This window comes from Kitasatospora sp. NPDC058478 (assembly GCF_042720345.1).
GTDB lineage: Bacteria > Actinomycetota > Actinomycetes > Streptomycetales > Streptomycetaceae > Kitasatospora.
Window position 1 is genome coordinate 69486 of record NZ_JBHXML010000011.1, and the last position, 57527, is coordinate 127012.

General features: G+C 73.4%; 44 protein-coding genes. 31 read left to right on the plus strand and 13 right to left on the minus strand.

Translation table 11 applies throughout. The features are described from left to right. Positions 1-125: 125 nt before the first annotated feature. The 3 genes from ACFWPT_RS08740 to ACFWPT_RS08750 all read left to right on the plus strand — a co-directional run bounded on the left by ACFWPT_RS08740 (position 126) and on the right by ACFWPT_RS08750 (position 3935). A complete protein-coding gene (locus ACFWPT_RS08740; RefSeq protein WP_063349345.1) occupies positions 126-1148 on the plus strand; it encodes a carbohydrate ABC transporter permease in 1023 nt (340 codons plus the stop codon). Then, entirely contained in the window at positions 1145-2092 is a 948-nt protein-coding gene (locus tag ACFWPT_RS08745) for a carbohydrate ABC transporter permease (protein ID WP_380480641.1), read from the plus strand. The genes ACFWPT_RS08740 and ACFWPT_RS08745 overlap by 4 nt, the downstream gene beginning before the upstream one ends. Positions 2093-2417: 325 nt before the next feature. Then, on the plus strand, positions 2418-3935 hold the full coding sequence (locus tag ACFWPT_RS08750; RefSeq protein ID WP_380480643.1) for a DUF4153 domain-containing protein: 1518 nt from the start codon (positions 2418-2420) through the stop codon (positions 3933-3935). Positions 3936-4090: 155 nt separating this feature from the next. Here ACFWPT_RS08750 and ACFWPT_RS08755 read toward each other — a convergent pair whose 3' ends face one another. Continuing rightward, the gene (locus tag ACFWPT_RS08755; protein ID WP_380380371.1) at positions 4091-5638 is read right to left on the minus strand and encodes an MFS transporter; all 1548 of its coding nucleotides are present in this window, start codon (positions 5636-5638) and stop codon (positions 4091-4093) included. Positions 5639-6004: 366 nt separating this feature from the next. Between ACFWPT_RS08755 and ACFWPT_RS08760 the strand changes: the two genes are divergently transcribed. The 3 genes from ACFWPT_RS08760 to ACFWPT_RS08770 all read left to right on the plus strand — a co-directional run bounded on the left by ACFWPT_RS08760 (position 6005) and on the right by ACFWPT_RS08770 (position 8259). Beyond that, a complete protein-coding gene (locus ACFWPT_RS08760) occupies positions 6005-6556 on the plus strand; it encodes a TetR/AcrR family transcriptional regulator (protein WP_380380373.1) in 552 nt (183 codons plus the stop codon). Between the two features lie 227 nt (positions 6557-6783). Beyond that, positions 6784-7482 (plus strand): ribonuclease HII, encoded by a 699-nt coding sequence (locus ACFWPT_RS08765; RefSeq protein WP_380380375.1) that lies wholly within the window; start codon positions 6784-6786, stop codon positions 7480-7482. A gap of 99 nt (positions 7483-7581) precedes the next feature. Next, entirely contained in the window at positions 7582-8259 is a 678-nt protein-coding gene (locus tag ACFWPT_RS08770; RefSeq protein WP_380480645.1) for a hypothetical protein, read from the plus strand. A gap of 232 nt (positions 8260-8491) precedes the next feature. On the opposite strand, the gene ACFWPT_RS08775 is transcribed toward ACFWPT_RS08770, so the two are convergent. Then, a complete protein-coding gene (locus tag ACFWPT_RS08775; protein WP_380380383.1) occupies positions 8492-9130 on the minus strand; it encodes a hypothetical protein in 639 nt (212 codons plus the stop codon). Positions 9131-9549: 419 nt separating this feature from the next. Further along, a complete protein-coding gene (locus tag ACFWPT_RS08780; protein WP_380480647.1) occupies positions 9550-11745 on the minus strand; it encodes a RecQ family ATP-dependent DNA helicase in 2196 nt (731 codons plus the stop codon). Between the two features lie 228 nt (positions 11746-11973). Here ACFWPT_RS08780 and ACFWPT_RS08785 point away from each other — a divergent pair, with 228 nt between their 5' ends. Continuing rightward, positions 11974-13551, plus strand: a complete 1578-nt coding sequence (locus ACFWPT_RS08785) for a DUF4192 domain-containing protein (protein WP_380480649.1) — start codon at positions 11974-11976, stop codon at positions 13549-13551. Positions 13552-13612: 61 nt separating this feature from the next. On the opposite strand, the gene ACFWPT_RS08790 is transcribed toward ACFWPT_RS08785, so the two are convergent. Next, complete coding sequence (locus ACFWPT_RS08790; RefSeq protein WP_380480651.1) at positions 13613-14926, minus strand: alpha/beta fold hydrolase; 1314 nt, start codon at positions 14924-14926, stop codon at positions 13613-13615. 765 nt (positions 14927-15691) lie between these two features. Between ACFWPT_RS08790 and ACFWPT_RS08795 the strand changes: the two genes are divergently transcribed. From ACFWPT_RS08795 to ACFWPT_RS08825, 7 genes are all read left to right on the plus strand, one after another. Beyond that, a complete protein-coding gene (locus ACFWPT_RS08795; protein WP_380480691.1) occupies positions 15692-17815 on the plus strand; it encodes a glycogen debranching N-terminal domain-containing protein in 2124 nt (707 codons plus the stop codon). Positions 17816-17921: 106 nt separating this feature from the next. Then, complete coding sequence (locus ACFWPT_RS08800; RefSeq protein ID WP_380336359.1) at positions 17922-18680, plus strand: NUDIX domain-containing protein; 759 nt, start codon at positions 17922-17924, stop codon at positions 18678-18680. 241 nt (positions 18681-18921) lie between these two features. Then, positions 18922-20397 (plus strand): ATP-binding cassette domain-containing protein, encoded by a 1476-nt coding sequence (locus ACFWPT_RS08805; RefSeq protein WP_380480654.1) that lies wholly within the window; start codon positions 18922-18924, stop codon positions 20395-20397. A gap of 3 nt (positions 20398-20400) precedes the next feature. Beyond that, entirely contained in the window at positions 20401-21324 is a 924-nt protein-coding gene (locus tag ACFWPT_RS08810; RefSeq protein WP_380375612.1) for a hypothetical protein, read from the plus strand. Positions 21325-21442: 118 nt separating this feature from the next. Then, positions 21443-22375 (plus strand): FadR/GntR family transcriptional regulator, encoded by a 933-nt coding sequence (locus ACFWPT_RS08815; RefSeq protein ID WP_063349357.1) that lies wholly within the window; start codon positions 21443-21445, stop codon positions 22373-22375. Between the two features lie 448 nt (positions 22376-22823). Next, complete coding sequence (locus ACFWPT_RS08820) at positions 22824-24467, plus strand: RNA polymerase sigma factor (RefSeq protein ID WP_380480656.1); 1644 nt, start codon at positions 22824-22826, stop codon at positions 24465-24467. Positions 24468-24767: 300 nt separating this feature from the next. Beyond that, positions 24768-25571: a S1 family peptidase gene (locus ACFWPT_RS08825; RefSeq protein ID WP_380480693.1), complete on the plus strand. Its 804-nt coding sequence runs from the start codon at positions 24768-24770 to the stop codon at positions 25569-25571. 192 nt (positions 25572-25763) lie between these two features. Here ACFWPT_RS08825 and ACFWPT_RS08830 read toward each other — a convergent pair whose 3' ends face one another. Further along, positions 25764-25997 carry a hypothetical protein gene (locus ACFWPT_RS08830; RefSeq protein WP_063349359.1) on the minus strand — a complete coding sequence of 78 codons (234 nt, stop codon included), beginning with the start codon at positions 25995-25997 and terminating at the stop codon, positions 25764-25766. 537 nt (positions 25998-26534) lie between these two features. On the opposite strand from ACFWPT_RS08830, the gene ACFWPT_RS08835 reads away from it, so the two are divergent. The 6 genes from ACFWPT_RS08835 (at position 26535) to ACFWPT_RS08860 (ending at position 33797) form a co-directional block, all read left to right on the plus strand. Beyond that, the gene (locus ACFWPT_RS08835; RefSeq protein ID WP_063349360.1) at positions 26535-28646 is read left to right on the plus strand and encodes a type IIA DNA topoisomerase subunit B; all 2112 of its coding nucleotides are present in this window, start codon (positions 26535-26537) and stop codon (positions 28644-28646) included. A 163-nt stretch (positions 28647-28809) separates the two neighbouring features. After that, a complete protein-coding gene (locus ACFWPT_RS08840) occupies positions 28810-29295 on the plus strand; it encodes a CcdC protein domain-containing protein (protein ID WP_380375609.1) in 486 nt (161 codons plus the stop codon). A gap of 64 nt (positions 29296-29359) precedes the next feature. Then, a complete protein-coding gene (locus ACFWPT_RS08845; RefSeq protein WP_380480658.1) occupies positions 29360-30520 on the plus strand; it encodes a sensor histidine kinase in 1161 nt (386 codons plus the stop codon). Between the two features lie 150 nt (positions 30521-30670). Next, positions 30671-31366: a response regulator gene (locus ACFWPT_RS08850; RefSeq protein ID WP_380480660.1), complete on the plus strand. Its 696-nt coding sequence runs from the start codon at positions 30671-30673 to the stop codon at positions 31364-31366. Between the two features lie 125 nt (positions 31367-31491). After that, positions 31492-32052, plus strand: coding sequence for a DUF485 domain-containing protein (locus ACFWPT_RS08855; RefSeq protein ID WP_380480662.1), 561 nt, complete (start codon positions 31492-31494; stop codon positions 32050-32052). 32 nt (positions 32053-32084) lie between these two features. After that, positions 32085-33797: a cation acetate symporter gene (locus tag ACFWPT_RS08860; RefSeq protein ID WP_063351411.1), complete on the plus strand. Its 1713-nt coding sequence runs from the start codon at positions 32085-32087 to the stop codon at positions 33795-33797. Between the two features lie 67 nt (positions 33798-33864). Here ACFWPT_RS08860 and ACFWPT_RS08865 read toward each other — a convergent pair whose 3' ends face one another. Next, the gene (locus tag ACFWPT_RS08865; protein ID WP_063349364.1) at positions 33865-34554 is read right to left on the minus strand and encodes a response regulator; all 690 of its coding nucleotides are present in this window, start codon (positions 34552-34554) and stop codon (positions 33865-33867) included. Then, entirely contained in the window at positions 34554-36149 is a 1596-nt protein-coding gene (locus ACFWPT_RS08870; RefSeq protein WP_380480664.1) for an ATP-binding protein, read from the minus strand. Before ACFWPT_RS08870 ends, ACFWPT_RS08865 begins: the two co-directional genes overlap by 1 nt. 220 nt (positions 36150-36369) lie before the next feature. On the opposite strand from ACFWPT_RS08870, the gene ACFWPT_RS08875 reads away from it, so the two are divergent. The 3 genes from ACFWPT_RS08875 to ACFWPT_RS08885 all read left to right on the plus strand — a co-directional run bounded on the left by ACFWPT_RS08875 (position 36370) and on the right by ACFWPT_RS08885 (position 39295). Then, entirely contained in the window at positions 36370-37194 is an 825-nt protein-coding gene (locus ACFWPT_RS08875; RefSeq protein ID WP_063349366.1) for an ABC transporter ATP-binding protein, read from the plus strand. Further along, entirely contained in the window at positions 37184-38059 is an 876-nt protein-coding gene (locus ACFWPT_RS08880) for an ABC transporter permease (protein WP_063349367.1), read from the plus strand. Before ACFWPT_RS08875 ends, ACFWPT_RS08880 begins: the two co-directional genes overlap by 11 nt. 159 nt (positions 38060-38218) lie before the next feature. Beyond that, complete coding sequence (locus tag ACFWPT_RS08885) at positions 38219-39295, plus strand: ABC transporter substrate-binding protein (RefSeq protein ID WP_063349368.1); 1077 nt, start codon at positions 38219-38221, stop codon at positions 39293-39295. Between the two features lie 149 nt (positions 39296-39444). Here the strand turns inward: ACFWPT_RS08885 and ACFWPT_RS08890 are convergent, their stop codons facing one another. Next, on the minus strand, positions 39445-40347 hold the full coding sequence (locus ACFWPT_RS08890; RefSeq protein WP_380480667.1) for a sucrase ferredoxin: 903 nt from the start codon (positions 40345-40347) through the stop codon (positions 39445-39447). Between the two features lie 94 nt (positions 40348-40441). Next, entirely contained in the window at positions 40442-42892 is a 2451-nt protein-coding gene (locus ACFWPT_RS08895; protein ID WP_063349370.1) for a DNA topoisomerase (ATP-hydrolyzing) subunit A, read from the minus strand. A gap of 250 nt (positions 42893-43142) precedes the next feature. Between ACFWPT_RS08895 and ACFWPT_RS08900 the strand changes: the two genes are divergently transcribed. The 3 genes from ACFWPT_RS08900 (at position 43143) to ACFWPT_RS08910 (ending at position 47398) form a co-directional block, all read left to right on the plus strand. Then, entirely contained in the window at positions 43143-44504 is a 1362-nt protein-coding gene (locus ACFWPT_RS08900; RefSeq protein ID WP_380375597.1) for a M16 family metallopeptidase, read from the plus strand. Between the two features lie 20 nt (positions 44505-44524). Continuing rightward, the gene (locus tag ACFWPT_RS08905) at positions 44525-45889 is read left to right on the plus strand and encodes a pitrilysin family protein (protein ID WP_063351412.1); all 1365 of its coding nucleotides are present in this window, start codon (positions 44525-44527) and stop codon (positions 45887-45889) included. Positions 45890-46204: 315 nt separating this feature from the next. Next, positions 46205-47398 (plus strand): RtcB family protein, encoded by a 1194-nt coding sequence (locus ACFWPT_RS08910; protein ID WP_380480669.1) that lies wholly within the window; start codon positions 46205-46207, stop codon positions 47396-47398. 38 nt (positions 47399-47436) lie between these two features. Here ACFWPT_RS08910 and ACFWPT_RS08915 read toward each other — a convergent pair whose 3' ends face one another. Further along, positions 47437-48249, minus strand: a complete 813-nt coding sequence (locus ACFWPT_RS08915; protein WP_380480671.1) for an LAGLIDADG family homing endonuclease — start codon at positions 48247-48249, stop codon at positions 47437-47439. Positions 48250-48390: 141 nt separating this feature from the next. Beyond that, entirely contained in the window at positions 48391-48672 is a 282-nt protein-coding gene (locus tag ACFWPT_RS08920) for an HPr family phosphocarrier protein (RefSeq protein WP_063349373.1), read from the minus strand. 218 nt (positions 48673-48890) lie between these two features. Here ACFWPT_RS08920 and ACFWPT_RS08925 point away from each other — a divergent pair, with 218 nt between their 5' ends. The 4 genes from ACFWPT_RS08925 to ACFWPT_RS08940 all read left to right on the plus strand — a co-directional run bounded on the left by ACFWPT_RS08925 (position 48891) and on the right by ACFWPT_RS08940 (position 54361). Beyond that, a complete protein-coding gene (locus tag ACFWPT_RS08925) occupies positions 48891-51731 on the plus strand; it encodes a GNAT family N-acetyltransferase (RefSeq protein WP_380480673.1) in 2841 nt (946 codons plus the stop codon). A 92-nt stretch (positions 51732-51823) separates the two neighbouring features. Next, positions 51824-52423 (plus strand): DUF5998 family protein, encoded by a 600-nt coding sequence (locus ACFWPT_RS08930; RefSeq protein ID WP_063349374.1) that lies wholly within the window; start codon positions 51824-51826, stop codon positions 52421-52423. 35 nt (positions 52424-52458) lie between these two features. Then, the gene (locus tag ACFWPT_RS08935; protein ID WP_063349375.1) at positions 52459-53646 is read left to right on the plus strand and encodes an alkaline phosphatase family protein; all 1188 of its coding nucleotides are present in this window, start codon (positions 52459-52461) and stop codon (positions 53644-53646) included. 61 nt (positions 53647-53707) lie between these two features. Next, the gene (locus tag ACFWPT_RS08940) at positions 53708-54361 is read left to right on the plus strand and encodes a thymidine kinase (RefSeq protein ID WP_063349376.1); all 654 of its coding nucleotides are present in this window, start codon (positions 53708-53710) and stop codon (positions 54359-54361) included. Positions 54362-54378: 17 nt separating this feature from the next. On the opposite strand, the gene ACFWPT_RS08945 is transcribed toward ACFWPT_RS08940, so the two are convergent. Further along, positions 54379-55119: a VOC family protein gene (locus ACFWPT_RS08945; protein WP_380480695.1), complete on the minus strand. Its 741-nt coding sequence runs from the start codon at positions 55117-55119 to the stop codon at positions 54379-54381. Between the two features lie 182 nt (positions 55120-55301). On the opposite strand from ACFWPT_RS08945, the gene ACFWPT_RS08950 reads away from it, so the two are divergent. Beyond that, on the plus strand, positions 55302-56177 hold the full coding sequence (locus ACFWPT_RS08950) for a sulfurtransferase (RefSeq protein WP_063351414.1): 876 nt from the start codon (positions 55302-55304) through the stop codon (positions 56175-56177). A gap of 91 nt (positions 56178-56268) precedes the next feature. On the opposite strand, the gene sepH is transcribed toward ACFWPT_RS08950, so the two are convergent. Continuing rightward, positions 56269-57345: a septation protein SepH gene (sepH, locus tag ACFWPT_RS08955; protein ID WP_380480676.1), complete on the minus strand. Its 1077-nt coding sequence runs from the start codon at positions 57343-57345 to the stop codon at positions 56269-56271. Positions 57346-57527: the final 182 nt, after the last annotated feature.

Consider the following 57527-nt stretch of genomic DNA (forward strand, 5'->3'; position numbering starts at 1 on the left):
GGCCCGGGGCCGCCCGCGCCGCCCCCGCGGCGCGCGGCCGATACGACTCCCCCGTCGGGCGTGCTCGGGCCCCACCCACCCGCACCGCCCGCCCCTTCCCACCAGAACAGGAGGGACGCACCGTCATGTCCGTACCCGGAACCCCTTCACCGGTCACCGCGCTCGCCACCGGCTCCTGGGGCGACGCGGCGGTCAAGTTCGGCAACAGCCTCGGCGCCGTCGCGGGCTTCCTCGGCATCCTGCTGCTGGTCTTCTTCGCCGCGGGCCGGGCCCGGGGCCGGCTCTCCCGCCCGCTGTCGGTGGTGGTGTTCCTCGGCCCGGCCGCGGTGCTGCTGCTGGTGGGCCTGGTCGTGCCGCTGATCCGCACGGTCTATCTGAGCCTGCAGAACGCCGACGGCAGCGGCTTCGTCGGCGGCGAGAACTTCGGCTGGGCGTTCACCACCGACTCGGTGCAGAAGGTGCTGGTCAACACGCTGCTCTGGCTGGTGGTCGCGCCGTTGGCGGCGACCGGCCTGGGCCTGGTGCTGGCGCTGCTGGTGGACCGGATGCGCGGCCAGGCGGTGTACAAGTCGCTGATCTTCATGCCGATGGCGATCTCGCTGGTCGGCGCCTCGATCATCTTCAAGTTCGTCTACGAGTCGCGTGGACCGGGCCAGTCGCAGATCGGCCTGCTGAGCCAACTCGCCATCGCGGTGGGCTGGGACGATCCGCCGAACTGGATGCTCTCGCAGCCGTTGAACACCTTCCTGCTGATGGCGGTGATGGTCTGGGTGCAGACGGGCTTCGCGCTGGTGGTGCTGTCGGCGGCGATCAAGGCGATCCCCGACGAGGTCACCGAGGCGGCCCGGCTGGACGGTGCGCAGGGGGTGCGGCTGTTCTGGTACGTCACGGTGCCGATGATCCGCACCACGGTGGTGGTGGTGCTGACCACCATCATGATCATCACGCTGAAGGCCTTCGACATCGTCCGCACCATGACCGGCGGCAACTTCGGCACCCAGGTGCTGGCCAACGAGATGTACTCGCAGTCCTTCGTGCAGTTCAACACCGGGCGGGGCAGCGCCCTCGCGGTGATCCTCTTCCTCGCGGTGCTGCCGTTGGTGGCCTACAACATCGTCCAGCTGCGGAAGGAGCGTGCGGTCCGATGAGCGCACCGCACGACAGGCCGGCCCGCGCGATGAGCGCGCCGCACGGCAGCCCGGTCCGGAAGGCCTTCAGCAGCCCGCTGGCCTCGGTCTTCGTGATCGCGGTGACCGTCCTGTGGACGATCCCGACGGTGGGCCTGCTGGTGACCTCGCTGCGCCCCAAGCAGGACGTGACGGCGAACGGCTGGTGGAACGCCTTCCTCCACCCGGACCTGGGCCTGGGCAACTACCACACGGTGCTGTTCGAGGGCGGCTCCGGCGTCTCCACCGGGCTGATGCCGTTCCTGGTGAACTCGCTGGCGATCAGCGTCCCGGCCACCCTGTTCCCGCTGGTGCTGGCGGCGATGGCGGCGTACGGGCTGGCCTGGGTGCGGTTCCGGGGGAGCGACACGGTGTTCTTCGTGGTGTTCGCGCTCCAGGTGGTGCCGATCCAGATGGCGCTGATCCCGCTGCTGCGCCTCTTCTCCGGCGGCGCGCACCTGGGCTCGCTGACGCTGATCCCGGCGGTGGACCTGAAGGGCAGCTACGCACCGGTGTGGCTGGCGCACACCATGTTCGCGCTGCCGCTGGCGGTGTTCCTGCTGCACAACTTCATCGCCCAGCTGCCGCGGGACCTGATGGAGGCGGCGGTGGTGGACGGGGCCTCGCACTTCAAGATCTTCCGTTCGATCGTGCTGCCGCTGTGCACCCCGGCGCTGGCCTCGTTCGCGATCTTCCAGTTCCTGTGGGTCTGGAACGACCTGCTGGTCGCGTTGACCTTCGCGGGCGGCACGCCGGAGGTGGCGCCGATGACGGTCCGGCTGGCGCAGCTGTCCGGGTCCTTCGGCGGGCGGTGGGAGCTGCTGACGGCCGGGGCGTTCCTGTCGATCGTCGTCCCGCTGATCGTCTTCTTCAGCTTGCAGCGGTACTTCGTCCGGGGCCTGCTGGCCGGGTCGGTGAAGGGGTAGCGGAGGGGTGGTGGAGGGGGTCCGGGAGAGGTGCGGGAGGGCTCCGGGAGCGGTGGCGGGAAGGCGGGCCGAGGTTTCTGAACTTGTTCAGAACTGAGTTTTGAACCTGTTCAGAATGGTCTACAGTCGGCTGCAGCCGCGGCGCCGAGCGCGCCCGACGGCGGACTGCCCCAAGGGCGGCTTCCGCATGCCCGCCGACCACCGAGGGGGACTCATGTCCGGCCCGTCCACGCCTGCCCTGGCCGACCTGCCACCCGAGCCCGGAGCCGCGACACATGGGCCCGCGACGCTCGGACCCGGACCTGGCCCTCATCGGGGATCCGGCATGCCCGTGCCGCCGCACCGCGGGTGGCTACTCCCGAGCGACCCCGAGCGCAGGGCGGCCGCCACGCCCCGGGCCCTCCTCCTGGCACTGCTCACCGGCCTGCTGACAGCCTGGCTGCTGTTCGACGGCGTGGGCGTCAACCTGCTGATCTGCGCCGGCGCCACCGCTGCCGCGTCCGGTCTCGCCGCCCGGTCGGCGGGCCGCCGGATCCGGCCCTGGACGGTGGTGTGGAGCCTGCTCGCCGTCGCCCTGCTCGCCGTTCCAGCGCTCTGGGAGGCGGGCTGGCCGGTGTCGCTGTCCATCGGGTGCGCGCTCGGCCTGGCCTCGCTCGCGCTGCACGGCGGCCGCCGCTGGGCGGGCGTCCTGCTCCCCCTGCCCGCCGTCCTCTGGCAGCTGCCGCCCGGCGTGCTCTGGCTGAGGGACGGGCTGCGCGGCCGGAGCCTGCCCTACCGGGGCCGCATCGTCCCGGTGCTCAAGGCACTCGCGGTCGCCGCCGTCCTGTTGACCGTCTTCGGTCTGCTGTTCGCCGGTGCGGACGCCGCCATGGCGGACCTGCTGGGCAGCCTCAGCCCCAGCCTCGACCTCCGCGGGCTCCCGCTGCGCGCGGTGCTGTTCGCACTGGGGGCGTTCACCGCCCTGGGCTTCGCCCACATCGCGGCCGGGCCCCGCCGCTGGGACCGTACGGTCGTCCGGCCGGGCCGGGCCCGCCGCCGGCTGGAGTGGGCGCTGCCGCTGGTCGCGCTCAACCTGATGTTCGGCGCCTTCGCGGTGATCCAGGCCCTGGTGGTGCTCGGCGGCGCCGACGCCGTCCTGCGCAACACCGGGATGAGCCGCTCCGAGTACGCCCGGCAGGGTTTCTGGCAGCTGAGCGTGATCACCGCGCTCACCCTGGTCGTGGTGGCGGTCGCCAAGCGATGGGCCCCGCGCAGCACGCCCGCCGACCGCCGGGTGGCGCGGATCCTGCTCGGGGCGCTCTGCGTGCTCGCCCTGGTCGTGGTCGCCTCGGCGCTCGGCCGGATGTGGTTCTACGTCGACGCCTCCGGCCTGACCAGGCTGCGGCTCTGGGTGCTGGTGGTCGAGGGCTGGCTCGGCGTCGTCCTGCTGCTGCTGATCACCGCCGGGCTGACCCGCTCGGCGGGCTGGCTGCCCCGCGTCGTCGTCCTCAGCGGCATGCTCACGGCGGCGGTGTACGGGCTGATGGGCCCGGACGCGATCATCGCCGAGCAGAACGTCGCCCGCTTCGAGCGGACCTCCCGGATCGACCTGCGAAACGTCCGCGACCTTTCGCCGGACGCCGCCCCCGCCCTGGATCGGCTCCCCGCCGTCCAGCGGACCTGCGCGCTGCAGCTGATCCGCGCCGGGCTGGAGAACCACCCCAGGCAGGCCTGGTACGCCACCAGTGCCTCCGCGGCCCGGGCCCGGGAGATCCTGGCGCAACGGCCGTTGGTGGACCAGTTGGAGGAGGGGCGCACCTCCTGCGAGCGGGCCGGGATGAGGTACCAGGACCTCTGGCCCTGACGCCCGGGCCTGACGTCCGGGCCTGCCTCGGAGTCGGGGGCGGAGTCGGGGCGGGAGCCGGGCGGTGCGCTGCCGGGAAACGCGGCCGGGCCGGCCGGGAGCGTGCTGCTCCCGGTCGGCCCGGTGTGGTGTGGTGCGGTGTGCCCTGGTCGGGCTCAGTGCATCGCGACGCCGGAGGCCCCGCTCGGCAGGTCGCTGGCCTTGGCCTTGATCACGAAGACCGAGACCACCAGCGCCAGCCCGGCGAGCACGGCACCCACGATGAAGCCGTGCGAAATCCCCTGGGTGAGGACGGAGTTGGCGGCGTCGGTGCCCTTCGGGAACTCGTGGTGCTGCTGGAGGTAGGCCAGCTGGTCCGGAGTGGCCGACTGGAGGAACTTCGGCTGCTGGAGCTTGCCCTCGGCGGTGGCGTAGTGCGCGAAGACCGTGGTCAGGATCGAGAGGCCGAGCGAACCGCCGATCTGCTGCATGGAGTTCAGCAGGCCGGATGCGGCGCCGGTCTCCTGGCCGGGGACGCCCGCGACCGCGAGCAGCATCACCGGGACGAAGATCAGGCCCATGCCGAAGCCGAAGATGACCGTGGGGCCGAGCACCCCGTCCAGGTAGCCGCTGTCCTTGCTCATCTGGGTCAGCCAGGTGAGGCCGACGGTGACCAGCAGGGCGCCGCCCGCCATGAACGGCTTCGGGCCGTACTTGGCCTGGAGGCTGGAGGCGAGCTGCGCGGCGATGATGATCGACACGCTGATCGGCAGGAAGGACACGCCGGCCTTCAGCGGGCTGTAACCGAGCGGGCCCTGCACGAAGAGCGTGATGTAGAAGAAGATGCCGAACATGGCCGCGGCCAGGCAGAGCATCATCACCAGGCCGCCGGTGCGGTTGCGGTTGGCGAGCAGGTGCAGCGGGGTGATCGGCTGGTCGGTGCGGTTCTCGATCACGACGAACGCGGCGAGCAGCAGCACGCCGCCCGCGAAGGAGCCGAGCGTGATGCTGTCCGACCAGCCGTCCGAGGCGGCGCGGATGAACCCGTAGACCAGGCCGACCAGGCCGAGTGTCGAGGTGAGTGCGCCCGGCAGGTCGAAGCGGCCCGCGTGGCGCTCGGACTCGGCGATGTAGCGCGGTGCGGCGAGCGCGATCAGCGCCGCGATCGGCACGTTGACGAAGAAGACCCAGCGCCAGTCCAGGTACTCGGTGAGCAGACCGCCGGCCAGCAGGCCGATCGCGGCACCGGAACCGGCCACCGCCGAGAAGACGCCGAACGCCTTGTTGCGTTCCGGCCCTTCCTTGAAGTTGGTGGCGATCAGGGCGAATGCCGTCGGTGAGCAGATCGCGCCGCCGATGCCCTGGAGCGCGCGGGCGGCCAGCAGCATCCCGCCGTCCTGGGCGAAGCCGCCCAGCAGGGAGGCGAAGCCGAACAGCAGGGTCCCGAAGATGAACACCCGGCGGCGGCCGAGGATGTCGCCCGCGCGCCCGCCGAGCAGCAGCAGCCCGCCGAAGGTCAGCGTGTAGGCGTTGATGACCCACGACAGGTTGGTGGTCGAGAAGTTCAGCGCGTCCCTGATCTGCGGCAACGCGATGTTCACGATGGTGGCGTCGAGCACCACCATCAACTGCGTGGCCGCGATGACGGTCAGGGTGATGCCCTTGCCCCGGCCCTGGCTGCTCTGTGGTGGTGAGTTCTTGCTGATCGTGTCGGAGATAGCCACGATTGTGCCCCCTGCTGGCTATGTGCCTGGCTGCGTGCTTCGTACGCTGCGGACCGACTGGTCCGGCGTGAGCCCACGGTCTGGCGCGGGCTAGGAAGGAACGGGATCGTTCACTAATGTGGACGATATCCTGGGCCTGATTGTGAACGCAAGCGTTCCCTAAGGATGGTGGCGATGGATCGGTTGGTGCGGCGCCTGACGGCGGACCGGGCGACCGGTCGGGCGGGCGCCCGACCGCTTGAGGCGGCGGACGCGCCCCCGTCACCCGCGGCGCCACCGGGAGCGGCGCCCGAGCCGGCGGCTCACTGCCCGATGCGGGTCGCCCGCGAGGCCCTCACACGGCCGGTGCGGCGCCGGGGGAAGGAGTTGGAGAACGCGATCTTCGAGGCCACGATCGACCAGCTCACCTCCGGCGGATACGCGCGGCTGACGATGGAAGGCGTCGCCGGCGCGGCGCGGACCGGGAAGGCCGCGCTCTACCGGCGCTGGGCGTCCAAGGACGAACTGGTCATCGACGCGCTGGACGCCACTCTCCCACGCCCCTACGACACCCCCGACCTCGGGTCCGCCGATCTCGAATTGCGGCAGCTCATCGAGGTGTTCATGGGCGCGATGAACTCCCCGACGGGCGCCGCGATCCAGACGCTGATGGGCGAGATCGACCATGAACGGGCCGAGGTGTTCAAGGACTTCATCGGCCAGCGGGTGATCGAGCCGACCAAGGAGACCATCCTGGCGATCCTGCGCCGCGGCGCCGACCGCGGCGACGTCCGGCCCGGCGCGGCCACCGCACTGGTCGCGGACGTCGTCCCGGCGATGCTGCTCTACCAGGTGAAGATCTGCGGCCGGGAGAACATGGGGCCGGACTTCGGGGCCCGGCTGATGGACGAGGTGCTGTACCCGCTGATCCGCGCCTGAGGACGGCTGCGGCCGCGGCTCCGCGGGTGGGGCTGCCGGCCGGTTGGCGCCGACGGTTGGCGCCGAGCGGTTCGGGCGGGCTGCCGGGGTGAGCGGTTCGGGCGGGCGGCCTGGTGGGCGGGCCGGTGGGCGGGCCGCCGGCGGTCGGCCCGGGCGGCTGGGCGGAGGGGCTTAGGCTGGATGCTGCCCAGCTGAACGGGCTGCTCCTTCGCCGAACGGAACTCGCGATGCCCATCGTCCCGCCGACGCACTCCGTCGAGCGCTCGCTCCGCCGGGCCGGCGCCAAGATCGTCGTCGGCCTGGACGAGGTCGGGCGCGGCGCCTGGGCCGGCCCGGTCACCGTGGGCGCGGCCGTCACCGGTCTGCGCAAGGCCCCGGAGGGGCTGACCGACTCCAAGCTGCTCACCGAACTGCGCCGCCGCGCGCTCGCCCCGGTCCTCGCCGACTGGGTCACCGCCTACGCGCTCGGCCATGCCTCGCCGCAGGAGTGCGACGAACTCGGCATGACGGCGGCGCTGCGGCTGGCCGCCGTCCGCGCGCTGGAGGCGCTGCCGGTCGAGCCCGACGCGGTGATCCTGGACGGCAAGCACGACTACCTGGGCGGCCCCTGGCAGGTGCGCACGGTGATCAAGGGCGACCAGTCCTGCATCTGCGTCTCCGCCGCCTCGGTGCTCGCCAAGGTCCACCGCGACGGGCTGATGGCCGAACTCGGCGAGGAATGCCCGGAATACGGCTTCGCGGACAACGCCGGCTACCCGTCCCCGGTGCACCGTGCCGCGCTGGAGGAGTTCGGCCCCACCGGGCATCACCGGCTCTCCTGGGCATACCTGGACGGGCTGCCGAAGTGGCGGCACCTGAAGCGCGTCCGTGACGTCGCGGGTGCGGTCGAAGGCTCCGCCGACGAACAGTTGACGCTCGGTTTCTGATGGTCCGTCTGGAATTGCCTGGGTGGGGCGGTGGGTGTGCGGTGCCCAATGGGTGGGGTGCGCGTGCGTGTTCGAGCGGCATTTGATAGATATCCGGGTATGCCTGTCTTCCCCGAGGAGTCGGAGATTCACGAGAGCCTCCCGGGCCCCGGCGTTCCCTTCCCCCGCGAGTCGGACGCACAAGCCCTCCGCGCGCCTGCCAACGGCGGCGCTTCTTCCACCGCACCCACCACCGTCGCCGCCGTTCCGGTGCCCGGCCCCCGTCCGGCACCGCCGCGCCCGACACCCCCGCGCGCCGACCGCTCCGGTCCGCCGCGACTGATCCCCAAGCCCCCGCCGGCGCAGCGCCGTTCGGGCGGCGCCGAACCGCAGGTCGAGATCCAGCGCGTCGCCGCCACCCCGGCGCAGGCGCTGGAACACGCGGACGACGCGGTCGACCGACTGCTGGACGCCGGCCGCAACCCGGGCGACATCCTGGTGCTGACGGTCGGCGAGGCGCACCCCTGGCAACAGCACGAACTCTCCTTCGGCGAGGAGCGCTACTGGGCGCAGCTCGCCGAGGGCGGGGACGTGTTCTACGCGGACGTCGCGCTGACCCGCCCGGTGCGCCGGGAGGTGGTCGTCCTGGTGGTCAACGGTGGGACGGCCGCCCGGGCCGCCGAGGCCCACGCCAAGGCGCTCGGCCACACGGCCGCGCTGCTCGTGGTCTGCGGTGACGCCGGCCCGGTCGCCACCGGGGCGGCCGGAACCGCGCCCGGCCGTTCGATCAGGGCCTGACCACGACCGAGCCACCCCGGGCCCGGCGCCGCACGGTGCCGGGCCCGGGGGCCGTCGTACCCCGGTGCGGCGAGGGCGTACGGTCCGGGGCGCGGGCTGATCCGTGGCCGGGCCCGGGCCCGCCCGTGCCTGGTCTTGGTGTCGGCTGTCGGGCCTTCGGGTCGGCCCCGGCTGCGGCGTCGTCCGCGACCGTGACGTCGTCTGTGGTCGCGACCCGTCGGTGTCGGCGGGGTCAGCGGGTGCCGGTGCGCCGGGCGGGCTGGACGGCGGCGCCCCGAGCCGGGGGCCACGGGTGCTCGGACTGCCGGGCGTGCTGGGCCCGTTCGGCCGCCTGGTGCCGGGCGCGCTGGCCGCGCGGGGCGTCCAGCGCCGAGCGCGGCGGCAGTTCCGTGACGGTGTGCACCACCCCGTCCGCCCACGAGCCCGCGTGCGGATCGCGTCCGCTCCGGCCGTCCCCGAGGACGTGCCAGCCCGCCGGGGTGAGCCCGATGTACGAGCCGCAGCGCAGCCCGTGCAGGACGGCCGCGTCCCGCAGCGCCCACATCCAGGCGCCGTCCTGCTCGGTCCAGCCGGGTGCGCCCTCGCGGCAGCGCAACAGCACGGCCGTGCGGGTCGGTTCGGCCAGCCGCAGGTCGTGCGGGGTGACCTGGCGCAGGTGCGTGAGCAGGGCGTTGCGGTGCTGCCAGCCGTCGGTGTCGTGTGGCCAGGGCGTGAACGAGGCCGAGGCGGACACGTGGTGCAGCGCGTTGAGGACGGCGATCACGACCGTGCCCGGCTGGGGCAGGTGGCGCTGGTGCAGCTCCACGACGAACTCGCGCGGGTCGCGCAGCAACGGGATCCCCGAGGCGGTCCAGGTCTCCAGGTCCAGCAGCCGTCTGGGCGCCGAACTCCGGGCGAGGGGATGCTGACCTCGGCCGATACCGTTGATCACGATCCTCCTTCCTGACCCACTGGCACGCGGGTACGTGGGTACGCCGAAGGCCGGGTCCAGCGGACAGGGTTTCGGGTACGCGCCAATTCTCGCGGTATCCGGGGTGGAGCGGCAACGATGAAACGATGAACGCCACCCGAAAGCCCACGTTCCGCCGGATATGTTCCACCGCGCTCCGAGCGTCGTTCGGGCGGCGTTGGACCTTGATCCAGACCGTGTGCGGGGTCCGGTGAACCGCCATCGGCACGGTGACCACTCCTTTCCCCGCTCCGGCGTCCCGCGTGTTCGCGAGGGGGCTGCTTTCTCCCTTCGTTAGGCCATTCGAGTGATGGGTGGAATGGCGGCCCACTGCCGCCCGGTCACCCCTGCACGGCCAGCACCAGGGGCAACACCGCGCTCGCCCCGGCACGGCGCAGCAGCCTGGCGGCCACGGTGACCGTCCAGCCCGAGTCGACGAGGTCGTCCACCAGCAGCACCGGCCCGCCGGCCTCGGCCACCGCCTGCGCCACCTCCGGCGGCAGCGTCAGCGCGCCGGCCAGCGAGTGCAGTCGCTGGGCGCTGTTGCTGCGCGCGCCGTGCGGGGGCCGGCCGTCGACGTACTCGATCCGGCCGAGCAGCGGCAGCCGGCCGATCTCGGCGATCCGCGCACCGAGGCTGCCCACCAGCTGGGGGTGGGTCGAGGAGGCCATGGCCACCACGCCGACCGGCCGCTCCAGCCGGGTGCCGTCCGCCGTCGCGGGCCCGGCCCAGCCGCCGGGGCCGCGGGCCCAGTCGGCGAGCACCGCGACCAGGGCGTCCACGGCCTCGCCGGGGACCGGTACGTCCGGGGCCTGGTCGGCCAGCAGGGCGCGCAGCCGGTTGCCCCAGCCGATGTCGGACAGCCGGCCGAGCGCCCGCCCGTTCTCGGCCTGCTCGCCCGCCGGGATCCGGCCCTTGAGGGGCACGCCGAGGGAGTCCATCCCGGTGGGCCAGAGCCGGCGCGGCTCGAAGCTGATGCCCGGGCGGCCGAGGGCGGCCCGGGCCGCGTCCAGCGCCTCGGCGGAGACCTCGGCGGTGTGCAGCGGCCCCGCGCAGTTGTCGCACCGGCCGCACGGACGGGCCTGCTCGTCGTCCAGCTGGCGCCGCAGGAACTCCATCCGGCAGCCGGTGGTCGCCGCGTACTCGCGCATCGCCCGCTGTTCGGCCTCGCGGGAGGCCGCGACCTTGGCGTACCGGGCGGTGTCGTACGCCCAGCTCTGCCCGGTGGCCGTCCAGCCGCCCTTGACCCGGCGGACGGCGCCGTCCACGTCGAGCACCTTGAGCATGGTCTCCAGCCGGGTGCGGCGCAGGTCCACCCGGGGCTCCAGCGCGGCGGTGGACAGCGGGCGGCCGGCCTCGGCCAGCGCGTCGATGGTGCGGCGCACCTGCTCCTCCGGCGGGAAGGCCAGCGAGGCGAAGTAGCGCCAGATCGCCTCGTCCTCGCGCCCGGGCAGCAGCAGCACCTCGGCCCGGTCGACGCCGCGCCCGGCCCGGCCGACCTGCTGGTAGTAGGCGATCGGCGAGCTGGGCGAGCCGAGGTGCACCACGAAGCCCAGGTCGGGCTTGTCGAAGCCCATGCCCAGTGCGGAGGTGGCGACCAGCGCCTTGACCCGGTTGGCCAGCAGGTCGGCCTCGGCGGTGCGGCGCTCGGCGTCCTCGGTGCGGCCGGAGTAGGAGGCGACCGGGAAGCCCCGCTCGCGCAGGAAGGCCGTCACCTCCTCGGTGGCAGCCACCGTCAGGGTGTAGACGATGCCCGAGCCCGGCAGCCGGTCGAGGTGGTCGGCGAGCCAGGCCAGCCGGTGCGCCGGGTCGGGCAGGGCCAGCACGCCCAGGGTGAGGCTCTCCCGGTCGAGCGGCCCGCGCAGCACCAGGGCGTGCTCGTCGGTGCTGCCGGTGCCGAGCTGTTCGGCGACGTCCGCGGTGACCCGGGCGTTGGCGGTGGCGGTGGTGGCCAGCACCGGGACGCCGGGCGGGAGCTCGGCGAGCATCGTGCGCAGCCGGCGGTAGTCGGGGCGGAAGTCGTGGCCCCAGTCCGAGATGCAGTGGGCCTCGTCGACCACGAGCAGGCCGGTGGAGGCGGCGAGCTTGGGCAGCACCTGGTCGCGGAAGTCGGGGTTGTTCAGCCGCTCGGGGCTGACCAGCAGGACGTCGACCTTCCCGGCGGAGACCTCGGCCTGGATCTCGTCCCACTCGTCGGTGTTGGCCGAGTTGATGGTCCGGGCGTGGATGCCGGCCCGGGCCGCCGACTCGACCTGGTTGCGCATCAGGGCGAGCAGCGGGGAGACGATCACCGTCGGCCCGGCGCCCCGGGCCCGGAGCAGGGCGGTGGAGATGAAGTAGACCGCGGACTTCCCCCAGCCGGTGCGCTGCACGACCAGGGCGCGGCGGTGGTCGACCACGAGGGCCTCGATGGCCGTCCACTGGTCCTCGCGCAGGACGGCGCCGGGCCCGGCGAGCTCGCGCAGGACGGCCTCGGCCCGCGCCCGGACCTCGGCGCGGTCGGCGGTGGCGGTGGTGTGGTTCTCGGGCTGCTGCATGGCGTCCATGTAACCCCGAGCCGCTGACATGAGGCGAATGCCGTGGCTGCGGAGAGGTGGAGGCCGGATGTATTTCATCAGCTCCTCAGCTGAACGGCCGCCGACTAATCCCCCGGGGGAGTGGGCGCGGTGTGCTCCGAATGAGGGAAGCGGAAAACGAGGGCGGAGTTATCCACAGGAAAAGAGAAAAATCCGGTGCGTCTCTCGGATTGCGTCACGCTTCCGGTCATGAACGCCGCGGACAACCGGAGCGTCATGAACAACGGGAGCGTCATGAACAACGAGCGCGTCACCCTGTCCCTCGGACCGTCCTCCGGCCACCGGCCGGTCACCATGCGCGGTCCGGCCGACATGGCCGAGCTGCTGCCCTACCTCCTGGGGTTCTACCCCGACGACAGCATCGTCGCGGTCGGCCTCCAGGGCCCCGACCTGCACCAGGGCGGAGTGATTCGGGCGGACATCCCGGAGTCGCCCGAGCAGTGGCCGGCCGCGGCGGAGGAGACGGCCGCCCTGCTGGTCGCCCTCTCCGAGCGGCACGGCGAGCGGCCCGTCCAAGTGCTCCTCTACCTCTGCCAGGATCCGACCACGGCGCACGCCCCTCCGGCGGTGGACGGCCTGCGGCCGCTGGCGGACGACCTCCGGGCGGCCTTCGGGCGCAGGGGCGTGGCCGTCAAGGAGTCGCTCTGCGTCTCGGACGGCCGCTGGTGGTCCTTCCTCTGCCGCCGCGCCGGGTGCTGCGATCCGGCGGGCAACCCGATCCGCCGTGCCCCCGGCCCGGGCCCGGCGGCCGCCGCTGCGGCCTTCGCCGGCCTCGCGCCGCGTGGCAGCCGGAAGGCGATCATCGGCGGGCTGGCCCCGATCGGCTCGCTGGGGGCGGACGCCCAGCGTGCGGCGCTCGCCCGGGCCGAGGCGGCCCAGACCGCCAACGGTGCTGACGGCGCTGGGGGCTCCGGGGGCACGGCCGTCCAGGAGCAGGGCGCCAGCCTGCTCGACCAGGCCTTCGCCGAGTTCGCGGCCGGGGCCCGGGAGCTCGACGAGGAGCGGGCGGCCCGGCTACTGGTCGCCCTGCGGGACCGCCTCACCCGGGATCGCGGCGTCGAGTACACCCGGCCCGCCGAGCTCGCGCCCGCCGAGCGGCTCTGGCGCTTCCTCGCCCGGCGCGCCGTGCCGCCCTACGAGGGCTGCGCGGTGGCCCCGCTCACCCTGCTGGCCTGGGCCTCCTGGGTGGCGGGGGACACCGCGACGGCCCGCGTCGTGCTGGGCCACGTCCTCCGGCTCGACCCGTCCTACCTGCTGGCCGAGCTGCTGTACGAGTCGTTGAACGACGGTATGACGCCCGACGCGCTGCTCGCGGCGGTCGAGGCGCAGCGTCGGCGGCGCGAGGCGGGTGGGCCCGTGCCGGCGCCCGCCGGCGAACAGGGGCCGGTACCCACCGAGGGCCCGGGTGGTGACCAGGCGGGCCGCGGTGGGCCGTCGGGGCTGCCCGGGCCGGCGGGGGCCTCACGCCGCCGCCGGACGGCCCGCCGGAAGGCTGCGAAGGCGGCTCAGGCCACAGCGGCGGCGGCCGAGCGCGGCCCGGTCGGCCCGGGCGGCCCGGGCGAGCCGACGCCGCGTCCGGACGGTCCGGGCCCGCTCGCCCTGCTGCCGGCGCCCGGGTGCGCTCCGGTGCCCCGGCAGCGGTCCGCCCGGGGTCTGCGGCTCGGTCGGGCGGCGGTGTCCCGGGCCGCCGCCGCACCGTCGGCCGCCGGGCGCCACCGGTGCCGTGGCGTCCGTCGGGCGGCGAGGGGAGCCCACCATGCGCGCTGACCTCGCCGGGCGTCCGCCAGGGGCCGCCCGGAGCCTCGCCGCCCGGCCCGGGCGGGCTTCGCTAGGCCTCGCCGTGCGCCAGCTTGATCAGGCGGTCGAGCACTTTGCCGCCGCTCGCCCGAAGGCCGTCGTGCTCCCACTCGTTGGTGATCCAGGGCCGCAGACCGCGCACCGCGCGGGCGGTCGCCAGCGAGTCGGCGGTGTCCACGTACATGTCGTCGTGGTAGACCGCCGCCACGACGGGGACGGTGTTGGCGGCCAGCCGCGCCGGGTCGTACAGGTCGGGCCAGTCGGTGCGGGCGGCCAGCAGGTCCGCGGTCTCCTTCAGCGGGCGCAGCGCCGGGTCGGTGTCGAACATCCAGGGGTAGATCATCTCCCCGGTGAACAGCACCGGTGCGCCGGAGTCCAGCGAGGCCCGGGCGTCGAACTGCGGAAACTCCTTGCGGACCCGCTCGGCCGACCAGGCGGTGCCGCCCTGGTCCACCGAGCGCTGGCCGTAGATCGACTCGTGCAGCACGGCGTACAGCGGTCCCTCCGCGAAGGAGAGCTTGGCCTGGGCACCGGCCAGGAAGGTGTCGGACAGCTCGGGGCCGGCCGCGCCGTCCACCCAGGCCTCCTCCAGCAGGTAGTGCAGGGTGCCGGAGCCGCTGCCGCCGCCGAGCATCAGCCCGAGGGCCTGGAACGCCTCGACGGTCAGCAGTCCGCCGTCGGGCAGCGTCGCGGGGGCGGCGGCGAGGTGCGCGGCGATCCGCCGTACCGCCTCGACGTCCTGCGGGAACCTGGCGTAGTGGTCCTCGTTCTTGTGGACCACCCGCGGGTAGGCGGCGCGGTAGACGTCGTCCGCCGAACTGCCGAGGCCGGACAGGCCGCCGGTGATGAAGGCCTCGGCCAGGCCCTCGGGGGCGAAGGAGAGGTAGGTGAGGGTGCAGAAGCCGCCGAAGCTCTGGCCGAGCACGCTCCAGCGCCGGTCCGCGCCGAGCAGCTGGTGGCGGATCAGCTCGGCGTCCCGCACGATCGAGTCCGCGCGGAAGTGCGCCAGGTAGTCCGCCTGCTCTTGGGCGCCGCCGTGCCGGGCGAGGGTCTGCCGGGTCGCGGGCGTGGAGCGACCGGTGCCGCGCTGGTCGAGCAGGAGTACCCGGTAGTCGTCGAGGGCGCGTTCCAGCCAGGCGTCGCGGCCGAGCGGGCGGGCGGCCTTGCCGCCGGGGCCGCCCTGGAGGAAGACCAGCCAGGGCAGGTCGGCCTGCTCGCGGCCGGTGGCCACCACCTCGCGGGCGTACACCTCGATCTGCTCGCCCTGCGGGTCGGCGTGGTCGAGGGGGGCCTGGAAGACGTGGTCGGTCGTAACAATCCCGGGCAGCCGGCTGACGGTGGACATGCAACTCCTCGGTCTCTGCTGGTCACAGCGGTCAGGTCGCGGCTCACGGGGTCACCGGGTGCGGGCGCCGCGACCCCCGCACCGTATCCTGACCGCGGTCGGGCACCGGTTCGACGGCCACCGCCCACTCGGCCAGGCATACGATGCCGGGCCGGGGCGGGTTGCACGGCAGGCCGCAGGCCCGGACGCAGCCGCCGCCACCCGGCGGCGAGACCGCGCCGCCCTGGTGGCAGCCCGGTGACGGCCCGACCGTGACGGCTCGACGGCTGCGGCACGACCGCCCGGCGGGCCGGGCTCGACGGGCCGCACCCGTCGCCGGGCGTGACCTGGAGGCGGTGCGCGGCGTTCACCCCGGGGGGCCGGCGACCGGCCGACGCCCGTCGGGCGGCAGGTTCCGGGCGGACCGCCGGCCGAGCGGGGTGGCCACGGCGCCGGGGCACCGGAGCGTGCGGGGCCCGCTCGGGTCACCAGGCCCGGCTGTTGCCGCGGCCCACGGGCCGGGCGCCACCGGCGGGCCGGGCCACCGGACCTGACGACGCGCCGGGCGCCGCGTCGGGCCCGACGCGAAGGCGCGGCGCGCCGGTACCCGCCTGGTGCCGCGCACCGCATGGCACGGCCCGGCACCGGGTACGGCCAGACACGGCACACCCGCCGACGGGGCACCCCGCCGGCCCGGCACCATCAGCACGCGATCGAGCGTGCTCGCGGCCCACCGGCCTGACCAGGCCACCGGACCGCCGAGGGGAGGAGAGTCCGGTGACCGCCATGAGGCCACCACAGGCCATGCCGGCCGAGAGCGTGGTCGGCGCGCCGAGACCGGTCGGCCGCCCCGACCAGGTCCAGACGGCCGGACCGGCGGGGGCGTCCGTCGGCCCGAGTCGGCTCGCGGCCCCGCCAAGGCCGCAGCCCCCCGCCGTCCACCACGCGGTGCTCTGTGTCAACGCCCCCGCGATGGCCGCCTCCGGACCGGACGGTCAGCTGCGCGGCCACGGCCTGCACGGCTTCTACCGCAACGGCGTCCGGGTGCTCGCCCGGATGGAGCTGCGTCTGGGCGGCATGGAGCCGCTGCCGCTCCAGGGCGCCCTGACCAGCACCGCGCAGGCCCGCTTCCTCGGCGCCGTCCGGCTCCCCGGCGACCTCGACCCGGACCCGGCGCTCACCGTCGAGCGGCTGCGCCACGCGGACGGAGTGGAGACCGTCATCGTGCGCAACACCGGCGGCCGGCCCGCCCGGCTGCCGATGGAGATCGCCCTCGGCACCGACCTCGGCCCGGTCGCCGAGATCGCCGCCGGGCACCGCCCGGCCGACCTGCCGGGCCAGGTGCAGTCCGCCGGGCTGCGCTGGGCCGGCCCGGCGCACAGCGCGGTGGTCAGCGCCAAGCCCTCCCCGCACGCGGTGCTGGCCGGGGCCGGGGTGCTCCGGTGGGACTTGGAGGTGCAACCCGGCGCCCGCTGGTCGGTCGAGCTGCGCGCCGAACTGGAGAGCACCGCCCCCGGCCCGCGGCCGCCCGGCGGGCGGGGCACGGGCGTGCCGCTGCCCTGGGCCGAACCGGAGGTCCGCAGCGACGACGCCCGGGCCGCCCTGCTGGTCACCCGCTCCCTGGACGCCCTCGGCGGGCTGCTGTTCGCCGACCCGGACCGCCCGACCGACCTCTACCCGGCCTCCGGAGCGCCCTGGCGCTTCGGCCTCGCCCCGGCCGACGCGCTCTGGGCCGCCCGGCTCACCCTGCCGCTCGGCACCCGGCTCGCCGTCGGCACCCTCCGGGCGCTGGCCCGCCGTCAGCAGCCCGCCGCCGCCCCGGGCCGCACCGAAGGCCTGCTGCCCGGTGCCCTCCGGCACGGCGGCCCCGAGCTGCCGCCCACCTGCACTGCCACCGAGGCCACCCTGCTGTTCGTCACCGTGCTGGCCGAGGCCTGGCGCTGGGGCCTGCCCCGCGCGGAGACCGCCGACCTGCTCCCGGCCGCCGAGCGGGCCCTGGCCGCCCTTCGCGAGGGCCTGGTCGACGGCTTCGTCACCGACCTCAGCCGTCCGGCGGAGGACCGCACCGCCCACCCGGTGGCCGCCCGGGCCGAGGTCCAGGCGCAGGCCCACCGCGCCGCCCTGCACGGCGCCGAACTGCTGGAGGCCTTCGGCCGCCCCGGCGCCGAGGAGTGGCGCGGCTGGGCCGCCGAACTGCGCGGGCGCTTCCGCGAGCGGTTCTGGATCGACGACCTCTCCGGCGGCCGCCCCGCCGCCGCGCTGGCCCCGGGCGGCCAGCCACTGCCGGCCGTCGCCTCCTGCCTGGTGCACCTGCTGGACACCGGGCTCGCCGCCGACGGCGGCCGGCACGAGAGCCTGCTGGACCGGGAACAGACCCGGCTGCTGGCCCAGCGCCTGGCCGCGCCGGAGCTGGACAGCGGCTGGGGCCTGCGCACGCTCAGCGCCAAGTCCCCCCGCTTCAACCCGCTGGGCCACCGCGGCGGCGCGGTGCGGGTCCACGAGACCGCGCTGGCGATCGCCGGGCTGGCCGAAGCCGGCCACGAGAACGAGGCCGGCGCCCTGCTGGAGGGCCTGCTCGCCGCGGCCGCCCACTACGAGGGGCGGCTGCCCGAGATGTACGCGGGGGAGCAGCGCACCCCTGGCTGCCCGCCGGTGCCGCACCCGGCCGCCTGCCGCCCGGCGGCGGTCTCGGCGGCCGGCGCCGCGCACGCGGTGTTCGCGCTCGCGGGGGTCCGCCCCGACGTGCCGGGTGGCCGGGTGCTGGTCCGCCCGGCCAGCACCGCTCCGCTCGGCGAGCTGGAGCTGACCGGCCTGCGGGTCGCGGGCGAGCCCTTCTCGGTCCGGGTGAGCCGGATCGGCGTGGCGATGGTCGAGGAGGCCTCTGCGGAGCTGCAACTGGTCGCCCGCTGACACCCCTGCCCGGGCCCGCCCGGTTCCGGCGACACCTCAGGCGGGCCGGGCGCGGTCCGTGTACGGGCCTGTGCTTATCGTCAGAGAGACGACTATGATCGTCGCCATGTCGCGCTACGATCCGTCGGCCTTCCCCCCGTTCGCTGTCACGGTTGACCTGGTGGTGCTGACGGTGCGCGACCACGCGCTCTGCGCCCTGCTGGTCAGACGCGGCGAGCCGCCGTTCCAGGGGTACTGGGCACTGCCCGGCGGCTTCGTCCGCCCGGACGAGGGCCTGGCCGAGGCCGCCTCCCGGGAGCTGGCGGAGGAGACCGGCCTGCGCGCGCACTCAGCCCCCGGCCACGAGGCGGTCGGCTCCGGCGCGGCCGGTGCCCACCTGGAGCAGCTCGCCACCTACGGCCACCCGCAGCGCGATCCCCGGATGCGGGTGGTCAGCGTCGCCTACCTGGTCCTCGCCCCCGACCTGCCGACCCCCCGGGCCGGCGGCGACGCCAGCAGCGCCCGCTGGGCCCCGGTCGGCGAACTGCTCGGCCAGAGCCCGGTCGACGGAGTCCCGCTCGCCTTCGACCACGGGCTGATCCTCGCCGACGGCGTGGAACGCGCCCGTTCCAAGATCGAGTACTCCTCCCTCGCCACCGCCTTCTGCCCCACCGAGTTCACCGTCGGCGAGCTCCGCCGGGTCTACGAGGCGGTCTGGGGCGTGGTCCTGGACCCGCGGAACTTCCACCGCAAGGTCACCGGCACCCCCGGCTTCCTGCTGCCCTCCGGCGGCACGACGACCCGTCAGGGGGGCCGTCCTGCCCAGCTGTTCACCGCGGGCGGCGCGACCGTCCTCAACCCGCCCATGCTGCGCCCGGAGTCCTGACCCGGCCCCGGCCCGCCGCCCCGGCCCGCCGCCGACTCCCCCTGGCCCGGGAATCGCAGGATCGGATTGTCCCCTGATCGGGTGAGGTGGGTGGCCGACGGGCCCGCGCCGCTCCCGTAATGCCCGGAATCTCCGCCACCGGCCCCTAATGTGCTGGCGCGGGGCCGTGCCGGCACGCGCCAACACACCAGGGGGCGCCCCGCGTCGGGCAGGTCGGCCGAGGGCATGGGAGCAGGCAGCGATGATCCAGATCACCGGACTGACCAAGGTCTACCGCAAGGGCGCGCCGCCCGCGGTGCTCGATCTGACCTTCGATGCCCGGCCCGGCATGGTGACCGTGCTGCTCGGCGCCGAGGGCGCGGGCAAGTCCACCGCGATGCGGCTGATGCTCGAACTCGAACGCGGCCAGGGCGTCACGCTCTTCGACGGCCGCACCTACCGCCGGCTGCGCCGCCCCGAGCGGGAGGTCGGCGTGCTGCTGCCCGGCCCCGGGCCGGGCGCGGCCGCCGTGGCGGGCCACCCGGGCCACCCGGGCCGCAAGGCGCACGGCCACCTGCGGATGCTGGCCGCGGCGGTCGGCGCCCCCGCACGGCGGGCCGACGAACTGCTGGAGCAGACCCGGCTGGCCGCCGTCGCCGGGCAGCGGCTGCGCAGCTTCTCGCCCGGCATGCACCGCCGGCTGGCCTTGGCCGCGGCCTTGCTCGGCGACCCCGGCACGCTACTGCTGGACGCGCCGACCGAGGGCCTGTCCCCGCGCAACGTCGAGTGGTTCCACTCCTTCCTGCGCTCGTTCGGCGTCGCCGGCGGGACGGTCCTGGTGACCACCCGCACCCCGCAGGAGGCCGCGCAGCTCGCCGACCGGGTCATCACGCTGGACCGCGGTCGGCTGGTGGCAGACCAGCCGGTGGCGGAGTTCCGCCGGACCAGGCTCAGCCCCGAAGTGGCCGTCCGCGGGCCGCAGATGGCGCGGCTGGCCGACCTGCTGGTCAGTCAGGGCGCCGAGGTGCGGCGGGACGGCGGCGCGGGCCTCGCGGTGGCGGGCATCGACCGTACCGAGATCGGTGAACTCGCCTATCGCCACGGCATCCTGCTGCACGAGCTGGCCGACCGGGTGGTCGAGCAGCCGGCGCCCCGGGCCGCCCTGCCGGTCGCGTCGGGCCGCTCCGGCCACCTCCGTGTCCAGTCCGGCCCCACCGCTGCCGAGCCGGGCCCCGAGTCCGGCCCCGAGCCCGCTCAGGAACCGGCCTCCGACGCCCCGGCCGTCACCGTCCCGCGCCACCGGGGCGCCCGTCGCCTGGAGGCCCGGCCGGCGGCCGCCCACCACCGGGACGAGGCGGCGCTGCCCACCCGCGCCCTGCCGGCCGCCTCGGCCGCGACCGCCCTGTCCGCGACCGCCCTCTCCACCCTCGGTGCCACCCCCCACCAGGCCGAGCCCGCCGAGCCCACTCCGACCGTCGCCGTGGAGCGGCTGTTCCGTGGTGGCCCCGGTGTCCCGGCCAGATCCGCGTCGGCCCTCGCCCCGACCTCCGTCCCCGTCCCCGCCCCCGCTGCCGGCGCCGGGGAGCCCGGGCCCGACCCGGCCAGGGGCCGCCGCGAGAGCGCCGCCGACCTGCTGACCGACGACACCGTCCGGCTCGGCCGCCCGGCCCAGGTCGCGCCCCCGGTCCCCGGCGGTCCCGTCAGCCCCGCCACCCCCGACGACCACCGGAGCGAGTGAACCGTGCGTGTTCTGGCCTACGAGCTGCGCCGCCTGCGCGGCCTGCGTTCCACCTGGCTGCTGCTCGCCGCCGTGCTGCTGTGCGACGCCGTCACGGCCGCCGTCCTGGCGAGCCAGGCCCCGGCCGGCCCGCTGGCCGCCCCGGCCGGGGTGCGGCTGCTGACCGCCGCCGTGCCGCTGATCCCGCTGCCGTTCGCCGCGTTCGGGGCCGGCGTGCTGGGCGCGCTCTCGTACGGGCACGAGGTGCGACACCCGGGGCTGCCGGCCTCCCGGGTGTCGTACCCGCGGCGGGTGCAGCTGCTGCTGGCCAAGCTGCTGGTGGTCGGTCCCGTCGCGGGGCTGTTGGCGCTGGCGACCCTGCTGCTCGACGCGGTGGCGGTGCAGCTGGCACTGCCGGGCGGGGTGACGGTGGCCGCCTGGGCGGAGCCCTCGGCCTTGTCGGACCAGGTGTCGCAGGCGCTGGCCGCCACCGGGCTGTCCGGCCTGGCAGACGTGCCGGGCCTGGCCGACCTGCCGGGCGTGTTCGCCCCGGTGGGGCTGGCGGCCGGCCACGGGGTGCCGGCGGCTCTGCTGGCCTTCGTCCTGCTGACCGTCGTGGCGGGCTGGACCGGGGTGCTGACGGCGTCGCTGACCCGCAGCGCCTCGGTCGGGGTGCTGCTGTTGTGCGCGCTGCCGCCGCTGCTGGAGTCCGGTGTGGCGCTGCTGCTGCGGGAGACCGGCAGGCCGTGGCCGACCCGTGCGGCCGAACTGCTGCCGTTCCAGTCCGGCGTCGAATGGGCCTACGGCTGGGTTTACCGCGGGGGGCACGAGGCGGCGGCCGGGAGTGCGGCGCTGACGGATCCGGCCCTGCTCGTGGCGGTGGCGGCGCCCGCGGCCGTCCTGCTGCTCGCGGCGTTCCTGGTGCAGGTCCGGCGGCGCGAGCTCTGACGCCGGGCGTCGAGGGGGTGGTCGCGCCGAAGAATCAAGATCGACCAGCAGTGACCGTAATGCGCGGTTCTTCCTGATAAGAAGTCAATTATCCAGTCGCGGTCGATCACCCTTTCGTGTGCTTTTCACGAGAATTCTCAAGCTGCGCCTGCCGATCGCCGACAAAGGAGCTGTGAGTACCCTTGCGCACCCCACCATGACCCCCGCCCGTTCCGCCGACGGACCCATCCACGGCCCCGGCGATCTGGACCGCTTCTCGTACGCCGACCGGCCGACTCCGCCGGCGCCCCGCTGGGAGGGCGCCGAGTCCGATCTCGCCCGGGTCGGCCGCAAGACCACCAGCAGCCGCGGTCGCGGTCTGCACGGCCAGCTGGTCCAGCAGCTCGGCCAGATGATCGTCTCCGGCGACCTCGGTGCCGACCGTCCGCTCGTGCCCGAGGAGATCGGCCAGCGGTTCGAGGTGTCCCGCACGGTCGTCCGCGAGTCGCTGCGCGTCCTGGAGGCCAAGGGCCTGGTCAGTGCCCGGCCGAACGTCGGCACCCGGGTCCGCCCGGTAGCCGACTGGAACCTGCTGGACCCGGACATCATCGAGTGGCGCGCCTTCGGCCCGCAGCGGGACGAGCAGCGCCGGGAGCTGTTCGAGCTCCGCTGGGCGATCGAGCCGCTGGCCGCCCGGCTCGCCGCCGGCCACGGCCGGGAGGACGTCCAGCAGCGGCTGGTCGAGCTGGTCGAGATCATGGGCCACGCCGCCGCCCAGGCCGACCTCTCCACCTACGCCCGGGCCGACGCCGAGTTGCACGGCCTGATCCTCCAGATGGCCGGCAACCGGATGCTGGAGCACCTGTCCGGGATCGTCGCCGGCGCGCTGCAGGTGTCGGGCGGCCCGGCTATCTCCTGCGAGCGCGCCTCCGAGTCCTCGGTCAGCCTGCACGCCCGGCTGGTGGACGCGCTGGGCACCGGCGACGGCACCGCGGGGGAGGCCGCGATGCGGGCGCTGCTCACCGTCCACCCCGAGATCGAGCCGTCCGTCCCCGCCCCTCGGGAGCACTGAGCGGGCTGTTCCGGTGAGCGGGCGCCCCGTCCGTCCTCCGTTCCTCCAGGGCCCTCCGGCCGCACCCGCGCGGCGCAGCCGGAGGGCTTCTGCACGTCGGCGGTCCGACCCGGACGCGTGATGCCCCGTCCATGACAACAGGTTTCGGCGCGGGTGAGCGATGATGGATTCCGGCCCCGTGGCCGTGGGTGCCGAGTGGTGTGACCCGCGACACGAAGGCCATGCGTAACACTTGACGAGTAGCAGCGATGTCTCCTGAGCGGGGGCAGCTCCGGAATACTTCAACATGTCACAATGCTGTGTTGGTCCGCGGCGCTGCTGCCGTCCTGCAAACCCAGTCCTCAAGCCCGAGTCGGTCGGAATCGACACCGCGCGTCCGACGCGCGATTTCCTTCCCCGCCCGCTCGGGCGGCCGGTACGGGTTCGAGTCCACTCATCGTCCGAGAGGTTGTTCGTGTCGGCCAGCACATCCCGTTCACTTCCCCCCGAGATCGCCGAGTCCGCAGCTCTGCTGGCGCTCATCGAGCGGGGCAAGGCCCAGGGGCAGATCGCCGGTGACGACGTGCGCCAGGCGTTCGAGGCGGACCAGATCCCGGTCACCAAGTGGAAGAACGTCATGCGCAGCCTCAACCAGGTGCTGATTGAGGAGGGGGTGGATCTCATGGTCAGCGCGGCCGAACCGGCCGGCGCCAAGCGCAAGAGCGTTGCTGCCAAGAGCCCCACCAAGCGCACCGCCACCAAGGCTGTCACCACCCGGAGCCCGTCCGCCTCCACGGCCCCGACCAAGCCGCCCGTGCGGATCGCGCCCGGTGCGCCCGTCGCGGCCCCGGCCGTCGCGGCCGCCACGGCGTCCGTCCCCACGGTGTCCGCCGGGATCACCTCGGAGACGACCGGTGTCGCCTCCGAGCTGAAGACGGTCGCGGCGAAGAAGGCGGCCCCGGCCAAGAAGGCCGCCGCCAAGAAGGCCGCCGCGCCGGCCAAGAAGACCGCCGCCAAGAAGACCGCCGCCAAGGCGGGCAAGGGCGACGAGGAGCTCGGTGGCGAGGAGGAGCTGCTCGAGGACGTCGCGCTGCCCGGCGACAAGGCCGGCGAGGAGGCGGAGCCCGAGGAGGAGTCGCAGGGCTTCGTGCTCTCCGACGACGACGAGGACGACGCGCCGGCCCAGCAGGTCGCCGTCGCCGGTGCCACCGCCGACCCGGTCAAGGACTACCTGAAGCAGATCGGCAAGGTCCCGCTGCTCAACGCCGAGCAGGAGGTCGAGCTCGCCAAGCGCATCGAGGCCGGCCTGTTCGCCGAGGACAAGCTCTCGGCCGCCGACAAGCTCGCCCCCAAGCTCAAGCGCGAGCTGGAGATCATCGCCGAGGACGGCCGCCGCGCCAAGAACCACCTGCTGGAGGCCAACCTCCGCCTGGTGGTCTCGCTGGCCAAGCGCTACACCGGCCGCGGCATGCTCTTCCTGGACCTGATCCAGGAGGGCAACCTCGGTCTGATCCGTGCGGTCGAGAAGTTCGACTACACCAAGGGCTACAAGTTCTCCACCTACGCCACCTGGTGGATCCGCCAGGCGATCACCCGCGCCATGGCCGACCAGGCCCGCACCATCCGCATCCCGGTGCACATGGTCGAGGTCATCAACAAGCTGGCCCGCGTCCAGCGCCAGATGCTCCAGGACCTGGGCCGCGAGCCCACCCCGGAGGAGCTGGCCAAGGAACTCGACATGACCCCCGAGAAGGTCATCGAGGTCCAGAAGTACGGCCGTGAGCCGATCTCGCTGCACACCCCGCTCGGCGAGGACGGCGACAGCGAGTTCGGTGACCTGATCGAGGACTCCGAGGCGGTCGTCCCGGCCGACGCGGTCTCCTTCACCCTGCTCCAGGAGCAGCTGCACTCGGTGCTGGACACCCTCTCCGAGCGCGAGGCCGGCGTGGTCTCGATGCGCTTCGGCCTGACGGACGGTCAGCCGAAGACGCTCGACGAGATCGGCAAGGTGTACGGGGTCACCCGTGAGCGCATCCGCCAGATCGAGTCGAAGACCATGTCGAAGCTGCGCCACCCGTCGCGTTCCCAGGTGCTGCGCGACTACCTGGACTGATCCGGCCGGTACGGTCGCAAGCGTGTGACGAAGGCCCGGAGCCCCACGGCTCCGGGCCTTCGCCGCTGTCCGGGCCCGGGCGGGTCAGCGTCCGGGTGGCCGTTGTCCCTCGTCCGGGTGGCGGTGCGGCGGGAAGCGGTCGCACCGCGTAGTCGATCACCTACGCTGTGGCGGTTGCCTGCTGCCGAGCCGACTGGAGTCACGGTGCTGCCCAACCCGGACCGCGCTGCCCTGCCGACCCCCGCCCCGCCCCCGGCGAGCCCGGCGGCCGCCCGTGCGGGCCGCCGCCGACGGGCCGCCGTGCTGGCGCTGCTGGCCGCCGTGCCCGTCCCGCTGCTCGCGCTCGGTGCGGCCGGTCCGGCCGGGGCGCAGCGCCGGGTGGTCGGCGGCACCGCCGAGACCACCGCCGACCACCCGTGGGTGGTGGCGCTGTCCAGCCGCCAGCAGTTCGGCAGCGGCCGCTCCGGCCAGTTCTGCGGGGGAGCGCTGGTCACGCCGACCAAGGTGGTGACGGCCGCGCACTGCTTCTACGACGAGTCCCGGGGTGCCAAGGTGGACCGGCCGGGGCTCAAGGCCGTCATCGGCCGGGACGACATGCGCAGCTCGGCCGGCCGCGAGGTGCCCGTGCGGTCGGTCTGGATCCACCCCGACTACTCCTTCACCGCCAACCTGAACGATGTCGCCGTGCTCACCCTCGCCGACCCCCAGGACTCCCGGCCGGTGATCGACCTGGTCGGCCAGGGCGAGACCGAGCCGTACGCGGCCGGGACCGCCGCGCGGGTCTTCGGCTGGGGCGACACCACCGGGCACGGCGACTACTCGCCCACGCTGCGCGGGGTGGAGGTGCCGGTCATCGCGGACCAGACCTGTGCGCAGGCCTACCCGGGCGGGCAGGACGGCAAGTTCGACGCCCGGGGCATGGTGTGCGCGGGCGAGGAGAAGGGCGGCAAGGACGCCTGCCAGGGCGACAGTGGAGGCCCGCTGGTCGTCGGCGGCCGACTGGTCGGCCTGGTCTCCTGGGGGACGGGTTGCGCCGAGGCGGCCCACCCGGGCGTCTACACCAGGGTGGCGTCCGTCGCGGACGCGGTGCGCTCGGTGCTGTGAGGGCCGCCCGGGCCGTTGCCGGTGGCCAACTGGTCACGTTCTGAAGCCACATCGCTGCGGAGCGTGTGGGTCTCCGGGAACAGCAGAGCCGGGCGACCGGCCCCGAGGGGACCTGTCGCCCGGCTCACCGGTCGCGCGTGGTGCGCGACCGGACACACAGCTCGACGCCGACTGCTGGTGTGGCGCCTTGGATCAGCGCTCTTCTTCGGCGGCCGTGGCGTTGGTGGTGCCGCTGAGACGGCCGCTCTCGTCCTGTATCTCCACGGCGATCTTCTTGAGCTCGGGCTCGAACTTCCGGCCGTGGTGGGCGCAGAAGAGCAGCTCTCCGCCGCTGGCGAGTACGACGCGCAGGTAGGCCTGGGCGCCGCAGCGGTCGCAGCGGTCAGCCGCGGTGAGCGGGCTCGCAGGTGTCAGAACAGTAGTCACGTCGCCTCTTCTCTAGCTCGACGAGCTGTCGTACCAGGGTCAACATCCAACCAGGCCGAAAACGTTCCCGCTCGTGGCTTTTCTTCTCTGAGGATTCTGCTGTGTTGATGAGGACGTGCCCCGGGGGCCGGTGGTTCATGCGTACCGAATCCCAGGATCCGCCCGTCCCTCGAACGCCCGATCGGGACCGGGTGCGAGGTCCGCGTAGCATAATCCTCTGCCGGGTTGGAGCATAAGCCCCGCCCCGAGCCCCGGTAGCCTGCATAACGGCAGTTCCGCAGCCTGTGCCAGGCCCCACGATCCGCCAGGACCGGTGGTACCGGGAGGAGATGGCGCCCCGGGGTCCGGATACCGGAGCGGTCCTTGTTCGCGCAGCGCGTACAAGCTGCGCGGGAGCGGCCCGCCGTGCTGTGCACCCAGCGGAGGGGTGCGAGCACACCGGGCGACGACTGTCGGTGCGGCGTGCTGCACTGGCGGATGGTCCGGATACGTCCGGATGTGACCGATAAGACAGAACTTCACCGAGGAGAGTGCCGCGTGAGTGCCGAAACGACCGTGCCGTCCGCACTGCTGGCCGGCGACGACGGTTCCAACTACACCGCTCGGCACCTGCTCGTCCTGGAGGGCCTGGAGGCGGTCCGCAAGCGCCCCGGCATGTACATCGGCTCGACGGACAGTCGCGGCCTGATGCACTGCCTCTGGGAGATCATCGACAACTCCGTCGACGAGGCGCTGGGCGGTCACTGCGACCGCATCGAGGTCCTGCTGCACCCGGACTCCTCGGTCGAGGTCCGCGACAACGGGCGCGGCATCCCGGTCGACGTCGAGCCCAAGACCGGGCTGTCCGGCGTCGAGGTCGTGATGACCAAGCTGCACGCCGGCGGCAAGTTCGGCGGCGGCTCCTACGCGGCCTCCGGCGGCCTGCACGGCGTCGGCGCCTCGGTGGTCAACGCGCTCTCCGCCCGGCTGGACGTCGAGGTCGACCGCAGCGGACACACCCACGCGATCAGCTTCCGCCGCGGCACCCCCGGCATCTTCACCGAGGCCAGCCCGGACGCGCCCTTCGAGCCCGCCAACGGCCTGACCAGGGCGCGCAAGGTGCCCAAGGCCCGCACCGGCACCAGGATCCGCTACTGGGCCGACCGGCAGATCTTCCTCAAGGACGCCCGGCTCTCCCTGGAGCACCTGTACAGCCGCGCCCGGCAGACGGCCTTCCTCGTCCCCGGCCTGACCATCGTCGTGCGTGACGAGCGGCTCACCGAGAGCGAGCAGGTCGAGGAGTCGGTCTTCCGCTTCGACGGCGGCATCGCCGAGTTCTGCGAGTTCCTGGCGCCCGACAAGCCGGTCTGCGACGTGCTGCGGCTGCACGGCGAGGGCACCTTCAAGGAGACGGTGCCCGTCCTGGACGAGCTCGGCCACATGACCCCCACCGAGGTCACCCGGCAACTCGGCGTGGACATCGCGCTGCGCTGGGGCGCCGGTTACGACACCACCCTGCGCTCCTTCGTCAACATCATCGCCACCCCCAAGGGCGGCACCCACATGACCGGCTTCGAGCGCTCGCTGGCCAAGACCGTCAACGAGGCGCTGCGCGCGGCCAAGCTGCTGCGCGTGGCCGAGGACGACATCACCAAGGACGACGCCACCGAGGGCCTCACCGCGGTGGTCACCGTCCGGCTCGCCGAGCCGCAGTTCGAGGGCCAGACCAAGGAGGTGCTCGGCACCTCGGCGGCCAACCGGATCGTCGCCGCCGTCGTCGCCAAGGAGCTCAAGGCCTTCCTCACCTCGGCCAAGAAGGACCAGAAGCTCCAGGCCCGGGCCGTGCTGGACAAGGTCGTCGCGGCCGCCCGCACCCGGGTCGCGGCCCGCCAGCACAAGGAGGCCCAGCGCCGCAAGACCGCGCTGGAGACCAGCTCGCTGCCGGCCAAGCTGGCCGACTGCCGCAGCGACGACGTCGACCGCAGCGAACTGTTCATCGTCGAGGGCGACTCCGCGCTCGGCACCGCCAAGCTCGCCCGCAACTCCGAGTTCCAGGCGCTGCTGCCGATCCGCGGCAAGATCCTCAACGTGCAGAAGGCCTCGGTGAGCGACATGCTCAAGAACACCGAGTGCGCCGCGATCATCCAGGTGATAGGGGCCGGTTCGGGCCGCACCTTCGACATCGACCAGGCCCGCTACGGCCGGGTCATCTTCATGGCCGACGCCGACGTCGACGGCTCGCACATCCGCACCCTGCTGCTGACGCTGTTCCACCGCTACATGCGGCCGATGGTCGAGCAGGGCCGGGTCTTCGCCGCCGTGCCGCCGCTGCACCGGATCGAGCTCACCAGCCCCAAGCGCGGCCAGGAGAAGTACCACTACACCTACTCCGACGCCGAACTGCGCTCCACCCTGCTGGAGTTCCAGCGCAAGGGGCAGCGCTGGAAGGAGCCGGTGCAGCGGTACAAGGGCCTGGGCGAGATGGACGCCGACCAGCTGGCCGAGACCACCATGGACCCGCGCCACCGCACGCTGCGCCGGATCAACCTGGGCGACCTGGAGCAGGCCGAGCGGATCTTCGACCTGCTGATGGGCAACGACGTCGCCCCGCGCAAGGAGTTCATCGTGGACTCGGCGGCCACCCTGGACCGCTCCCGCATCGACGCCTGAGGCCTTCGGATCCCTCCGGCACGAGGGCCCTCCACCCGTGGGTGGAGGGCCCTCGTGCTGCCGGTTCCACCTGTGGTCCACCCCGGCGCCGATCAACCGGGGGCGCCGGATCCGTAACGTCGGAGAGGTCAGTACAAGCCTCCTGTCGGGACGGAGAAGTCCGATGACCGCCCTCGTCAACATCGTCGTGATCATCGCGGTGATGGTCCTCGTGGTCCAGCGCCAGATGCGCGCCCAGCGCCTGGACACCGAGCGCCGCTTCTGGCTGCTGCCGCTGATCCTCGGCGCGCTCGCGCTGCGCGACCCGCAGCTCATCGACCATCAGCACACCGCGCTGTCCGCCACCCTGGTCGGGTGCGGCCTGGTAGCGGTGGTCGCGATGGGCTCCGTCTGGGGCTGGACCGTGCGGCTGTGGCGGGCCGGGGACGGTTCGGTCTGGGCCAAGGGCACCAAGGCCACGGTGGCCGCCTGGGTCGGCATGCTCGCCATCCGGCTCGCCCTGTACGGCGTCGGCGCGGCACTGCACGTCCACCAGGCGGGCAGCGCGCTGCTGCTGGGACTGGCGGTCCTGCTGCTGACCCGCTCGTTCGTGGTGAACTGGCGGGCACGGGCCCTGGACCTGCCGCAACAGGCCGCCGTACCGCGCTGACCGCGCTGACCGCCTTGCCCGGGGCCTGCCGGGCCCGCTGTCCGAGAACGTCGAGGAGGCACCCGTGGCCGAGTGGTACTGGACCCGCTGGCCGTCCCGCGAGGGGCTGGAGCGCGAGGCCGGGAGATGGCCGCGGCGGGCCCTCTCCCTGCTCGGCCGCACCGTCCTGCTGGTCGTCGTCTGCTGGGGGACGTTCTCCGGCGGCAAGTACACGGGCTGGGCGGTGGCGATCGCGGCGGCCGGACTGCTCGGGGTCGCCGCCCTGGCCGCCGGCTACCTCTACGCCACCCGGGAACAGCGCCTGGCGCTCTCGCTCGGCCTGGCCGCCGCCCTGCTCGGCAGCGCCTGGCTGGCCAACTGGGGGCAGGCCTACCTGCTGGCCGACTTCGTCTGGTGCGGGCTGGCCGTGATCGGGGTGGTCCGGCTGCCGCCCGCGCCCGGCCTGCTCACCGCGGCGGCCGCGCTGGGCTCGTACACCGCCGCCAGCTGGGCGAGTTGGGTGAGCATCTTCGCCACCATCGGCGGGCTCGGCCTGCTCGGCTACCTGCTGCGGCTGGACGTCGAGGCCCGTGGCACCGCCCGCCAACTGCTCACCCAGGAGCGCGCCGCCCGGGCCGCCGAGGCGGAGAGCGCGGCGCTCGCCGAACGGGCCAGGATCGCCCGGGAGATCCACGACGTGCTCGCGCACAGCCTCTCCGCGCAGCTCGTCCACCTGGAGGCGGCCCGGCTGATGCTGGACGCCGGCACCGACCGCGAGCAGATCCGCGAACGGGTCGTCGCCGCCCGGCGGATGGCCCAGGACGGGCTGGTCGAGACCCGGCAGGCGTTGTCCGCGCTGCGCGGCGAACTCACCCCGGTCGGCGAGTTCCTGGTGGAGCTGACCGGGCGGGAGCGGGCCACGCTCACCGTCACCGGCACGCCCCGGCCGCTCGCCGCCGAGGCCGCCCTCGCGGTGCGGCGCACCGCGCAGGAGGCGGTGACCAACGTCCGCAAGCACGCGCCCGGCGCCCGGTGCACCGTCGAACTGCGCTACCTGGCGGAGGCGGTGGAGCTGGAGGTGCGCAACTCCCGCCCTCCGCGCGGCGAACCGTCCGGGGAGCTGTCGGCCAGCGGCAGCGGGTACGGTCTGCTGGGGATGCGCGAACGCGCGGAACTGCTCGGCGGCACCCTGCTGGCGGGCCCCGAGGACGGAGGGTGGCGCGTGCTGCTGCAGGTGCCGGCATGAGCGAGCGCGGCGAGCTCATCATCAGCAGGTGCGGATTTCGCGAAGCGACTGCCGAGCGAAGCGGGGCGGGCGCATGAGCGAGCGCGGCGAGCTCATCATCAGCAGGTGCGGATTTCGCGAAGCGACTGCCGAGCGAAGCGGGGCGGGCGCATGAGCGAGGCAGAGGTCACCAGGGTGCTGGTGGTGGACGACCAGACGGTGGTGCGCGAGGGCATCGTGATGCTGCTGGGGCTGCTGCCCGGCATCGAGGTGGTCGGCGCGGCGGCGGACGGGGAGGAGGCCGTCGCCCTGGTGGAGCGGTGTCACCCGGACGTGGTGCTGATGGATCTGCGGATGCCGCGCGTCGACGGCGTCGAGGCGACCCGGCGGATCCGGGTCGCGCACCCGCAGACCGAGGTCGTGGTGCTCACCACCTACGCCGACGACGACTCGCTGTTCCCCGCTCTGCAGGCCGGGGCGCGCGGCTACCTCACCAAGGACGCCGGCGGTGAGGAGATCGCCCGGGCGATCGCGGACGTCCGCGCGGGGGCGGCCGGGCTCTCGCCGCAGGTCCAACTCCGTTTGCTGGAAAGGCTTTCAGGGCCTCCGGCCGGATCCGCGCCGGGGGCCGGGAAGCCGGTCGGGCGGCCGGGGGAGCTCCCGGACGGGCTGACCGCCCGGGAGGCGGAGGTGCTGGCGCTGATCGCCGAGGGGCTCTCCAACGCCGAGATCGCCCAGCGGCTGTTCGTCAGCCAGGCCACCGTGAAGACGCACATCAACAACCTGTTCGCCAAGACCGCGGTGCGGGACCGGGCGCAGGCGGTCTCGTACGCCTTTCGACACGGGATCACCGGTACGCAGCAGTAGTCGGATGAGTGTCTGTCGGATGATCGATCACCTCATCGAGTGAAGGTATCGGCAATGGTCAGAGGGGCTGTCCGGCGGCCGCCATCATGGTTGGGGTCAGAGTGCCCGCCGGTCCAGGAGCAGTTGTGCCACAGCAGCAGACGAGCAGTCCCGGACAGGGGCAGCGATTTGACTGGTGGGCCGCTCCGGCCGCCGCCACCGCCTCCGACCGGTCGGCCGTGCCCGGCCAACCGGCGGTGCCGGCCCAGTCGGCCCCCACCCGCGCGGTCCAGCCGGTACCGGCCGAGCGGGCGCCCGTCCCGGTCGCCGCCCCCGCCGCCCGACCCGCCGCCGAACCGGCGGCCGCCCCCCGGGCCCTGGCGCCCGCCACCGACAGCACCGAGGTGTACCGGACCGTCCAGCGCAGCGAGGCCTTCCAGGACATCCGCCGCAGCTACCGGTCGTTCGTCTTCCCGGTCAGCGGCGCCTTCCTCGGCTGGTTCCTGATGTACGTCGCCGCGCAGGCCGCCGCCCCCGGCCTGATGCGCAGCCAGGTGGCCGGCCCGCTCAACGTGGCCTGGCTGCTCGGCCTGCTGCAGTTCGCCTCCACCTTCCTGCTCACCTGGCTCTACGCCCGCAACGCCCGGACCAAGCGCGACCGCGCCGCCCTGGGCCTGCGCTGGGACACCCAGGACCAGCTGCGATGACGACCACGATCACGACCGCGGTGACGACCGCGATGACGACCGCCACCCCGCCCCCCGTCGCCCCCACCGGCGACCACCACGACCTCGCGATCGCGCTGTTCGCCGTCGTCGTGCTGGTCACCCTGGCGATCACCCTCTGGGTCGGCCGCCGGGGCAGCGCCACCGAGGACTTCTACGCCGGCGGCCGGGACTTCACCCCGCTGCAGAACGGCTTCGCGCTCTCCGGCGACTACCTCTCCGCCGCCTCCTTCCTCGGCGTCGCCGGGCTGATCGCGCTGTACGGCTACGACGGCGTGCTCTACAGCATCGGCTTCCTGGTCGCCTGGCTGGTGGTGCTGATGCTGGTCGCCGAACTGGTCCGCAACGCCGGCCGGTACACCCTCGCCGACGTGCTCGCGCTGCGGCTGCGCCGCCGCAAGGTCCGGGCCGCGGCCGGGGGCGCCAGCGTCGTCGTCACCCTGCTCTACCTGGTCGCCCAGATGGTCGGCGCGGGCTCGCTGGTCGCCCTGCTGCTCGGCACCAACAGCGCCCAGGCCCGGACCTGGACCATCGTCGCCGTCGGCGGACTGATGATCGTCTACGTCACGATCGGCGGGATGCGGGCCACCACCTGGATCCAGATCGTCAAGGCCTTCCTGCTGATCGCCGGCTCGGTGCTGCTCACCGTGCTGCTGATGGTCCGCTTCCACGGCGACGTCGGCGAGCTGATGCGCCAGGCCGCCCAGCACAGCGGCGCCGGGCGGCGCTACCTCGAACCCGGCCTCAAGTACGGTGCCACCTTCACCAGCCGGCTCGACTTCTTCAGCCTGGGCCTCGCCCTGGTGCTCGGCACCGCCGGACTGCCGCACATCCTGTCCCGCTTCTACACCGTGCCCACCGCGCGGGCCGCCCGCCGCTCCACGATGTGGGCGATCGGCCTGGTCGGCGGCTTCTACCTGATGGCCATCGCGCTCGGCCTGGGCGCGACCGCGCTGGTCGGCTCGGCAGAGGTACGGCACGCCAACTCGGCCGGGAACACCGCCGTCCCGCTGCTCGCCCTGGTGCTCGGCGGCGGCAACGGCAGCACCGGCGGGGTGGTGCTGTTCGCGCTGATCTCGGCGATCGCCTTCGCCACCATCCTCGCCGTGGTCGCCGGGCTCACCCTGGCCTCCTCGGCGGCCTTCGCCCACGACATCTGGGCCGGCGCCTGGCGTGGCCGGCCGCGCCGGCGCCCCTTCCGGCGGCGCGCCGCCGTCCCGGCCTCCCGGCCGGGGGAGGCGGGGGACCCGGCGGAGGCCGAGCCGACGGGCGAGGCCAGCGAGCGCCAGGAGGTCTGGGTGGCACGGTTCGCGGCCGTCGGGATCGGCGCGGCCGCGATCGCGATCAGCCTCTACGCCCAGCAGCTGAACGTCGCCTTCCTGGTCGGCCTGGCCTTCGCGGTGGCCGCCTCCAGCAACCTGCCCGTCCTGCTGTACAGCCTGTTCTGGTCGCGGTTCACCGCCCGAGGCGCGGTCTGGTCGGTGTACGGCGGGCTGGTCCCGGCGATCGTGCTGGTCGTCTTCTCCCCGGTGGTCTCCGGCACCAAGGTGGCGCTCTTCCCCGGCGTCGACTTCCACTGGTTCCCGCTGGAGAACCCCGGCATCATCTCCATCCCGCTCGGCTTCCTGGCCGGCTGGATCGGGACCATCACCTCGCCCGAGCCCGCCGACGCGGACCGCTTCGCCGAGCTGGAGGTGCGCGCCCTCACCGGTGCGGGCGCGGCCTGAGCGCCGCGCCCCGGGGAACCCCGGCGGGCCTGGGGCCGCCGGGGTTCCCCCACGTCCGGGCGTGGTGTCAGGCCCGGACCGCCAGGCCGTAGCGGTGCTCGGGGCGGCCGGTGTCGCCGTAGCGCAGGGTCAGCCGCAGCCGGCTGTCCCGCTCCAACTGCTTGAGGTAGCGCTGCGCCGTCGAGCGGCTCAGCCCGGTGGCGTCCGCGACCTCCTGCGCGGACAGCGGGCGGCCCGCCTGGCGCAGCACCCCCAGCACCAGGTCGGTGGTGGGCGCCGAGTGCCCCTTCGGCAGCGGGCCGGCCGGGGCGGCGGCGCTGCGCAGGGTGGCGAACAGCCGGTCCACCTCGTCCTGGCCGGCCTCCCGGGCCGCCGGGCCGGCCAGCGCGTGCCGCAGCTGCGCGTACGCGACCAGCTTGTCCCGCAGGCCGGCGAAGGTGAACGGCTTGACCAGGTACTGCAGCGCGCCGTGCTGCATCGCGGCGTGCACCGTCGACACGTCCCGGGCGGCCGTCACCATCATCACGTCGCAGGCCACCTGCCGCTCCCGCAGCCGGCGCACCAGCGCCAGGCCGGTCTCGTCCGGCAGGTGGTGGTCGAGCAGCAGCAGGTCCACCGGGCGGCGCTCCAGCGCGGCCAGCGCCTCCCCGGCCGAGTGCGCGGTGCCGGTCACCCGGAAGCCCGGCACCTTGGCCACGTACGCGGCGTGCACGTCCGCGACCCGGAAGTCGTCGTCCACCACGAGTACGTCGATCATCAGGCCTCCACGAGCTGAGGGGTGAGCAGGGCCTCGGGCAGCTCGACCGTGAACCGGGCGCCGCCGAGCGGTCCCGCGTCGAGCACGATCCGGCCGCCGGTCCGTTCGACCAGCCGCCGCACCATCGCCAGCCCCAGCCCGCGCGGACGGTGCGCGGGCGCGTCCTTGCTGGTCCACCCCTCCTCGAAGACCTGCTCGCGCAGTTCCTCCGGCACGCCCGGGCCGCTGTCCGTGACCTGCAGCAGCAGCGTGGAGCCGGCCGCCGCCAGCGTCACCTCCAGCCGGCCGCCCCCACCCGCCGCGAGCGCGTCCACCGCGTTGTCGATCAGATTGCCGAGCACCGTCACCAGCGCCCGCGCGTCCACCACCGCGTCCGGCAGGTGCGCCGCCGGGGCCAGCAGCAGCCGCACCCCGCGCTCGCCCGCCACCGCCGTCTTGCCCGCCAGCAGCGCCGCGACGTGCGGATCCTGCACCTGCTCGGCGATCCGCGCCGCGACCACCGCGTGCGAACCGGACTGCTCCGAGATGAACGCCACCGCCTGCTCGTGGCGGCCCAGCTCCAGCAGGCCCAGCAGGGTGTGCATCCGGTTGGCGTGCTCGTGGTCCTGGGCGCGCAGCGCCTCGGTCAGGCTGCGGGTGGTGTCCAACTCCCGGACCAGCGACTCCAGTTCGGTCCGGTCGCGGAGTGTCACGACCGCGCCGCCCTCGGCCGTGCTCATCCGGTTGACCACCAGCACCCGGTCGTCCCGGACCGCCGGCAGGTCGGCGCCGGTGATCCGCCCGGTCAGCACGTCCGACAGCCGGCCCGGCGGCAGCACCGCGTCGATCGGCCGCCCGGTGCAGTCCTCCGGCAGGCCGAGCAGCCGCGCCGCCTCGTCGTTGGCCAGCCGGATCCGGCCGCGCTCGTCCAGCGCCACCATGCCCTCGCGGATGCCGTGCAGCATCGCCTCCCGCTCCACCAGCAGCGCCGAGATGTCGGCCAGCGCGATGTTGTGGGTGCGGCGCTTCAGCCGCCGGGCCAGCGCCAGCGTGGCGACCGTCCCCGCGGCCAGGCCCGCGCCCGCGCACAGCAGGATCCCGGTGAGCATCTTCAACAGCCGGCGGCGGATCGAGTCGTCGCTGATGCCGACCGACACCTCGCCGACGATCCGGCCGTCCGCGACCCGCAGCGGCACCTTGCCGCGTGCGGTGCGGCCCAGCGTGCCCTGCTGCATCGCGGTGACGCTGAGCCCGCTGAGCGCCGGCTCCGGGTCGGTGCTGACCCGGTGGCCGATCCGCTCCGGGTCGGTGTGCGAGAGCCGGATCCCGTCCAGGTCGGTGACCACCACGAAGCTCGCGCCGGTGGCCAGCCGGATCTGCTCGGCGTTGCGCTGCGCGGTCGCCGAGTCCCGGGCGTCGGCGGCCCGGGCGATCGCCTCGTCGGTGGCGGTGGCCTGGGCGATCGACAGCGCCCGCTGCATCGCGTCGTGGTCCAGCTCGCTGCTGACCGGGGCCAGGAACAGGCCGGCGGTCACGGTGGTGACACCGACGGTGACGACGGTCTGGCTCAGCAGCAGTTGCGCGAAGACCCGGCGGGGCCAGCGGGGCAGCTTCATCCGGGCCTCCTCTCGGCGGCTGTGGGGGGCGGGTACGTCAGGGTCGGGACACCCTACGTTTCCGGCGTGTTTCTGTCAGCCGCGTCCCCGCAGTTGTAGCGGAAGCAAAAGGAGCAGAACACCCCTCAATGCGGAGAAACCGCAGTACGCCGAGAAGGCTCCCGCCCGGGCCCCGCCCGCTCCTACCTTTCCGGGGCAAGCACAGACCCGGGAGGATTGAATGAGCACAACCCCGGCGATCGAGCTGACTGGCGCGACGAAACGGTTCCGCACCCCGTCCGGGGCCCTGCACACCGCCGTCCGTGATCTCGATCTGACCGTCGCCCAAGGCGAGTTCGTCGCCGTCGTCGGGCCCACCGGCTGCGGCAAGTCCACCACGCTGACCCTGGTCAGCGGCCTGGAGGAGCCCACCGAGGGCGAGGTCCGGGTGGACGGCGAGCCGGTCCGCGGGATCCACCCCAAGGTCGGTTTCGTCTTCCAGCAGGACGCCGTCTTCCCCTGGCGCACCGTCCTGTCCAACGTGATGGCCGGGCCGCGCTTCCGCGGCGTGCCCACCGCCGAGGCCAGGGAACGGGCCCGGGACTGGCTGGGCCGCGTCGGCCTCGCCGCCTTCGAGGACCGCTACCCGCACCAGCTGTCCGGCGGCATGCGCAAGCGTGTCGCGCTCGCCCAGACCTTCGTCAACGACCCGGACATCCTGCTGATGGACGAGCCGTTCTCGGCGCTGGACGTGCAGACCCGCGCCCTGATGTCCGACCAGCTGCTGGAGCTGTGGGCCGGGACCAGGTCCTCCGGGAACGCCGCGTCGGTCGTCTTCGTCACCCACGACCTGGACGAGGCCATCGCGCTCGCCGACCGGGTCGTCGTCATGACGGCCGGACCGGCCACCGTCAAGGAGATCTTCACCGTCGACCTGCCACGACCGCGCACCGTGGAGGCCGTCCGGCTGGAACCGAGGTTCGTCGAGCTGTACCGCGAGATCTGGGCCTCGCTCGGCGAAGAGGTGCGCATCACCCGGGAGAGAGGAGCGGGTCGTGCCGCTTGAGACCGCATCGGCCGTCGCCGACAAGCCCCCGGCGGCCGCCCCCGCCAGCCGTACCGAGGCCCGCGAACGGGCCGCCCGCAACCGGAGGCTGACCGTCTACGGGGCCCGGGTCGCGGTCCTGGTCGCCTTCCTCGGACTGTGGGAGGTCTGCGCCCGCACCGACGTCATCGACCCGTTCAACTTCTCGCAGCCGTCGAAGATCTGGGACCAGATCTGGCAGTGGATCACCCACGGCACCGCGCAGGGCTCGCTCGGCGAACAGATCGGCTACACCCTCTACGAGGCCCTCACCGGCTGGGTGATCGGCGTCATCTGCGGTGTGCTGCTCGGCATCGCGCTCGGCCGGGTCCGCTTCCTGGCCGACGTGTTCGGGCCCTACATCAAGGTGCTCAACGCCATCCCGCGCATCGTGCTCGCCCCGATCTTCCTGATCTGGTTCGGCCTCGGCCCGGCCTCCAAGGTCGCCTCCGCCGTCGTCCTGGTGTTCTTCCCGGTGTTCTTCAACGCCTTCCAGGGCGCCCGCGAGGTGGACCGCAACCTCGTCTCCAACGCCCGCATCCTCGGCGCCGACGGCCGAAAGGTCACCCTCCAGGTGGTCATCCCCGCCGCCACCACCTGGATCTTCACCAGCCTGCACGTCAGCTTCGGCTTCGCCCTGATCGGGGCCATCGTCGGCGAGTACATCGGCGCCACCAAGGGCCTCGGGCTGCTCGTCGCCGCCGCCCAGGGCACCTTCAACGCGGCCGGCGTGTACGCCGCCATGACCATCCTCGCCGTCGTGGCGCTGCTCACCGAGGGGCTGCTGACCTTCGCCGAGAAGAAGCTGTTCCGCTGGAAGCCCGCCGACGCGGGCGACGGCCGCTGAACCCCCTGCGTCGCTGAACCCTCTGCGTCGCTGAATCCCCTGCGCCGCTGAACCGTCCTGCGTCGCTGAACCCCCACGCTCCGGCGTCGCGAACCCCCCGCGCCGCTGAACCCCCTTGTGCCGCTGATCCCCCCTCGCAGAGAGAGGCACCCCCCACCCATGCGCCCGAACCCGATCGGCAGATCCGCCGCGGCCGCCCTCGCCGCCGTCCTGCTCCTCCCGCTCTCCGCCTGCGCCAACGACGCCGCCACGACCACCCACGGCGCCGCCGCCCCGGCCGGCAGGCAGGTCGACGGACCCAAGGTCAAGATCATGGTCGGTGGCCTGGACAAGGTCATCTACCTGCCCGCGATGCTCACCCAGCGGCTCGGCTTCTTCGCCGACGCCGGCGTCAACGTCGAGCTGATGAGCGAGCCCGCCGGCGTCAACGCCACCACCGCGCTGCTCGCCGGCGACGTCCAGGGCGCCGTCGGCTTCTACGACCACACCATCGACCTCCAGGCCAAGGGCAAGATCGTCGAGTCCGTGGTGCAGTTCTCCCAGGCCCCCGGCGAGGTCGAACTCGTCTCCACCAAGCAGGCCGACGCCATCAAGTCCGGCGCCGACTTCAAGGGCAAGAAGCTCGGCGTCACCAGCATCGGTTCCTCCACCGACTTCCTCACCAAGTACCTCGCCGTCAAGAACGGCACCGCCGTCAGCGAGTTCAGCCCGATCGCGGTCGGCGCGGGCCAGACCTTCATCGCCGCGCTCCAACAGGGCAGCATCGACGGCGGGATGACCACCGACCCGACCGTCGCCAACGTCCTCGACAAGGGCCTCGGCAAGATCCTCTACGACATGCGCACCCCCGAGGGCTCCCGCGACGCCCTCGGCGGCCTCTACCCGTCGTCCTCGCTCTACATGAACACCGACTGGGTGGAGAAGAACAAGGACACCACCCAGAAGCTCGCCAACGCCTTCGTCAAGACCCTCAAGTGGATGTCCACGCACAGCCCCGAGGAGATCGCCGCGAAGATGCCCGCCGACTACGCGCAGGGCGGCGCCGAGCAGTACGCGGCCGCGATCAAGGCGACCCTGCCGATGTTCACCACCGACGGCGTGATGCCGGCCGACGGCCCCAAGACCGTCCTCGCCGTCCTCGCCGCCTTCCACCCGGACGTCAAGGGCAAGGAGGGCACCATCGACCTCTCCCGCACCTACACCACCGAGTTCGTCGGCAAGGCCGTCACCGGCTGAGCCGACACCCGACGTGACGGCCCCGCGCACCTCCGTGGACAGCAGGCGCGGGGCCGCCCGCGCGCTCCGGTCCCGCGCTCACCCCCACGGGCGCGGGGCCGCCCGCGCTCCCGACCTGCTGAAGACCCTGCCGGCGCGCTGCCGTCCCGCTACCGGCCCCGCACCGAGAGCACGTCCATCCGCGACGGCGTCCCCGCCGCCTTGCCGCAGCTCTCCGGACGCGCCGGCTCGCTCACCGCCTCGATCACGTCCACCTCCCAGGCCCGGCCGTCCTGGTGCAGCACCGAGACCAGCCAACGGCCCGCGCCGTCCGGCCGCTGGGACAGCGTCAGCGCGTCCACCCCGGTCTCCCCGGTCGCCAGCCGCACCGCGTGCTCGGCCGCCTGACCCGGACGCTCCCAGCCCGAACAGCCCCGCGACCAGGCCGGCACCATGTGCCCGGCCGCCGTCGCCGCCAGCACCTCCTTGGCCGCCTCCGCCGTCAGCCGCCCGTACGCGTAGCCGTACGGCAGCACCAGCATCGTGGGGGAGAAGCGGTGGCCGCCCAGGTGCGTCACCTCCCACACCTCGCTGTGCCCGCCCGCCGCCAGCTCCGCCGCCAACGGGCGGCCCAGCAGCGCGCAACAGCGGTCCCGCCGCCCGTTGGTGCACACCAGCGCCAACGGGCCGCCGACGTGCTCCACCCCGAAACCGCCGTGGTCGCCGACGCCCAGCGCCGCGAAGTCCAGCTCCAGAAGCTCCGCCGGATCGACCACCTCCGCCCGGCGCACCCAGCCGCGACCCGGCACCGTGTGCGCCACGACCACCTCGTGCCGCGCCGTCGGCAGACAGTCCGCGTGCCGCCCCGGCCGCCGGATCAGCGCCACCCGCACCCCGGTGCCCGCCGCGGCCGCGTCCAGCGCCCGCCCCGTCGCCGGGTCCAGGTGACTCTCCCCGAGTGCCTTCGCGCCCCACGGCCCGTTCTGCTCCACCAGCAGCCAGGTGGTCGCCACCGCGGCGGTGGCGGTCAGCGGCTCCGACAGTTCACGCGACAACGTCGCACAGGTGCTCACCCGGGCAAGGCTACCCTCGGCACCCGCCGCGCCCCCGAACGCGGAGGAGGGGCGCCGGACGGCTCCGGCACCCCTCCTCCACCACGCCTGCGCCCTACGCCGGCCCGGCCACCACCGCGATCGGCGCCGTCACCGGCGTGCCCGAACCGTCACGGCGCGGGTCGCGCTCCGGCAGGTCCACCGGCGCGCCCTTGTCGGACGCCGCCCGGGCCGGGGCCACGCCCGCCCAGGCGAACGTCAGACCGTCCTCGCCGCGCAGGAACCGCTGGCAGCGCACGCCGCCCGTCGCCCGGCCCTTGCGCGGGTACTGCTCGAACGGCGTCACCTTCCACGACGTCTGCTCCTCGCCGGCCAGCGTCCCCGACGCCCCCGCCACCGAGACCACCACCGCGTCCGCCGCCGGATCCACCGCCGTGAACGACAGCACCCGCGCCCCGTCGGACAGCTTGATCCCCGCCATGCCGCCCGCCGGACGGCCCTGCGGGCGCACCTGGCCCGCCGGATAGCGCAGCAGCTGCGCGTCCGAAGCGATGAAGACCAAGTCCTCCTCGCCGGTGCGCAGTTCGACCGCGCCCACCAGCTCGTCACCCTCCTTGAGGGCGATCACCTCGAACTCGTCCTTGTTCGCCGGCCACTCCGGCACCACCCGCTTCACCACGCCCTGCACCGTGCCCAGCGCCAGCCCCGGCGAGGACTCGTCCAACGTGGTCAGCGCCAGCGCCCGCTCCCCGGCCTCCAGCCGCAGGAACTCGCCCACCGCCGCCCCGCCGGCCAGCGTCGGCGACGGCGTCGGCGGCAGCGCCGGCAGATCGATCACCGGCAGCCGCAGCACCCGGCCCGCCGACGTCACCACACCCACGTCCGCCCGCGCCGTCGCCGGCACCGCCGACACGATCACATCGTGCTTCGACCGCTTCTCCGACAGCTCGAACGGCTCCCCGTCCGCCGTCCGCGCCAGCAGGCCCGTCGACGACAGCAGCACCCGGCACGGGTCGTCCGCCACCTCCAGCGGCACCGACAGCGCCGCCGACGGCGCCGCCCCCGCCTCCAGCAGCACCGTCCGCCGCTCCGTCCCGAACTGCTTCGCCACCGCGCCGAGTTCGGACGACACCACGCTGCGCAGCCGGGAGTCGGAGTCCAGGATCTCGGTCAGCTCCGCGATCTCCGCGTTCAGCTTCGCCTTCTCCTGCTCCAGCTCCACCCGGTCGAACCGGGTCAGCCGCCGCAGCGGAGTGTCCAGGATGTACGCCGTCTGCGTGTCCGACAGCGAGAAGCGCTCCATCAGGCGCTCCTTCGCCTGCCCCGCGTTGTCACTCGACCGGATGATCGCGATGACCTCGTCGATGTCGAGCAGCGCGACCAGCAGACCGTCGACCAGGTGCAGCCGCTCCTCCCGCTTGCGCCGGCGGAAGTCGCTGCGCCGCCGCACCACGGTGAACCGGTGGTCGACGTAGACCTCCAGCAGCTCCTTCAGCCCCAGCGTCAGCGGCTGGCCGTCCACCAGCGCCACGTTGTTGATGCCGAAGGTCTCCTCCATCGGCGTCAGCTTGTACAGCTGCTCCAGCAGCGCCTCCGGCACGAAGCCGTTCTTCACCTCGATCACCAGCCGCAGCCCGTGCTCGCGGTCGGTCAGGTCCTTGACGTCCGCGATGCCCTGCAGCTTCTTCGCGTTGACCAGGTCCTTGATCTTCGAAATGACCTTCTCCGGGCCGACGTTGTACGGCAGCTCGGTCACCACGATGCCCTTGCGGCGCGCCGTCACCGCCTCCACCGTCGTGGTCGCCCGGATCTTGAACGTGCCGCGGCCCGACTCGTACGCGTCCCGGATCCCCGACAGGCCCACGATCCGCCCGCCCGTCGGCAGGTCCGGACCGGGCACGAACCGCATCAGCGTGTCCAGGTCCGCGGTCGGGTGCTTGATCAGGTGCCGGGCCGCCGCCACCACCTCGGACAGGTTGTGCGGCGGCATGTTCGTCGCCATGCCGACCGCGATGCCCGTCGCGCCGTTCACCAGCAGGTTCGGGAACGCCGCCGGCAGCGCCAACGGCTCCTGCTCGCTGCCGTCGTAGTTCGGACCGAAGTCGACGGTGTCCTCGTGGATCGACTCCACCATCGCCATCGACGCCGCCGTCAGCCGCGACTCCGTGTAGCGCATCGCCGCCGGCGGGTCGTCGTTGCCCAGCGAACCGAAGTTCCCGTGCCCGTCGATCAGCGGCAGCCGCATCGAGAACGGCTGCGCCATCCGGACGACCGAGTCGTAGATCGACGCGTCGCCGTGCGGGTGCAGCCGGCCCATCACCTCGCCCACCACACGGGCGCACTTCACGTGCGCGCGGTCCGGCCGCAGGCCCATCTCGTTGGCCTGGTACAGGATCCGGCGGTGCACCGGCTTCAGACCGTCCCGCGCGTCCGGAAGCGCACGCGAGTAGATCACCGAGTAGGCGTACTCCAGGAAGGAGCCCTGCATCTCGTCCACGACGTCGACATCGAGGATCCGCTCCTCGAAGTCTCCGGGCGGCGGGGTCTGCGAACTGCGGCGGGCCATCGCGGCGGGGCTCCCTTACGTCTCGCTTGCTGTGTCTCGGTCAGTCTCTGACGTCCATCCACCGACCCCCGTCAACAGGGCTCGGCGCCCCCATTGTGGACCCTCGCGCCGACACTCCCGGCCAGCGCCCCTCTTCCGCCCCTGGCGAACGCCCCGTCTGCGCGGGACACGAACACGCCCCCCGCGCGTTGCACCACAATGGGGGACGCCACACGAACCCCGACATCGACGACGGGAAGGACCCGAGCGCATGGCCAACCCGGCCCCCGCATCCGCCTCCACCGGAGGACATGGCGCTGCCATCGCCATCACCGAGCACCGCCTGGCCAACGGCCTGCGCGTCGTCCTCTCCGAGGACCACCTCACCCCGGTCGCCGCGGTCTGCCTCTGGTACGACGTGGGCTCCCGGCACGAGGTCAAGGGCCGCACCGGCCTCGCCCACCTCTTCGAGCACCTCATGTTCCAGGGCTCCGCCAACGTCTCCAACAACGGGCACTTCGAGCTCGTCCAGGGCGCCGGCGGCTCGCTCAACGGCACCACCAGCTTCGAGCGCACCAACTACTTCGAGACCATGCCCGCCCACCAGCTGGAGCTCGCCCTCTGGCTGGAGGCCGACCGCATGGGCTCGCTGCTCGCCGCCCTCGACGAGACGTCCATGGAGAACCAGCGCGACGTCGTCAAGAACGAGCGCCGCCAGCGCTACGACAACGTCCCCTACGGCACCGCCTTCGAGAAGCTCACCGCGCTCTCGTTCCCCGACGGCCACCCGTACCACCACACCCCGATCGGCTCCATGGCCGACCTCGACGCCGCCACCCTCGACGACGCCCGCGCGTTCTTCCGCACCTACTACGCGCCCAACAACGCCGTCCTCACCGTCGTCGGCGACATCGACCCCGAGCAGACCATCGCCTGGGTCGAGAAGTACTTCGGCAGCATCCCCTCCCACGACGGCAAGCAGCCGCCGCGCTCCGGCGAACTCCCCGACACCATCGGCAGCGAACTGCGCGAGCACGTCCACGAGGACGTCCCCTCCCGCGCCCTGATGGCCGCCTACCGCCTCCCGCACGACGGCACCCGCGACGCCGACGCCGCCGACCTCGCCCTCACCATCCTCGGCAGCGGCGAGTCCAGCCGCCTCTACAACCGGCTCGTCCGCCGCGACCGCACCGCCGTCGCCGCCGGCTTCGGCCTGCTCCGCCTCGCCGGCGCCCCCAGCCTCGGCTGGCTCGACGTCAAGACCTCCGGCGACGCCACCATCGAGCAGATCGACGCCGCCGTCGACGAGGAACTCGCCCGCTTCGCCACCGAAGGCCCCACCCCCGAGGAACTCGAACGGGCCCAGGCCCAGATCGAGCGCGAATGGCTCGACCGGCTCACCACCGTCGCCGGCCGCGCCGACGAACTCTGCCGCTACGCCGTCCTGTTCGGTGACCCCAAGCTCCTGAACGACGCCCTCCCCAAGGTCCTCGACATCACCGCCGAGGAGGTCCAGGCCGTCGCCAAGGCCCGGCTCCACCCCGACAACCGGGCCGTCCTCGTCTACGAGCCCACCACGGCCGACGACACCGACGCCCCCGCCGCCACCGATGAGGAGGGTGCCGCCGCATGAGCACCGACTACGTCCCCGCCATGACGTTCCACCCCCAGCCCGAGCCCGGCACCCCCGGCCCCTGGGCCTTCCCCGCCCCCGAGCGCGCCGCCCTCGGCAACGGCATCACCGTCCTGCACTGCCACCGGCCCGGCCAGCAGCTCGTCGCCGTCGAGGTCCTCCTCGACGCCCCGCTCGCCGCCGAACCCGACGGCCTCGACGGCATCGCCGCCATCCTCGCCCGCGCCCTCAGCGAGGGCACCGACACCCTCACCGCCGAGGAGTACGCCGCCGAACTCGAACGCGCCGGCGCCACCCTCGACGCCCACGCCGACCACCCCTGCATCCGCGTCTCCCTGGAGGTCCCCGCCTCCCGCCTGCAGCGCGGCCTCTCCCTGCTCGCCGACGCCCTGCGCGCCCCCGCCCTCCCCGAGGACGAGATCGAGCGCCTCGTCGCCAACCGCCTCGACGAGATCGTCCACGAGCAGGCCAACCCCGCGCGGCGCGCCGCCAAGGCCCTCTACGCCGAGCTCTTCGACGGCGCCGACCGCCTCTCCCGGCCCCGCAGCGGCACCGCCGACACGGTCAAGGCCATCGACCGGGCCGCCGTCAAGGCCTTCTACGACGCCCACGTGCGCCCCGCCACCGCCACCGTCGTCGTGGTCGGCGACCTCACCGGCACCGACCTGCCCGCCCTCCTGGAGAGCACCCTCGGCACCTGGACCGGCAACACCGCCGAACCCTCCGCCCACGCCCCCGTCACCGCCGACGACCGCGGCCGCGTCGTCATCGTCGACCGCCCCGGCTCCGTCCAGACCCAACTCCTCATCGGCCGCATCGGCCCCGACCGCCACGACCCCCTCTGGGCCGCCCAGATCCTCGGCACCTACTGCCTCGGCGGCACCCTCACCTCCCGCCTCGACCGCGTCCTGCGCGAGGAGAAGGGCTACACCTACGGCGTCCGCTCCTTCGCCCAGCCGCTGCGCTCCGCCGCCGACGGCAGCGGCCGCTCGCTGCTCGCCATCAGCGGCTCGGTGGACACCGCCTCCACCGCCCCGGCGCTCGCCGACACCTGGACCATCCTGCGCACCCTCGCCGCCGAGGGCCTCACCGACGCCGAGCGCGACGAGGCCGTGCAGTTCCTGGTCGGCGTCGCCCCGCTGAAGTACGAGACCGCGGGCTCGGTCGCCGGCACCCTGGCCGACCAGGTCGAGCAGTACCTCGCGGACGACTACCAGGCCGAGGTCTACCGGCAGCTCGCCGAACTGCCCACCGCCGCCGCCACCGAGGCCGTCGTCGCCGCCTTCCCGCCGGACCGCCTGGTCACCGTGCTGGTCGGCGACGCCTCCGTCATCGCCGACGACGTGCGGGCCCTCGGCATCGGCGAGGTCACCGTCGTCAGCTGACCCGGCGTTTCCCGTGCGGCCCGGTGGAGCACCCGCTCCGCCGGGCCGTCGCGTTGTTAAATCCGTTGCGGGCCAGCGGCGTTCCGTGGATAGATGTCCCCGGCACACACGGACGAACGACGGCGAACGACGACGAACGAAGGGAGGCGGTCACCATGCGGGTCGAGCGAGCCATACGCCGACGCTCCCCAAGGCCGTCCTCCCCCTGTGCCCAGGGCGCCTGAGCCCCACCCCCGAACTTCCCCGAGCCGCACCGGGCTTCTTCGCGCGGCACCCCCTTCCCCGAACCGCCCGACCGCTGGAGGTCGTTCAACCATGACGTACACCGAGGTGCCCGGAATCCGGGTCCCGATCCGGATGTGGACCGACCCGGCCACCGTCGAGGGCCAGGCCCTGCAGCAGCTGCGCAACATCAGCTCCCTGCCCTGGCTGCGCGGCCTCGCCGTGATGCCCGACGTCCACCTGGGCAAGGGCGCGACCGTCGGCTCCGTCATCGCCATGAAGGGCGCCGTCTGCCCGGCGGCGGTCGGCGTCGACATCGGCTGCGGCATGAGCGCGGTGAAGACCTCCCTCACCGCCGAGGACCTCCCCGACGACCTGTCCCGCCTCCGCTCCAAGATCGAGCAGGCCATCCCGGTCGGCCGCGGCCTCCACACCGACCCCGTCGACCCGACCAAGCTGCACGGCCTCCGAACGGCGGGCTGGGACGACTTCTGGCACCGCTTCGACGGCGTGGCCGGGGAGGTCAAGTGGCGCCGCGAGCGGGCGATGCAGCAGATGGGGACGCTCGGGGGAGGGAATCACCACATTGAACTATGTGTCGATGATAAGAAAAGTGTTTGGCTGACGCTGCATTCCGGTTCCCGTGGAATCGGCAAGGAACTGGCCGAGTACCACATGGGTGTGGCCCGGTCGCTGCCGCACAACCAGGGGCTGATCGACCGTGACCTCGCGGTGTTCATCTCGGAGACCCCGCAGATGGCGGCCTACCGGCAGGACCTGTTCTGGGCGCAGGAATACGCGCTGCACAACCGCTCGATCATGATGGCTCTCTTCAAGGACGTCGTACGCCGCGAGCTCCCGAAGGCGAAGGTGACCTTCGAGGACGAGATCAGCTGCCACCACAACTACGTGGCGGAGGAGCGGTACGACGGCCAGGACCTGCTGGTGACCCGCAAGGGCGCGATTCGCGCCCGGACCGGCGACTACGGCATCATCCCGGGGTCCATGGCCACCGGTTCGTACATCGTGCGCGGGCTGGGCAACGAGGCGTCGTTCAACTCGGCCTCGCACGGTGCCGGCCGCAAGATGAGCCGCAGCGCGGCGAAGAAGCGGTTCTCCACGCAGGACTTGGTGGAGCAGACCAAGGGCGTGGAGTGCCGCAAGGACAGCGGCGTCGTGGACGAGATCCCGGGCGCGTACAAGTCGATCGAGAAGGTCATGGCACAGCAGACCGATCTCGTCGAGCCGATCGCCCACCTCATGCAGGTCGTCTGCGTCAAGGGGTGATCGAATGAGGCGGCCCCCGACGAAGCCGGGGGCCGCCTTCACCGCTGCGGAAAGACTCTCGGACGTTTGGGGCCGACAAGTCGCCAGTGACGGACCTTGCAGCTCTTGAGCGTTCGCCCCAAGTGCGCGGAGGCCGTCTCCATGCTTGGTGCGGTGAGGATCACCTCGTCCTCCTCCGGGGTCCAGCTGCGCCGAGGGGGTGCGAATCCCATGGTCGATGGACGAACCCACCCGCTGACTCGATCGGCACCGGCCTGCTTGCGGAGCAGCGCCAGGCAGCCCGGGTAGTAGAGGTCGGTGGCCAGGGCCACGGCGGCCTCGTTGAGGAAGAGGATGTTGTAGATGTTGTCGCGTTTGTTGCGGTTGAGCTTGCGCCGGGCTCCGCAGAGGCGTTCTGCATAGAGGGCAGTGAAGGCGGCCGTCGCGTCGCTCTTGGTGGCCAGGCTGACGAAGGGCAGTTCCTTGGACGTGAGGCCCACCGAGCCGTCGGCGTCGATGAGGCCGCGCAGGTAGTCGCGCTCGGAGAACGGCACCGTCGGCGGTGCGATGAGCTCGGACTTCCGCCCCACCGGCAGGCCGAGGTCCCGCAGTTCCTCGCGGAATTCGCGGGCGCAGACGGTCCACATCGCCGAGGTGTGCTCCGCTTTGAAGTTCGTGCTGCGCGTCCGGTACCGGATGCTGCTGTTGTACGGGCAGAGCCGCTGGAACTCCTCCAGGATGGGCGCGTCGCGCGCGGAGAGTTCCACGGAGAGCCGGCCGCGGTTGCGGGACTGCTCGGTGAGGTGTCCGTCCGCCTGGAGGAAGGCGAACATGTAGGCGTGCTGGGGTCGTTCGAGGTCGAAGAATGTCATGCGGTGAGCGTCTGTGCGATCGATCGCCGAAGGAGCGCGATCGCTCGCCAGTTCGCTCAATGGTGTGGATGCGATCGATTCCGCGAACAGAAGCGCCCGGCAGTGTTAGGACTGCCGGGCGCTTCTGTCGGTCGAGTTGGCTCAGGCCGCGGCCGGGAGCTCGTCGAGGCCTTCCTGGACGAGCTTGGCGAGGCGGTCCAGGGCGTCGTCGGCGTTGTCGGCGTCGGAGGCGAGGATGACCTCGTCGCCGCCCTGGGCGCCGAGGCCGAGCAGGCCGAGCATGGAGGCGGCGTTGACGGGGTTGCCGCCCGGCTTGGCGATGGTGATCGGCACGCCGGTGGCCGTGACGGCCCGGACGAAGACGGAGGCGGGACGGGCGTGCAGGCCCTCGGCCCAACCGATGGTGACGCGGCGCTCAGCCATGAGACGTGCCTTTCCGGTGAAGCTGGTTACGGCCGTGCTCGGGGAAGCGGCCATGTTGTCTAGACCAGTGTTGCACGCAGGCGGCCCCTGCGAGCCGCCGCGTTCGGGACTTGTGATTGTTTCTTTTCGGGGCATAAGGCCCGGCCGGCGGCCCTGCCCACCCTGCTGCCAGTGTGCGCCCGGCGCCATTCGGCTCGCTGCCGGATAACCTGACGAATGTGGACGACTCCGCAGTGGCGCAGCCCGAGCAGGACCCCGGTGACCGGGGGGAATCCGGACCGGATTACCCCCAGCACTGGGAGGCCGACATCCTGCTGCGGGACGGCGGTACGGCCCGTATCCGGCCGATCACGCCGGAGGACGCGGAGCGTCTGGTGGAGTTCTACGCACAGGTGTCGGACCAGTCCAAGTACTTCCGTTTCTTCGCCCCCTATCCCCGGTTGTCGGAGAAGGACGTCCGCCGTTTCACCCACCACGACTTCGTGGACCGGGTGGCGCTGGCGGTGGTGGTCCGGGACCGTTTCATCGCGACCGTCCGCTACGACCGGATCGACGGGCAGGGCCGTCCGTCCGAGGCCGGGACGGACGCCGAGGTGGCGTTCCTGGTGCAGGACGCCCATCAGGGCCGCGGGGTGGCCTCGGCGCTACTGGAGCACATCGCGGCGGTGGCGCAGGAGCGCGGGATCCGCCGGTTCCAGGCGGAGGTGCTGCCGGAGAACCGGAAGATGGTGAAGGTCTTCACCGATGCCGGCTACACGCAGCGCCGCAGTTTCACCGACGGTGTGGTGCACCTGGAGTTCGATCTTGAGCAGACGGACCGTTCGCTGGCGGTGATGCGGGCGCGCGAGCACCGGGCGGAGGCGAAGTCGGTGCAGCGGCTGCTGACCCCGCGGTCGGTGGCGGTGATCGGGGTGTCGCGCAATCCGCAGACGGTGGGCCGGGCGATCCTGCGGGACCTGTTGGGCAGCGCCGACGACACGCGCCCGGTGTACGCGGTGAACCGCAACGCCCCGCCGGGCACCGGGCTGGACGGTGTCCCGGTGCACCGTTCGGTTCTGGACATTCCCGGGCCGGTGGATCTCGCGGTGATCGCCGTCCCGGAGGGGGCCGTCCCGGCGGCCGTCGCCGAGTGCGGCGCGCACGGGGTGCAGGGCCTGGTGGTGGTGACCGCCGGGTACGCGGAGACCGGTCCGGAGGGCCGGGACCGCCAGCGCGCGCTGGTGCGCCAGGCGCGGGCGGCGGGGATGCGGGTGATCGGCCCGAACGCCTTCGGCCTGATCAACACCGATCCGGACCGCCCGTTGAACGCCTCGCTGGCCCCGCAGCTGCCGGGCCGGGGCGGGTTCGGGATCTTCTGCCAGTCCGGCGCGATCGGGGTGGCTCTGCTGGAGTCGGCGCACCGCCGGGGCCTGGGGGTGTCCTCCTTCGCCTCGGTGGGCAACCGGTCGGACGTCTCCGGGAACGACTTCCTGCAGTACTGGGCGGAGGACGAGGCCACCGAGGTGGTGCTGCTCTACCTGGAGTCCTTCGGCAACCCGCGCAAGTTCACCCGGATCGCGCGCCGGCTGGCCGCGGTGAAGCCGGTCGTGGTGGTGAAGGGCGCCCGGCACACCGGCAGCCTGCCGCCGGGCCACGCGGTGCCGGCGACCGCGACGGGGCTGCGTGACGCGACGGTGGACGCGCTGTTCGAGCAGGCGGGCGTGATCAGGGTGGAGACGATCACCGAGCTGTACGACACCGGGGAGCTGCTGGCCCTGCAGCCGCTGCCGCCGGGGGACCGGGTCGCGGTGGTCGGCAACTCGGACTCGCTGGGTCTGCTGACCTACGACGCCTGCCTGAGCGCGGGCCTGCGGCCGCGCACGCCGGTGGACCTGACCACGGCCGCGACGGGCGAGAACTTCCGGATCGCGCTGGACGTGGCACTGGCCGATCCGGCGGTGGACGCGGTGATCGCGGTGGCGATCCCGCCGATCGGCACGTCCGCGCACGCCTTCATGGGCGGCCGACTGACCGGTCCGGACGATCCGGAGATGGGTTCGGACGATCCGGAGATCGCCGAAGCACTGCTCGAAGCCAGCGGAAGGGCAAGGGAGTTGGGCAAGCCGCTGGTGCTCGCCCATCTGGCGTTGACCGATCTGCCGGTCCGGCTGCGCCCGGGGGGCGTGCCGGCGTTCGCGGCGCCGGAGCGGGCGGTGCGGGCGCTGGCGCATGCGGTGCACTACGCGCAGTGGCGGCGCCGGACGGCCGAGGCGGAGGAGACGGCCCGGGTGCCCGAGCTGGACCGGATCGACGAGCCGGGCGCCCGGGCGCTGGTCGAGGCGGCGTTGAGCACCCGGACGGCGATCGCCGCGCGGACGCAGCCGGGCGGCGCCCGGATCACCCTGCCGGACGCCGGGGCCCGTGAGCTGCTGGCGCGCTACGGCATCGACGTCTTCCCGGCGCTGCCGGCGCCGGACGAGGAGGCGGCCGTGCGGGCCGCGGCGACACTCGGCTATCCGGTGGCGTTGAAGGCCACCGCCCCGCATCTGCGCCACCGCCCGGACCTGGGCAGCGTGCGGCTGGACCTGACCGGCGAGCCCGGGCTGCGCCGGGCGCACCGCGAGCTGGACGCGCTGCTGGGCGGTGCGGCGCAGGCGGAGCTGGTGGTGCAGCGGCTGGCGCCGCGCGGGGTGGACACCGTGATCGGTGCCACGGTGGATCCGGCGGTCGGCGCGATCCTGTCGTTCGGCCTGGCGGGGGCGCCCGCCGAGCTGCTGGGCGACGTGGCGCACCGCTTGGTCCCGGCGACCGACCAGGAGGTGGCCGGGCTGGTCCGGGAGGTGCGGGCGGCGCCCCTGCTGTTCGGTTGGCGGGGTGCGGAGGCGGTGGACACCGGCGCGTTGGAGGAGTTGCTGCTGCGGGTGTCGCAGTTGGTGGACGACGTGCCGGAGATCGCCTCGGTGGATCTCGAACCGGTGGTCGTGGCCCCGTACGGGCTGGCGATCCTGGGGGCGCGGGTGCGGATCGCGCCGCTGCCCGTCCGTAGCGATCTGGGCCCGCGCGCGATGAGCAGCCTGTAACCTTCCTTGGTTGCGCCTGCCTGTGGGCGCTGTTGTCCGAAGCTCGGCGCCGTGCCGCCCGCTTCGTCGGCGGACCATGCCAGGATGGAGTTATGGCGAAGACCGGTACCACCAGCACTCAGGACCTGCGCTCGGCGATCGAGCGCAGCGGTTACTACCCGGCCCTGGTGTCCGAGGCGGTCGAGGCCGCGGTGGGCCCGGAGCCGATCAGCTCCTACCTGGTGCACCAGGAGACGACCTTCGACGCCAACGAGGTGCGTCGGCACGTGACGGTGCTGGTGCTGACCCCGACGCGGTTCGTGGTGAGCCACACCGACGAGCAGTCGGGGGACGCGGGCAGTCCGGCGGTGCCGTTCGCGACGACGTCGACGGAGAGTGTCCGGCTGGACCGGATCGGTTCGGTCGTGCTGAGCCGGATGGTCGCGAACCCGGAGACGTACACGCCGGGGACGCTGCCGCGCGAGGTGGTGCTGACGATCGGCTGGGGTGCGGTGCAGCGGCTGGACCTGGAGCCCGCGGGCTGTTCGGACCCGAACTGCGAGGCTGACCACGGCTACACGGGTTCGGCGACGGCTGACGATCTCTCACTGCGGGTGAGCGAGGCCGGTGACGGCCCGGAGACGGTGGCCCAGGCACTGGTGTTCGCCCGCGCGCTCTCCGACGCGACGATCAGCAACGGCCCGCGGGTCTGAGCGCCGCCGCCTTCGACTGCTACGAATCCGGTTTCATGTCCTTCGCACCTTCCGGCGGCTTCGACGCCTTCGAGATCCTCGACCCGGCCGCGGCTCCCGCGCCCCCGTACGGCAGCGGTTCGCTCTGCGACCTGTTGCCCTCGGTGGCGGCGGGCCTGGGCGTTCCGGGTTTCACCGCGACCCTGCCGATCGCCCCGGCGGACCGGGTGGTGGTGTTCCTGGTGGACGGCCTGGGCTGGGAGCTGCTGCTGCGGCACCCGGAGTACGCGCCGTTCCTGTCCTCGCTGGCCGGGAGTTCGATGGGTGGTTCGGGCCGCCCGCTGACCGCCGGTTTCCCGTCGACCACGGCGACCTCGCTGGCCTCGGTCGGCACCGGCACCCCGCCGGGGCTGCACGGTCTGGCCGGGTACACGGTCGCGGTGCCGGGCGCCGGTTATCTGATGAACCAGCTGCGTTGGCAGCCGCACACCGACCCGCACGTCTGGCAGCCGTACCCGACGGTCTTCGAGCGGACGGACGCCGCCGGGGTGGCGACCGCGCAGGTGTCCTCCCCGCTGTTCTCGCAGACGCCGCTGACCAGGGTGGCGCTGTCCGGCGGCACCTTCCTGGGCCGGACCACGGGCGAGGAGCGGATGGACCTGGCGGCCTCCTGGCTGGCCGAGCACGACCGGGCGCTGGTCTACACGTACGTCAGCGAGCTGGACGGTGCGGGCCACCGCTTCGGGGTGGACTCGGACGAGTGGCGGATGACCCTGGACGCGGTGGACCGGCTGGCCCGCCGGCTGGCCGAGCGGCTGCCGCCGCGGTCGGCGATGTACGTGACCGCCGACCACGGCATGATCGACATCGCGCCGGAGGACCGGATCGACTTCGACGAGGACTGGGAGCTGGGCGCCGGAGTGGCCCTGCTGGGCGGCGAGGGCCGGGCCCGGCACGTGTACGCGGTGCCCGGTGCGGCGGCCGACGTGTTCGCGGTCTGGAGCGAGGTGCTGGGCGACCGGATGTGGGTGGCCACCCGGGACCAGGCGATCGCGGCGGGCTGGTTCGGTCCGGTCGTGGACGAGCGGGTGTACGGGCGGATCGGCGACGTGGTGGCCGCGGCGCGGGACGACATCGCGATCACCGCCTCCCGCAACGAGCCGGGCGAGTCCGCGATGATCGGTCTGCACGGTTCGATGACCCCGGTCGAGCAGTTCGTGCCGCTGCTCGAAGTTCGCGGCTGAGCCAGGTCCTTGACTCTTCTGTGCCCGAACTCCCCTGATGTGAAAGGCCTTTGCTCCACCCATGGCTGAACTGGTGTTCTTCTCGGGCACGATGGACTGCGGCAAGTCGACGCTGGCGCTGCAGATGGACCACAACCACTCCGCCCGCGGCCGGCAGGGCCTCATCCTGACCCGCCACGACCGGGCCGGTGCAGCGACCATCTCCAGCAGGCTGGGCCTGCGGGCGGACGCGGTCGAGGTGACGGACGACTTCGACTTCCACGCGTACGTGGTGCACCGGCTCTCGGCGGGCGGCCGGGTGGACTACCTGATCTGCGACGAGGCGCAGTTCTTCGCCGCCGAGCAGGTCGACCAGTTGGCCCGGGTGGTGGACGAACTCGACATCGACGCCTACACGTTCGGGATCACCACGGACTTCCGCACCCGGCTTTTCCCCGGCTCCCAGCGGCTGATCGAGCTGGCCGACCGGGTGGAGGTGCTCCAGGTCGAGGCGCTGTGCTGGTGCGGTGCGCGGGCGACGCACAACGCCCGGACGGTGGGCGGGGTGATGGTGGTCGAGGGCGCCCAGGTGGTGGTCGGCGACATCTCGGTGAACGAGGACGAGGTCGGGTACGAGGTGCTCTGCCGCCGGCACCACCGCCGCCGGCTGACCGCCGCTACGGCCCGGGCCTCGGTGCTCTCCCCGGACGTGCTGCCCTTCGAGCAGCAGGTCTGAGTCCTGTCCTGGGCGCGCTAGCGGAGTTCCAGCACCGAGAAGTGCCCGCCCTGCGGGTCGGACAGCCGGGCGGCGCGGCCGCGGGCGGTGTCGTGCGGTGGGACCAGGACGCGGCCGCCGAGTCCGACGGCGTGCCGGGCGGTGGCGTCGGCGTCGCGGACGGCGAAGTGGACCCGCCAGCGGGGCGGATGGCCGCGCAGTTCGGCGCGGTGCCGGATGCCGGCGACCGGTTGCCCGTGCACGAGTAGCGCGGACTCGTCGTCGGCGTGCCGGACGGGGCGGTCGAGTACGGCGGTGTAGAAGGCGACGGCGCCGTCGGTGTCGGGGGTGAGCAGTTCGGTCCAGGCCGGTCCGCCGGGTTCGGGCCCGGCCTCCCGGCCGGTGTGCTCCTCGCCCTGCCAGAGGCCGAAGACGGCGCCGGAGACGTCGGCGGCGATGGCCATCCGCCCGGCGCGTTCGGCCTGGAGCGGCCCGACGGCCACGGTTCCGCCGCAGGAGCGCACCAGTTGGGCGGTGTGGTCGGCGTCGTCGACGGCGAAGTAGGTGGTCCACTGCACCGGGAAGCCGGTGGCGGTGGAGACGCCGAGGCCGGCGACCGGTGCCCCGTCGAGTTCGGCGCGGACGTAGGTGCCGAGCTGGCCGGGGCCCGGGGTGTAGGTCCAGCCGAGCAGGTCGGCGTAGAACGCGCGGGCGCCGGCCAGGTCGTCGGTCAGCAGGCTGACCCAGCAGGGGGTGCCCTGGGCCAGTCGGAGTTCCACCGCGGGCAATGCGGGCCTCCTCATGGGTGGTTGGCGCAATGGGTGGTTGGCGCACGGAAATCCTCGCGCGCGAGGGTGATGCTTCCACTCTGGCGCGCGTCGAACCCTCGGGCCGCGCGGAAATTCCGGCAAAGAGCGCACAAAGAGCGGCGGGGTGGCGGCGCTGCGCGACAATGGCCGCCATGACCACCTACAACGACGGTTCCCCGCTGATCTCCGCGGCCGGGCTGGCGCAGGCGCTCGCCTCCGCGCGCCCGCCGGTGCTGTTGGACGTGCGCTACCGGCTGGTCGGTGCCGCGCAGTCCGGCCCGACCGCCGTCGAGGAGTACCGGGCCGGGCACCTGCCCGGCGCCCGCTTCGTCGATCTGGACCGGGACCTCGCGGCCCCGCCGGGCGCCCCCGGCCGGGGCGGCCGCCACCCGCTGCCGGACCCGGAGGAGTTCGGCGCGGCGATGCGCCGCCTGGGGGTGGACTCCGACCGCCCGGTGGTGGTGTACGACGGCGCGGCCTCGCTGGCGGCGGCCCGCGCCTGGTGGCTGCTGCGCTGGGCCGGGCACCGGGACGTCCGGGTGCTGGACGGCGGGTACGCGGCCTGGTCGGCGGCCGGACTGCCGGTGACGGCGGAGGTTCCGGCGCCGGCGGAGGGTGATTTCAAGCCGGTCCCGGGGCAGTTGCCCGTGGTGGACGCGGACGGCGCGGCGGCCTGGGCGCGCGGTGCGCTGCTGCTGGACGCCCGGGCGGGGGACCGCTACCGGGGCGAGAGCGAGCCGGTGGACCCGCGCGCCGGGCACATCCCGGGCGCGGTGTCGGCGCCGACGGCCGAGAACGTGGCGGCCGACGGGCGGTTCAGGTCGGCCGCGGAGCTGACGGCGCGGTTCCGCGCGCTGGGCGCGGGTGAGCGGGAGACGGCGGTCTACTGCGGCTCGGGAGTGACGGCGGCGCACCAGATCCTGGCGCTGGAGGTGGCGGGCCTGCCGGCGACGCTGTACCCGGGGTCGTGGAGCGAGTGGTCGAGCGACGAGGCCCGCCCGGTGGCGGTGACCGACCAGCCGGGCTGAGCGGGGGAACGTTCTCAGACAGGGTTTCCCGACGTGCACAAAGTGATACAGGGCGCCGGCTCAGCCGGCGCCCTGTATCACTCTGCTTCTGCTAATCCTGCTTCTTGCGCCGGCTGCCGAAGACGATCTCGTCCCAGCTGGGCACGGTGGCCCGGCGGCCGGGCCGGACGCCGTCCGCCTCGGCCTGGCGGTCGGTGGTGCCGACCAGGCGCTCGCGGTGCGGGGCGACGGCCCGCGGCATCAGGATGTCGGCGTAGGCCGAGCCCGCGCCGACCGCCGGTGCGGCGGCCGCGGCCGCCTCCTCGCTCTCCTCGGCGACCTCTGCGGGCACCGGTTCGATCGGGGCGGGGCCGACGGCGAGGTCGCCGCGGAAGGCGGGGACCACGTCGAGCAGGCTGGTCAGGGAGTCCCTGGACTCGGCGGTGGCCTCGCGGGACTCGCGGACTTCGCGGGCGGACATGATGCGGTCGGCGGAGGGCCGGTCGATCATCGGGCGGGGCGGCCGGTCCTGGGGGAGCCGGGCGATCCGCGGGATGAATGGGAAGACCGACTCCTCCTCGCGCTCGACGTTCTCGCCGATCAGCGCGCGGGCCTCGTCGTCGTTGGGCTGGACCAGGCGCCGGGGCGGGTCGTACGTCCAGGAGGCGCTGCGGCCCTCGTCGTCGGCACGGTAGGCGAGGATGACCTCCCAGGTGCCGTCGTCGCGCCGCCAGGAGTCCCAGCGTTCGGTGTCCTTCTCGGCGCCGCGCAGCGCGAGCCGCTCGGCGACGGCCTCGCCGAGCTGGGGCCCGGTGGATTCGCCGTTGCGGCGGATGGCGGTCTTGCGGGCGCGTTCGGCCATGAAGGCGCGCTCGGCGAGGACCGGACCCTCGAAGCGGCGGACCCGGTCGACGGAGATGCCGGCGGCCTGGGCGACCTCCTCGGCGGAGGCACCGGCTCGTATCCGGGCCTGGATGTCCCGGGGCCGCAGATGGCTCTCGACCTCGATCTCGATCTGGCCGAGGCGCGGACGATCCCCGCGGATGGCGGCGCGCAGCCGCTCGTCGATGGGAAGGGTGTACTCCGTGCTGTCGGCAGCCTTGAGCACCAGCCGTGTGCCGTCGTTGCTGACGGCCACAACCCGCAGTTCGGGCACGGTTACCTCCCGGGTGGTGCCTGCCGACGTCACCTGCGTCGCTGCTCCCGTACTGAGTGTGGCCTGCCCACTCGCGACTGGCCACAACCTTGCTGAGTTCCCCGGCGTGTCGGGCATACGCCCGGTCACGCCGCTGTGGCACGGTTGCCTTTTTGCCACGCCATCCGTCGACGTCGCGCCTGGGTGCCCCGGCCGTCCTCGCACGCGGAGTGTTC

What these genes read in the sequence shown, in the direction of transcription:
- ACFWPT_RS08740 (WP_063349345.1), top strand. Translation starts at nt 126, where the DNA reads ATGTCCGTACCCGGAACCCCTTCACCGGTCACCGCGCTCGCCACCGGC.
- ACFWPT_RS08745 (WP_380480641.1), top strand. Translation starts at nt 1,145, where the DNA reads ATGAGCGCACCGCACGACAGGCCGGCCCGCGCGATGAGCGCGCCGCAC.
- ACFWPT_RS08750 (WP_380480643.1), top strand. Translation starts at nt 2,418, where the DNA reads ATGCCCGTGCCGCCGCACCGCGGGTGGCTACTCCCGAGCGACCCCGAG.
- ACFWPT_RS08765 (WP_380380375.1), top strand. Translation starts at nt 6,784, where the DNA reads ATGCCCATCGTCCCGCCGACGCACTCCGTCGAGCGCTCGCTCCGCCGG.
- ACFWPT_RS08770 (WP_380480645.1), top strand. Translation starts at nt 7,582, where the DNA reads ATGCCTGTCTTCCCCGAGGAGTCGGAGATTCACGAGAGCCTCCCGGGC.
- ACFWPT_RS08780 (WP_380480647.1), bottom strand. Translation starts at nt 11,745, where the DNA reads ATGCAGCAGCCCGAGAACCACACCACCGCCACCGCCGACCGCGCCGAG.
- ACFWPT_RS08785 (WP_380480649.1), top strand. Translation starts at nt 11,974, where the DNA reads ATGAACGCCGCGGACAACCGGAGCGTCATGAACAACGGGAGCGTCATG.
- ACFWPT_RS08790 (WP_380480651.1), bottom strand. Translation starts at nt 14,926, where the DNA reads ATGTCCACCGTCAGCCGGCTGCCCGGGATTGTTACGACCGACCACGTC.
- ACFWPT_RS08795 (WP_380480691.1), top strand. Translation starts at nt 15,692, where the DNA reads ATGAGGCCACCACAGGCCATGCCGGCCGAGAGCGTGGTCGGCGCGCCG.
- ACFWPT_RS08800 (WP_380336359.1), top strand. Translation starts at nt 17,922, where the DNA reads ATGTCGCGCTACGATCCGTCGGCCTTCCCCCCGTTCGCTGTCACGGTT.
- ACFWPT_RS08805 (WP_380480654.1), top strand. Translation starts at nt 18,922, where the DNA reads ATGATCCAGATCACCGGACTGACCAAGGTCTACCGCAAGGGCGCGCCG.
- ACFWPT_RS08840 (WP_380375609.1), top strand. Translation starts at nt 28,810, where the DNA reads ATGACCGCCCTCGTCAACATCGTCGTGATCATCGCGGTGATGGTCCTC.
- ACFWPT_RS08850 (WP_380480660.1), top strand. Translation starts at nt 30,671, where the DNA reads ATGAGCGAGGCAGAGGTCACCAGGGTGCTGGTGGTGGACGACCAGACG.
- ACFWPT_RS08860 (WP_063351411.1), top strand. Translation starts at nt 32,085, where the DNA reads ATGACGACCGCCACCCCGCCCCCCGTCGCCCCCACCGGCGACCACCAC.
- ACFWPT_RS08865 (WP_063349364.1), bottom strand. Translation starts at nt 34,554, where the DNA reads ATGATCGACGTACTCGTGGTGGACGACGACTTCCGGGTCGCGGACGTG.
- ACFWPT_RS08870 (WP_380480664.1), bottom strand. Translation starts at nt 36,149, where the DNA reads ATGAAGCTGCCCCGCTGGCCCCGCCGGGTCTTCGCGCAACTGCTGCTG.
- ACFWPT_RS08875 (WP_063349366.1), top strand. Translation starts at nt 36,370, where the DNA reads ATGAGCACAACCCCGGCGATCGAGCTGACTGGCGCGACGAAACGGTTC.
- ACFWPT_RS08885 (WP_063349368.1), top strand. Translation starts at nt 38,219, where the DNA reads ATGCGCCCGAACCCGATCGGCAGATCCGCCGCGGCCGCCCTCGCCGCC.
- ACFWPT_RS08895 (WP_063349370.1), bottom strand. Translation starts at nt 42,892, where the DNA reads ATGGCCCGCCGCAGTTCGCAGACCCCGCCGCCCGGAGACTTCGAGGAG.
- ACFWPT_RS08900 (WP_380375597.1), top strand. Translation starts at nt 43,143, where the DNA reads ATGGCCAACCCGGCCCCCGCATCCGCCTCCACCGGAGGACATGGCGCT.
- ACFWPT_RS08905 (WP_063351412.1), top strand. Translation starts at nt 44,525, where the DNA reads ATGACGTTCCACCCCCAGCCCGAGCCCGGCACCCCCGGCCCCTGGGCC.
- ACFWPT_RS08910 (WP_380480669.1), top strand. Translation starts at nt 46,205, where the DNA reads ATGACGTACACCGAGGTGCCCGGAATCCGGGTCCCGATCCGGATGTGG.
- ACFWPT_RS08915 (WP_380480671.1), bottom strand. Translation starts at nt 48,249, where the DNA reads ATGACATTCTTCGACCTCGAACGACCCCAGCACGCCTACATGTTCGCC.
- ACFWPT_RS08920 (WP_063349373.1), bottom strand. Translation starts at nt 48,672, where the DNA reads ATGGCTGAGCGCCGCGTCACCATCGGTTGGGCCGAGGGCCTGCACGCC.
- ACFWPT_RS08930 (WP_063349374.1), top strand. Translation starts at nt 51,824, where the DNA reads ATGGCGAAGACCGGTACCACCAGCACTCAGGACCTGCGCTCGGCGATC.
- ACFWPT_RS08935 (WP_063349375.1), top strand. Translation starts at nt 52,459, where the DNA reads ATGTCCTTCGCACCTTCCGGCGGCTTCGACGCCTTCGAGATCCTCGAC.
- ACFWPT_RS08940 (WP_063349376.1), top strand. Translation starts at nt 53,708, where the DNA reads ATGGCTGAACTGGTGTTCTTCTCGGGCACGATGGACTGCGGCAAGTCG.
- ACFWPT_RS08950 (WP_063351414.1), top strand. Translation starts at nt 55,302, where the DNA reads ATGACCACCTACAACGACGGTTCCCCGCTGATCTCCGCGGCCGGGCTG.